Source organism: Rhodococcus olei (assembly GCF_039540555.1).
In the GTDB taxonomy this organism is placed as follows: domain Bacteria; phylum Actinomycetota; class Actinomycetes; order Mycobacteriales; family Mycobacteriaceae; genus Rhodococcus_G; species Rhodococcus_G olei.
In genome coordinates this window covers 57,672-101,108 of record NZ_BAABFB010000040.1, presented here as the reverse complement: position 1 = coordinate 101,108, position 43,437 = coordinate 57,672, and the positions used below count along the sequence as shown (strand labels likewise).

Sequence of the window (43,437 nt, the reverse complement as noted above, 5' to 3'; positions counted from 1 at the left end):
AGAGTAGGACACCGCCGTACATATCATCCCCGGGAGGCCCGGGATCAGACTTTGTCTGGTCCCGGGCCTCCCGGCATTTCCGGGGACATTCCACCGTTCCCGAACCCCGCCGGCCCCGGCATGCGCACACCGGTTTTGCGCCCTACACCGGTGCGCAGCACCGACGAGAAGGGTGCATCGGATTGCCCAGGATCGGGACGTGAATCGGATACTCGGGGCGATGGACGCGAATCTGGCATCTCACGCATCGCACCTGCACTCCGCGATACCCGGTGCGCGGGTGCGGGTCGCCGACGACCTTCTGCTTGCGGACAGCGGCCTGCACGACGACACCTTCAATCTGGTCTGTCGTGCGCGATTCACGACCGACGACGCGCCGGGGCGGGTGGAGGACACCGCCACATTCGTGCGCGCGACGGGGCGCCCGTTCTCGTGGTGGGTGGGCCCGGCGTCGACCCCCGCGGATCTGCGTGCCCTGCTGACGGTGCACGGATTCGTCGAGCAGGAATCCGAATCGGCGATGACCGCATCACTTTCCGACGTCCCGGCTCCCGCCGCCCGGTCGGATCTGCGGGTCGAGACCGTCCGCGATCGGCGGACGCTCCGCGACTACGCGTCACTGATGGCGGCGAACTGGACGCCGGCCTCGGCCACCGTGGTCTCGTACTTCGACACGGCCGCCGAGGCGATCCTGCGTCCGTCGTGCGCGAGCACCTTCGTCGTCGGGTACCTCGACGGACGTCCGGTCAGTGGCGCCGAGGTGCACATCGGTGATGGTGTCGCCGGCCTGTACGGCGTCGTCACTCTCGACGAGTTCCGTCGCCGCGGTCACGGCACCGCGGTCACGCTGGCCGCCCTGGACGTGGCACGCAGGGCCGGGACGCGGATCGCCGTCCTGCAAGCGAGCTCCGAGGGGGCACCGGTGTACACCCGGATCGGATTCACCGCCGTCGGTCGGTACACCGAGTTCGCACTCCGATCTGAGCGGCCGTAGCCGGAATCACTCGGGCGGCTGCATACCGGCGGTATTCACTCGGCCGCAACGGCGGTATAGTTGCGTAATGCAACACGAACTGGCTGTTGCACAGGTACACGAGGAGCTCGTGCACCTGGTGCGTCAGTTGATGACCGGTGATCGCGCCGATTCCGACGGCCCGACGTTCGCCCAGCACTCGGTGCTCTCGTTCATCGAGAGGAATCCGGGGTGCCGGGCCACCGAGATCGCGGAGGCGTTCGGGGTGCACCGTTCCACGGTGTCCCGGCAGATCCGCGGATGTCTGGATCACGGATGGGTCAGCGCGGAGGCGGGCCCCGTGCGCGCCGGTCATCCGCTGACCCTCACCCCCTCCGGCCGCGACGTGCTGGCCGCGGCCGGCGCGCAGCGACTCGCCGAGGTCTCCGGCCGCGTTCGGGGGTGGACGGGCGACGACGTCGAGCAGTTCGCCCGGTTGCTTCACCGATTCCGCACGGCCACATCAGATTCCAGTCCCGACAACAGCGGAGGCGACCCGGATGCGTGAGTACGCGACCCCGCCCACCTTCACCATCTCCGACGACGACGCCCTCGTGCGGTCGGTCTACCGACATGCCCGCGAGACCCCGGAACTCGTGCTGTTCTCCCGGCTCCGCGGCGAGGAGTGGGTGGACGTCACGGCCGCCGAGTTCGCCGACCTGGTGACCGGGGTCGCGAAGGGCCTGATCCGGAGTGGGGTGCAGCGCGGGGATCGGGTGATCCTGCTGTCCGCCACGCGTTTCGAGTGGACGCTCCTGGACTTCGCGATCTGGGCGGCCGGGGCCGTGTCGGTTCCCGTCTACGATTCGTCGTCCGCGGATCAGGTGCGCTGGATCGCCGAGGATTCCGGCGCCCGGGTCGCGATCGTGGAGACCGCCGCCCACGCCGAGTCGTTCGTGGGGACCGACGTCCGTGCCCTGCAGATCGACGATGCCGCGGTCGAGGCACTGCTCGCCGGCGGTGCCGAACTCGACGACGCCGCGGTCGAGCAGCGGATGGCGGCGGTCCGGGTCGACGACCTCGCGTCGTTGGTCTACACCTCGGGTACCACCGGTCGTCCCAAGGGATGTGAGCTGACCCACCGGAACTTCCTGTCCGAGGTTCGCGGGATTCTCGCCGCCAGCATCGGCGAGGTCGCGCGGCCCGGCAACCGGATGCTGACCTTCCTGCCGCTGGCGCACGTCCTCGCGCGTGCGGTGTCGCTCGCGATGTTCGAGGCCGGTGGTGCGCAGGCCCACTGGTCGAACTTCGGCACGATCGTCGGGCAGTTCGGGCGGTTCCGCCCGAACGTGATCCTCGGCGTGCCCCGGGTGTTCGAGAAGGTGCGGGACGCGGCGGCGCAGCAGGCGGCGGGCAGCCCGCTGAAACAGCGGATCTTCGGTTTCGCGGAGGCTACCGCCGTCGAGTACAGCGAGGCCGTCGACGCCGGTGGGCCGTCACTGTGGCTGCGGGCCAAGCACGCCCTGGCCGACCGGCTCGTGTACGCGAAGTTGCGGCGAGTGCTCGGCGGTGAATGCTGGTGGGCGATCTCCGGTGGCGGTGCGCTGATGCCGCGGCTGGGACACTTCTTCCGCGGCGTCGGCGTGCCCATCTTCGAGGGTTACGGACTGACCGAGTCGACGGCCGCGCACTGCGTCAATGTGCCCGGCGCACAACGGATCGGCAGCGTCGGGCAACCGCTCGGCGGAAACGCGGTCCGGATCGCCGAGGACGGCGAGATCGAGCTCCGCGGCGGCGTGGTGTTCGGTGGGTACTGGAACAACGACACCGCGACAGCCGCCGTCTTCGACGGACCCTGGTTCCGCACGGGCGATCTCGGTGCGATCGACGAGGACGGCTATCTGACGATCACCGGCCGCAAGAAGGACCTGCTGATCACCGCCGGAGGCAAGAACGTCTCGCCCGGGCCGCTCGAGGACCGGATGCGCTCGCACGCCCTGGTCTCCCAGGCGGTGGTGGTCGGCGACGGACGCCCGTTCATCGGCGCGCTGGTGACCGTGGACCCGGACGTGTTCGCGACGTGGCGGGCCGAGAACGGCAGGTCCGAGAACACCACGGTCGCCGACCTGCGCGAGGACGCGGACCTGCGCGCCGCCGTGCAGGCGGTGGTCGACGACGCGAACACCACCGTCTCGCACGCGGAGGCCGTGAAGCGGTTCGTCATCCTGGCCCGCGACCTGACCGAGGAGAGCGGCGAGCTCACCGCGACGTTGAAGATCAAACGGAACGTCGTGGCCGAGCGTTTCGAGGCGGAGATCGAGTCGCTGTACTCGTGAGTCCGGCGCCGCGCTCGATGTGCCACGCGGAACCCGGCCTACCAGAGGGTGTATGCGCTGTCCGACACCGTGAAACCGTGACCGGCCGAGCTGGCGCACGTCACACCGCTGCGTTCGTCGACCGTGCAGGTGAAGCCCTGCACCCGCAGGGGCGAGCCGTACGGCAACGCCCGGGCGGGAGCGTCGAAGCGGTGGAACGCGGGATCGCCGGACTCGTAGAACTCGCCCGGCACTCGACGCGGTCACCCGGACCGCGTTGGGTGCCACGGTGCCGGACCCGGCCGACCGCGGCACCCGCGGTGCGGTACTCGGCAGCGCGCCGTGACACCCGGCGACCGGCGTCGGCGCGGTGACGACGGCGCACTCGAATTTCCCGCTGGGACTGGTGAAGTAGTACGCGCCACTCTCGCGGCCCGTGTACTCCGCGACCTGCGCGGCGGGTGCGGCGCTGGTGGTCGTCGTGGTCGTCGTGGTCGTGCGCCCGGCGGTCGGCGGGGTGGTGGACAGCGTCGGCGGAGCGGCGTGCCCCACCGTGGGTGCGGCGGCGCCGTCGGTCGTGGTGGAGCAGGCGCCGACCAGCGTCGCGCAGCTCACCACCGTGAGCAGCAGGTGGATTCGAGGGGACCCCATGCGCGTCATGGTAGGGCGTACCCGTCTCCGGGCCGCCGCCGTCTCCGTCGGTGCACACCCGCCGTCCGGCCGGTGTGGGACCGCTCGACGTCGGCCCACCGGGAGAATCGGGTCGCGGTCGGCGACAGCGTGCGATCCGCCTTGGTACGTTGGCGACGAACCTGACCGCACGTGGGAGGGAGGCGCTCGTGCAGAGCAACGAGGACGGCGCATCGACGGGGTTGACGGTGCCGGTGACCGGGGGAGCGGTTCGCGGGTACCCGGAGGGCTCGACGGTCGTGTGGCGCGGTGTGCCCTACGCGTCCGCCGGTCCGCAGCGCCGATTCCGGGCCGCGGGACCCGTCGCGGCGTGGGACGGTGTACGCGACTGCCGCGACTTCGGTCCGATCGCGCCGCAGGCGAAGGCGATGCAGGTCCCGATGGACCCCAGCATGGTCCAGGACGAGGACTGCCTGTCGCTCAACGTGTGGGCACCGCGTCCGGACGGTGCGCGGCGGCCGGTGATGGTGTGGATCCACGGCGGCGCCTACTGCGTCGGGGCGTCGTCGCAGACCGTCTACGACGGACGTCACCTGGCCGAGACCGGGGACCTGATCGTCGTCACCGTGAACTACCGCCTCGGGGTGTTCGGGTTCCTGGACCTGTCGTCGTTCGGGGACGGGTTCGAGTCCAACATCGGGCTGCGGGACCAGATCACCGCGCTCGCGTGGGTGCGGGACAACATCGCGGCCTTCGGCGGCGACCCGGGCAACGTGACGGTGTTCGGCGAGTCGTCGGGCGCCGGATCGATCACCACGCTGATGACGTCGCCGCGCGCGGAGGGGCTGTTCCACCGGGCGATCGCGCAGAGTGCGCCCGCGACCTCGGTGTACGGGGCGGAACGCGCCGCGGCCGTGGCGGCCCGGTTCCTCGAGCTGGCCGGGGTCGGCCCGAGGGACGCCGGCCGGCTGCGGGAACTGCCGTTCGAGGAGTTGACCCGGGTCGGGGACAAGCTGCTCGACGAGGTCGTGACGACGGTTCCGGGCACCCTGGCGATGGCCCCGGTGGTGGACCGGGAGCTGGTCCCGCGCTACCCGGTGGCGGCGTTCCAGAAGGGGTATGCGCACCGGATTCCACTGATCATCGGCACCAACCGGGACGAGGCGTCGATCTTCCGGCTGACGCGGTCGCCGATCATGCCGGTCACCGCGGACACGGTGAATCAGATGTTCACCGCGATCGCCGCCGACCACGCGGACCTGCCGCCGGAGCGGATCGCCGAGATCGTCTCCGCGTACCCGGACTTCGCGAAGTCCGCGGGCGCGATGGCGGTGTCGCGGGACGCCGCCTTCCGGATGCCGTGCCTGTGGATCGCGGATGCGCACTGCCGGCACTCACCGACCTGGGTGTACCGCTTCGACCACGCCACACCGATGCTGAAGGCCGCCCGGATCGGGGCCGGCCACGCGACCGAATTGCCCTATGTGTTCGGCAATTTCGGCACCCTCAACGTCGATCCGACGTTCTGGCTGGGTGGCCGCAAGACGGCGGTCGAGGTGTCGGGGCGGGTGCAGCGCCGGTGGCTGGCGTTCGCGCGGCACGGGGTTCCCGCCGCGCTGGACGCGTCCAAGCACTGGGCCCGGTACACCGAGGAGACGCGGTCCACGCTGCTGATCGACAAGACCGACACCCTCGCGTCGGACCCCGACCGCGACCTGCGCGCGGCGTGGGGCAACGAGGTGATGGGGTTCAGCTGAGCGGACGGTAGCGTCGTGGGCATGAGCAAGCTGGACGAGGTCGGGGACCGGGAATCGTGGCGGTGCTGGCTGTGTGACGAGCCGGTCGACCCGAACATGTCCGTCAACGACCCGCGCGGACCGAGCGTCGACGGCATCTTCGCCACGAAGAAGGGCAAGGGCGGGCCGGAGCGGCTCGCGCACCGCGCCTGCAACACCAAGAAGGGTGCCGTCGCCCCGGTCGTGCCGTGGCCGGATTCGCTGTTCGTGATCGACCCCGCGCCGATCATCGGCACCGTCGAGCGGCTGACCCGCAAACCCGGCCGGGTCGCGGTCGCGCGGTGCCCGTCGCAGGCCGACGCGGAGGACGCGTCGGCCTGGCTGCTGGACCGGCTGTCCCGGCTCGCCCCCGAGCTGGCGTTCGAGACGAGCATCGAGTCCGGTGGTGGCGGGTTCCTCCTGGTGCTGCGTCGCTAGGGTCGATCCAGGTCGCGGAGGGCGGGCAGCGCGAAGCAGACGGCCGCGATCACACCGACCGGGACGGCGAGGACGAAGAAGGTCGTCTGCAGCCCGACCGCGTCGATCAGTGGTCCGGCCAGCAGGTAGCCGAGCGGTCCGGCGGCGTACGCGGTCGAGGTCATCACCCCGACGACGCGACCGCGCATGTGCTCGGGACTGTGGGTCTGCATCGCGTGGTTCGCGATCGGCCCGACCGGGCCGTACACCAGTCCCACCGCGACGGCGAGGGTGAGCGTGACCCACAACGGCGGCAGGAACGCCATTCCGACCATGCACGCCCCGAGCACGGACACCGCGATCAGCATCAGGGTGCGGCGCCGCACCCGGGCCGCCAGAGAGCCGTAGGCCAGTGCGCCGACGACACCACCGACGCTCATCGCCATCAGGACCCACCCCAACTGCGCGGGCTGACCGAGGTCGGTGAAGTGGACCGGGAACAGGACGCTCTCGACCGGCATGTACAGCGCGACGATCACCATGTCGACCAGCGCGAGGGTGCGCAGCAGCCGGTCGCGCCACACGAACGTCAGGCCCTCGAGCGTGCCCGACCACATCGACGTCGGTCGCGTCGCGCGGTCCGGGACGCCGGCGCCGTCGAGTCGCAGGAACGCGATCGTCGCGATCGAGCCGGCGAAACACGCCGCCGTCACCCACAGGGTGTTCACCGCACCGACGGTCGCGATGAGGACACCGCCGACACCCGGACCGATCAGATAGGCGACGTTGTAGTTCGCCTCGTACAGGCTGTTGACGCGGTCCAGCCGCCAGCCCGCGGCCCGCGTCGCGGCCGGCAGCATCGACTCCCGGGCCGAGATACCGGCGGGGTCGAACGCGGCGCCGAGCGCGGCGAGCACGGCGATCACCGGAACCGACAACCCGACCGACGCCGCGCACACCGGGATCAGCGCCACCGACACCGCGGACAGGCAGTCGGACACCAGCGAGGTGCGGCGGCGGCCGAAGCGGTCGACGACGGTGCCGGAGAACAGCGACGACAGCAGCAGCGGCAGCGTCGCCGCGCCGGCGACCACCGCGGCGTCGGTCGCCCGGCCGGTCTGCTGCAGCACCAGCCACGGCAGCGCGACGACGGTGATGCCGTTGCCGGTCGCCGACAGCAGCGTCGCGAGGTTGACCAGCAGTAGCGGGGAGAGGCGACGGGTGTCGGCCACCGTCTGCGTGGTCATGGCGCGGTTCCTTCACGTGGGGGAGGGCACCGTTCGACGCTAACCCGGTGCCCGGGTCGCGCGCGACCGAATTTCCCGCGCGCGGAGCGCTCAGTGACCGCCCGGCTCGGCGCCGAGTCGGGCGCACGCCTCGCGGTACAGGGCGACCACCTCGGTGCGGATCGACGCCCGGTCCGTGACCGGGCCGAGCCACGGAATCCGCACCGACCGCTCGGTTCCGTCCACTGTCGCGACCCATTCGCCGGCCTGCGTGTCGAGTCCGGTCATCCGGGCCGCGGTGGCGCCGCGCTCCGCGAACGCGCGCACGATCGCGAGGTTGTCGGCGGCGTGATCGCCGTTCATGTGCCCGATCACCGCGGCGGTCACGGCGTCGTCGAAGGTGCTCATGGTCGCCATCGTACGGACGCACCGCCGCCGTGGCCCGCGCGTGAAATTCCACCCGGGAAGGGCGAATCCCACTCACGGGCGCGAAGCGCTGTCAACCCTTCCGATCGAGGGGTCCGCTATGGCTGGGCAGGTCCGATTCCTGCCCCTAGTTTCGGTGTATCGAACGATCAGATCCCGAACAGGAGCCGAAATCCGATGTCCCGCAACCGACTGTCCCGTACGAGCGCCGCGCTCGCGATCATCCCCGTCGTCGCGTTGGCCGCCGCGTGCGGGTCCGGCGGTGACGGCGACGCGGCGGCCGCGGAGCCGACGTTCGTGCTCAAGGTCACCGACGGCGGCAACGCGGGCCCGCTCGCCGTCGCCAAGCGGGACGGCACCTTCGACGCGGCGCTCGCACCGCTCGGCGCGAAGGTCGAATGGGTCAACGCGCCGCCCGCGTTCAGCGCGAACCTCAAGCTGTTCAACGCCGGCCAGCTCGACGTCTCCGGCGGCGCCTACAGTCCGGTCGTCGGCGCGCTGTCGAAGGACGTGGGGGTCCGGATCATCGCGGTCGCCGATCCGGTGGATCAGGATCAGGCCGGCATCATCGCCGCACCCGGCTCCGGGGTGAAGGAGGTCAAGGACCTCGTCGGCAAGCGCATCGCCGTCAACCCCGCAGGCAAGGGCGAGTACATCACCCTGAAGGCACTGCGCCAGGCGAACGTTCCGTTCGACCAGGTCGAGAGGGTGCCGCTGCAGCCCTCGGACGCGGCATCCGCGTTCTCCACCGGCCAGGTCGACGCCTGGGCGTCGTTCAACGATCCGTACCAGGAGGCGAAGGCCCGCGGCGGCGTCGAGATCGCGACCGAGGCGAGCATCGACTCGAAGGACAACACGATCGTCGCGTTCCGCACGGAGGTGCTCGAGCAGCGTCCCGACGTCGCGGCCAAGTACCTGGAGACGCTGCAGCAGCTGACCGAACGGCAACGCAGCAACCCCGAGGACTTCCAGAACGTGTTCGAGAAGGCCGGTCCGCGGGCGCTGTCGGGCGACCGGCTCGCGCGCGCCGTCGACCTCGGGCGCCGGGCATCGGTGCCGCACTATCCGACCGCCGCCGACGCGGCCGACCTGCAGGAGGTCGCGGACCTGTTCCACCAGAACGGAGTCACGGCCCGGGCGATCACGGCCGCCGACGTCTTCTATCCGTTGCAGGACAAGCTGGCCCAGGCGCCCGCCGCGCAGAACCAGCCCGCTCCGACCCCGGTGAGCTGAGATGGCCGTCCTGACCGGGTCACCGCGCACGGGCGGCGAGGATCGCACCGCGCCCGCACCTCTCGACCTCGAACAGCCGCCGTACCGCACGGGCTGCGGCCGGCCCCGCTGGGTGTCGGTGCCGCTGCGCTTCCTGGTGCCCGCGCTGATCGTCGCGGCCTGGTGGATCGGCTCCGCGACCGGCGCCGTCCCCGAGCAGATCCTCGCCGGACCGCCGAAGGTGTGGACCGCGTTCACCGAGCTGTACGAGACCGGGCAGCTGGTCGACTTCGCGTTCGCCTCGTTCACCCGGGCCGCGGCCGGCGTGTTCCTCGGCGTCGGTGTCGGACTGCTGCTCGGAATCCTCTCGGGATTGTCCGGTCTCGGTGAGGAACTCGTGGACTCCACGATGCAGATCAACCGCGCGGTGCCGTTCCTGGCGCTGGTGCCCCTGTTCATCGCCTGGTTCGGCATCGACGAGAACTTCAAGATCCTGCTGATCGCGGTCGCGACGGTCGGGCCGATGTACGCCTACACCTACCTGGGGGTGCGCAACGTCGACCGCAAGGTCGTCGAGGCGGCGCGCGGTTTCGGCCTGCGGGGACCACGGCTTGTCGCCGAGGTGATCCTGCCCGCGGCGCTCCCCGGGGTCCTGATGGCCCTGCGGATCTGCCTGTCCATCTCGATCACCGGTCTGATCGCCGCCGAGCAGGTCGGCACCCGTGAGGGCATCGGCTACCTGGTCACCCTCGCGCAGGAGTACAACCGCACCGACTACATGGTGCTGTGCGTCGTGCTCTACGCGCTGCTCGGTCTCGTCTTCGATGCCGTCGTGCGGATCCTCGAGCGGACGTCGATGCCGTGGCGTGGACAGGTGGCGGTCCGATGAGCGTGGAATCGCCTCTGCCGCCGCTGGATCCGCGGGAGCGTACCGCGACCACCGCGGACGCCCGCCGCGCCGGCGAGCCGGTCGCCGTGTCGATCACCGGACTGCACAAGGCGTTCGGGGACAAGGTCGTCCTCGACGGCGTCGACCTCGAGATCCACCGCGGCGAGTTCGTGGTCCTGCTCGGACCGTCGGGAACCGGCAAGACGACCCTGCTCCGGTTGCTGACCGGACTCGAGAAGCCGGACCGCGGAAGGGTTCTCGTGCCACGGCGCCGGACCACCGTCTACCAGGAGCCGCGCCTGATCCCGTCCAAGCGGGTCCTCGGCAACGTCGCCGTCGGGCAGCCCCGCACCGCCGACACGCGCGACCGGGCCACCCGGGCGCTCGCCGAGGTGAACCTCGACAGCAAGTCGCGGCAGTGGCCGGCGACCCTGTCCGGCGGCGAGGCGCAGCGGGTCGCGTTGGCCCGGGCACTGGTCCGCGAGCCGGAGCTGCTGCTGCTCGACGAGCCGTTCGCCGCGCTCGACGCGCTGACCCGGCTGCAGATGCAGGACCTCGTCGGCGACCTCGTCGCCCGGCACCGGCCCGCGGTGCTGCTCGTCACCCACGACGTCGACGAGGCGGTCCGGCTCGCCGACCGGGTCCTGATCCTCGACCGGGGCCGGTTCGCCGTCGACACCGACATCGACCTGGCCCGACCCCGCAACCGCACCGACCCGGCGTCCCTGCACTACCGCGCCGAGTTCCTCGCCGCCCTCGGCGTCGGCCGAAACCCGTCCACCGACCAGGAGATCTGATGACCGCTATCGACACCGCCGTCGACACCCTCTGGTACACCCGTTGCCCGGTGCCCACCGCCAGCGGTCTGGCGCTGAGCCTCGGGTGGCTGGGGGAGGCGGCCACCGCCGCCGGCGTGAACCTCGGCGTGCTGCAGGACGCCGGCGAGGACCTCGCCGGCCGGCACTTCGACCACCACCTCCTCGGACTCGTCCGGGAGGGTGGCAACGTCCCGGCGATCGCCGCCCGCGCCGACGGGTCGCCGACCCGGCTGATCGGACTGACCTGGATCGACGAGGCACAGGCGATTCTCGTCGCGCCCGACTCGCCGATCGCCGGGCCCGCCGACCTGGCCGGGGCCCGGATCGCGATCCCGGCATGGGCGCAGGACCAGGCCCGCAGCTTTCCGCGGGCGATGGCGCTGCACGGCTTCGCGCACGCGTTGCGGCTCGCCGGACTGACCCTCGCCGACACCCGTCCGGTCGAGGTCGCCGTCGAGCGGGACCCGCAGGTGCGCACCGAGATCCAGTCTCGGCGCCGCGTCCCGACCTGGGGTGTGGAGGAACTGCTCCGCGGCACCGTCGACGCGGTCTACGTCAAGGGCGCGCGTGCGCAGGAGGTGGCGCGCGAGAACGGCCTGCGTGTCGCCGTCGACCTCGATGCCACCGACGCGAAGCGGTTGCGGGTCAACAACGGCACACCGCGCCCGATCACGGTGCACGCCGACCTGCTCGAGGCCCGCCCCGACCTGGTCGTCGGGTTCCTCGCCCAGACGCTGCGCGCCGCGGACTGGGCGGCCGGGAACCTCGACCGGGTCCGGGAGGTGCTGCAGCGGGAGACCCTGTCCGGCCCGGACGGTGTCGCGGCGGCATACGGCGACGGCTTCCACCGGGACCTGCACCCGACGCTGTCGGACGAGCGGGTCGAGTTGCTCGACATCCAGAAGCGATTCCTCTACACGCACGGCTTCCTCGCCGCCGACTTCGATCTCGACGCGTGGGTGGCGCCGGAGCCGCTGCGGCAGGCCCGTGCGCTCGTGGCGGCCGGAAAGGTGGCATAGATGACCGAGTTCCTCTGGCGACTGCCGTCCCGCGGCGACGGCAGGCACGCGCGACCGGGCGCCCGCAACCGCGGCGGGTTCGCCGGACCGCCCGACCCGACGGTGGCGACCGACCTGCGACCCGGACGGTACGGCCCGTTCGACGACCTGGCCCAGGTGGTGCTCGCCGCCGAACTCTCCGGCCTCGACGGCGTCGTCGCGCCGTACGACCCGCTCGGTGAGGAGTCGTGGATCGTCGGCGGCGGGGCCCTGCGCGACACCCGGCACTCGACGGTCGTCGTCGAATTCCAGCCGGCGTTCGGCACCCCGGTGTACGCGGCGAAGATCTCCGCGACGCTGCAGCGCCTGTCGGCCGGGCGGCTGGGTTGGCGGCTGCACGTCGACACCGACGACACCGACGCCCGCGCCCGCGGCGACCGGGTGGTCGGTGTCGACCGGTACGCCCGCGCCGCCGAGTTCCTCACCGTCGCGCGTGGCGTGTGGAACGAATCCCCGGTCGCCGGAGCCGGATTCGCGGGTACCGGGTTCGAGTTCGCCGGCGAGTACTTCGACGTGATCGGCGGCGGCTTCCGCGGCATCCTGTCCGGGCTGCCGTTCCCGACCGTCTACCTGTCCGGGGACACGGACGAGGCGCTCGAGCTGTCGGCGCGGCACGGCGACGTGCACCTGTTCGCCGAGACCGCCGACGGCGTCGCCGACGCGGTTGCCGCGCTGCGCACCCGGGCCGAGACGGCCGGGCGCCGGGTGCGCGCCGGACTCGAACTGCCGGTCATCGCACGGGAAACCGAGTCCGAGGCGTGGTCGCGAGTGGAGCGCCAGTGGGCCGAGGTACACCCCGACAGTCCCGTCGCCCGCCATCTCGGGCTCGGCGGCAACCGCTGGGCCGGTTTCGGCGAACTCGGCTACGACCACCCGATCGGCCTGGTCGGCAGTTACCAGCAGGTGGCCGCGCGGATCTCCGAATACATCGACGCCGGCATCGAGTCCGTCGTCCTGGTCGGGCACCCGCACATCGAGGAGGTGCACCGCGCCGGCGAGCACCTGCTGCACCTCGTCGATCCGGCCGGACGCACCCTCGCCGAGCAGCCGCAGGAGGCAACCGCATGAGCATCGACATCTACTGGCGCATCGGCATGGAAGGCGATCACGCGTCGCTGCGGACCCCGCGCCGCTACAACCGCGGCAACGCGGGCGGCTACGGTCCCGGCAACATCGCCCCCGCGATCCGCGGCGGCGAGCTCGACGGCTACAGCTACATCGACCACGCCGCCGCGGTCGCGAAGGCGTCCGAATCCGCCGGATTCCTCGGTGGGCTGCTGCCGTCGTTCCCGGTCACCGAGGACCCGTGGGCGATCGCCTCGGCCCTCGCCCGCGAGACCACCACCTACCGGTTCATGGTCGCGTTCCAGCCCGGTTTCCTGCACCCCGTGCAGGCGGCGCGGATGTCGGCGAGCCTGCAGCGTGCGACCGGGGGACGGCTCGTCTACAACATCATCAGCGGCGGCGGCGGGCCGGCGCAGCTCTGGTGGGGCGACAAGGTCGCGCACGACGACCGGTACGCCCGCACCAGCGAGTTCCTCGACGTGCTGCGCGGGGTGTGGGACGGTGCCCCGCTGGACCACGACGGCAGGTTCTTCCGCACGGAGGGCGCCGCGCTGCCACCGGGTCTGGCCGGGCAACCGTTCCCGGAGGTGTACTTCTCCGGCTCGTCGGGCGCCGCGGTGAACGCGGCGGGCCGGCACGCCGACTACTACCTGTCCTGGCTCGAGCCGTACGCCGACCTGCGGGCCAAGTTCGACGGCGTCCGCGCGCACGCCGAGAAGCTGGGGCGCACACCGAAGTTCGCGGTCCGCATCGACATCGTCGCCCGGCACACCGAGGAGGCGGCGTGGGCGGAGATCGAGAAGGGCTGGGCGTTCGTGGACCGCGACGCCGCGAACCGCGCCGCCCAGGGTGACTCGGTGGGCGCCGCGCGGATCGCCGGCTGGGTCCCCGAGACCATCACCGGCTACCGCGACCTGGAGGTCCAACCGAACGTCTGGTGCGGCTTCAGTCTGATCCGCGGCGGGCCGGCGTTCGGGCTCGTCGGCAGCTACGAGCAGGTCGCGGAGCGTCTCGACGAACTCGTCGACCTCGGCGTCGACGCGTTCATCCTCGCCGGCAACCCGCACCTCGAGGAGGCGTACCGGGTCGGCGAGGAGGTCCTGCCGCTGCTCGGACGCACCACACCCGCACACCGTTCCGCCGCCCTCGCCACCCACACCGTCTAGAAGGGAAAACCCATGACCACCACCGAACCCCGCATCACCGACACCGTCGCCGCGTTCGTCGACGCCACCGCCCGCGACGCCCAGAAGGCGTTCCGGGTCTTCCGCGAGACCGGGACCGTCTCCGCCAACGGCACCGTCAACTTCGTCGAGCGGGTGCCCGGCGAGGAGATCGCCGTCGCGCTCAACGAGCCCGGACCGTGGGCCGACGACCCGAGCGCCCGGCCGGTCGTCGCCACGTTCGACGGGGAGGTGCTCGCCGGCGACGGGGCCGCCGGCTTCGTCACCGCCTACGCCGACCTGTTCCGCAAGCACCCGGAGATCACGTCGGTGGTGCACGTGCACACCCCGTGGCTCGGCGGCTTCGCGCAGACCCACCGGCCGTTGCCGATCCGGTACGCCGCGTCGCAGCGGCTGACGCTGTCGCGGTCGATCCCGCCGCACATCGACCGCAGCATCGGTGCCGGTGAATTCATCCTGCAGGAGCTGCAGCGCGACCCCGACCTCGTCGCGATCTTCGAGGCCAACGGCGGCGTGAACGTCATCGGCCGTGACGGCCTGCTCGAGCTCGCGAAGTTCGTGGTGCTGCTCGAGGAGGGCGCCCGGTACCAGGCGATCGGCGAATCCGTCGGCGGGACCGTCGAATTCGATCCGACCAACCTCGTCGCCCAGTGGGGCCGCGGCGGCCTGCTGGAGCGGGCCCGCGAACGCGGCCTGGTGTAGCCGCGTCGCCGCACCGGCGCGCGCACGGAGCGCCGAACTCCGTGCGCGCGCCGCTACGGCGCTCCCGCGGCTCGTCGACCTAGGCTCGGGCGCGTGACCCGTCCCGCGATCGACCTCGACTACCCGGTCCTCGACTGCCCGGATCCCGCTGCACTGGCCGGTTTCTATCGCGACGTCCTCGGCTGGGAGATCGTCCTGGTCGAGGACGACTGGGCGGTGCTCCAGGGTCCGGGCGCGCTCCGGCTGGCCTTTCAGCTCGCTCCCGACTTCACCCCGGTCCGGTGGCCCGCGGACGGCGTGAAGGTGCATCTCGACTTCCTCGTCGACGACCTGGACGCGTCGCAGCGCTGGGTGGTGGCCCAGGGCGCGCACCTGGTCGAGGGCGGCGAGACTCATCCGACCTTCCGCGTGTTCCGGGACCCGGTCGGGCACCACTTCTGTCTCTGCATTCGCAACTGAACGAACGATAGTACGGGAGCTCCCGCTAGGATTGCGCCCGGTAGCGGCACGTGCCCGAACGTGCCGGCGAATGCGCAGTCGACGAGGCGGTCATCAGATGAAGAAGTACGTTCCCACCTGGCACGACGACGAGGTGCGGGCGCTGTCCGAGCTCGCGGTCGGCTTCTTCGAGCGCGAGGTCGTCGCGCACAACGAGAAGTGGGACGCGCAGCACCGCATCGACCGCGACGTGTGGCTCGAGGCAGGCAAGCTGGGGCTGCTGTGCTGCTCGATCCCCGAGGAGTACGGCGGCGGTGGCGGTACCTTCGCCCACGACCTGGCGGTGTTCGACGCGCAGGGCTATGCGGGGGATCTGGCGTTCGGCATCGCGGTGCACAGCGGGATCGTCCCGCACTACATCCTCGAGTACGGCACCGAGGAACAGAAGCAGGCGTGGCTGCCCGGCATGGCGACCGGTGAGATCATCGGCGCGATCGGAATGACCGAGCCCGGGGCCGGCTCGGACCTCAAGGCGATCAAGACCACCGCCGTCCGGGACGGCGACGAGTACGTCGTCAACGGATCGAAGACGTTCATCACCAACGGTTCCTCCGCCGACGTCATCGTGATGGCCGTCAAGACCGACCCGAAGGCCGGCGCCAAGGGGGTCTCGATGCTGATCGTCGACCTGCGCGATCAGCCCGGCTTCGCGGTCGGACGGGTCCTGGACAAGGTCGGGCAGCAGGCCGCGGACACGTCCGAGCTGTCGTTCACCGACGTGCGTGTCCCGGTGTCGAACCTGCTCGGGGAGACCGAGGGGCAGGGCTTCGGTCAGCTGATGGCGCAGCTGGTGCAGGAGCGGCTGATCATCGGCGCCCAGGCATCGGGCGCGATGCGTCGTGCCGTCGAGGAGACCGTCGCCTACACCAAGAACCGGGAGGCGTTCGGGCACAGCCTGTTCGAGTTCCAGAACACCGCCTTCGAACTCGCCGAATGCCAGACCGTCGCCCGCACCTGCGAGGTGTTCCTCGACCACTGCATCCAGTCGCACCTGCGGGGCGAGCTCGACGCCGCCGAGGCGGCGATGGTCAAGTACTGGCTGACCGACAAGCAGTGCGAGGTCGTCGACCGGTGCGTGCAGCTGCACGGCGGCTACGGCTACATGCGCGAGTACATGATCGCGCGGATGTACCAGGACGCGCGGGTGCAGCGGATCTACGCCGGCGCCAACGAGGTGATGAAGGGGATCATCGCGAGGGCGCTCTAGTCCCGGAGTCGGCGGTCCTCCGCGGGCCTGGCAGCATCGGGTCATGAGCGATGTGAAGTACGCGGAGGACCTGACCGTCGGCGAGCTGATCGAACTCGGCTCGCACACCGTCACCGAGTCCGAGCTGGTCGAGTTCGCGGGCCGGTGGGATCCGCAGGACTTCCACGTCGACAGGGCGGCCGCCGAACAGGGCTGGTTCGGCGGACTCATCGCGAGTGGTGTGCACTCGATGGCGGTGCTGCAACGCCTTTCGGTACTCGGCGTCTACCGGCACCTGAGCGTGATCGGCGGCCGCGGCCTGCGCGACGTCCGGTTCCGGCGGCCGGTGCGACCGGGCGACACCCTGACCGGGACGATGCGGATCGACGAGGTGGTCCTCGACGACCGCGGCCGCGGGCTGGTGACCTCCACCGGGCAGCTCCTCGGCTCCGACGGCGCCGTGGTGTTCAGCGTCGTCACCGAGGCCTACGTGCGCCGCAGGCCGACGCCCGACGCGTCCTGACCGGGCCCGGACGCCCTCACGCCCCCGCGGGCAGGGAGGTGAAGTCCGGTTCGCGGCCCTCGGCGAACGCGGTGAGGGCCTCGACGTTCGCGGGTCCGCCCATCAGCTCGCGGAAGCAGCCGTTCTCCCGCTCCCGTGCGGCCGCGATCTCCGCGCGCAGCGGCGCGGTCATCGTCGCCTTCACCGCCATCAGGCTCGAGATCGGCTTGGCGGCCAGGGTTTCCGCGTGCCGGCGGGCCACGTCCATCAGTTCGTCGGGTGCGCAGACCTGGAACACCAGTCCCATGTCCTTCGCCTGGTCGGCGTGGATCCACTCCGAACTCATCAGCATCCAAGCCGCGTTCTGGCGGCCGATCAGCGCCGGCAGCAGGTAGCTCGACGCCGCCTCCGGCGCGACACCCAGGCCGGTGAACGGGCACTTCAGCTTCGCTTCCGTGGACATGAACGCCAGGTCCGCGAAGCCGAGGATCGTCGCACCGATCCCCAGCCCGAGACCGTTGACCGCGCACACCAGCGGCTTCGGGAACTCGGCGAGGGCGTCGATCAGCCCGAGGAAGCCGTGCTTGCCGGGCTGGAAGTTCGGATCGCTTGTGCGGGCGTGCATCTCGCGAAGGTCGGTGCCGGCGCTGAACGCGCGCCCGTTGCCGGTGATCAGCACCACCGCGACCGACGGATCGTCCGCGGCGGCCCGCAGCGCCTCGGTGGTCGCGTCGTACAACTCCTCGTTGAAGGCGTTGAGCGCGTCGGGACGGTCGAGGGTCAGGGTCCGGACGCGGGCGCGGTCGTCGACGAGGATGCTCATGAGCAGCACCCTAGAACGTGTTACAGGAACTTGGGAAGGGCTCGGGGTCCGCGGCCCGACGGCCGCGGACCCCGAGCCCTTCCGTGCCGCTACGCCGTGGCGGCGGGTTCGCGCAGCTCGCGCTTGAGCAGCTTGCCGCTCTGGTTCCGCGGCAGGGCCTCGACGAACCGAATCTGCTTCGGCACCTTGAACGGGGCGATGCGCTCCTTGACGTGCCCGATCAGGTCGTCGGCGCTGGCGTCCTGTCCGTCCCGCAGCACCACGACCGCCGTGATCGCCTCGATCCACTTCTCGTCGGGCGTTCCGATGACCGCGACCTCCGCGACCGCGGGATGGGTGTAGAGCGCGTCCTCGACCTCCCGGGACGCGACCAGGATGCCGCCGGTGTTGATGACGTCCTTGATCCGGTCGACGACCGTGACGAATCCCTCGGCGTCGCGGGTCACCAGGTCGCCGGAGTGGAACCAGCCGTCGCGGAACGCCTCCGCCGTCGCGTCGGGGTTCTCCCAGTAGCCCTGGCACAGCTGCGGGGACCGGTAGAGGATCTCACCGGACTCGCCGTCCGCGACCTCGTTGCCCTCGGCGTCGACGACCCGGGTCTCGACGAAGAACACCGCGCGGCCGCACGACGACGGCCGGTCCGCGTGCTCCTCGGGACGCAGCACGCAGGCGAGCGGTCCGATCTCCGACTGTCCGAAGCAGTTGTAGAACCCGAGATCCGGGTAGCGTTCGCGCAGCCGGTTCAGCACCGTCACCGGCATGATCGACGCGCCGTACTGCGCCTTGCGCAGCGACGACAGGTCGCGGGTCTCGAGGTCGGGGTGATTGGCGAGCGGCACCCACACCGTCGGCGCGAGGAACAGCGACCCGATCCGATCCGACTCGATGCGCCGCAGGATCTCCGGGATGTCCGGGGCCGCCATCAGGTTCACGCTGGCGCCCACCGACAGGTACGGCAGCATGAACACGTGCATGCCCGCCGAGTGGTACAGCGGCATCGCGATCAGCGGGTTGTCGTCGGCGGTCAGGTCCAGCGCGATCACCGAGGAGACGTACTCGTGCACGAGCGCCGCGTGGGTCATCATGGCGCCCTTGGGCTTCGACGTGGTGCCGGAGGTGTACAGCAGCTGCACCAGGTCGGTACCGGCCGCCCGCGACGCCGCATTCTCGACGGCGCCCTCGCTCGCGATGTCGAGCAGTGAACCGTCGGCGTCCCGCAGCGGCAGCACGTGCTCGACGGCAGGCAGGTCGCCGCGGACCGAGTCGAGGGTGCCGGCCAGCGCCGGGTCGACGAGCACCGCACGCGCCCCCGACTGGGAGACCAGGTAGGTCAGCTCCTGGCCCTTGAGGGCGTAGTTGACCGGCACGTGGACCAGACCGGCCCGCGCGCAGGCGAGGAACCCGATCACGTAGGCGTCGGAGTTGGTGCCGTAGGCCGCGACCCGGTCGCCGGGCTCGAGACCCAGGCCGGCGAGGTGTCCCGCCGCGCGGGTCACCGCGTCGTCGAGCTCGCGATAGCTGCGGACGCGACCGTCGAACGTCAGCGCGGTGCGGTCGGGGAACTTGGCCGCCGAGCGTCGCACGACGCCGTCGACAGTGTTGGTACGCGGATCCATGGCCGTCAGATTATGGGATGTCCAACTAAATGGGAAGGGTTTCGTGCGCACGAATCCGTGCGCACGAGAACCGGTGTCGGGGCGGCGGGCTACCGGCGCGCGAACCGAGCCGGTTCGCTGCCCGGAACCCGAACCACCTGGTCCCGCGCCACCAGGTGCCGCAGGTGTGCCGCGGCCTCCGAGACCGCCATGCCGCGCGCCATCGGTGAGAACGCCTCCCACCCGCGGTACCACTTCATCCGCTCGGCCACCTGCCACACGGTGATCTCGTCGTCGCCGAACGCCTCGTAGAGATGGTCGAGGCGTTCCTCGTGGTGCTCGATCAGCTCCTTCGCCCGACCCGGGAGGTCGGTGATCGGCAGCCCGTGCGCGCCGAGTCCGCGGGTGATGCCCATCGACTGCACCCGGCGCAGCGAGTCCAGGAACTCGGCGAGCGCGTCCCGCTCCTCGAGCGGATAGACGAAGTTCCCGACGTGCGGGGTGGTCTTCTGCAGCACGTGGTCGCCGGTGAACATCACGTCGGCGTCCTCGAGGTGGAAGCAGGCGTGGCCGGGGGTGTGGCCGGGGGTGAACGCGACCCGCAGATCCCGTCCGGCGAGCGGGATCACCTGACCGTCGACGAGCGTGCGGTCGGGCGCGGACTCGGGGCCTGCGGGGGCCTTGCCGAGCGCCGCCGAGGCGAACGCCTCGCGGTCCTCCTGCGAGGCACCCGCGCGCGCCATGTTCTCCATCTGGTCGGCCACCCAGGCCTCGTCGTGGCTCGACGACATCAGCCGGAACATCTCGTGGTCGGCCTCGTGCATCGCGATCCACGCCCCGGAGGCCTCCCGCACCCGACCGCACAGGCCGGTGTGGTCCGGGTGGAAGTGGGTGAGCACGACCCCCTCGACCTCGGACATCGAGTGTCCGATCGACTCGAGCCCGCTGGTCAGGCCGTCCCAGCCCTCGTCGCCGTCCCAGCCGGCGTCGACGAGGATCACGCCACCGGGGGACTCCATCGCATAGATCAGCGTGCTGCCCAGCGGGTTGTGGGTCATCGGAACCGTGATCTGGAAGATGCCATCGCCGATGGCCAACGCGTCGGACATGTGACTACCTCGCAACTAGTGAAGAATGATTCGCCTCTTTCCAGTCATCATTACCGGATGCACCGATGGTCGGTCTACAGCAGGGTCCCGTGCACCGAGATTCCGCGACCGGTGAAGGTGCCGTGTCGGGGCCGTCGGGGCGGGATCAGTGCTGCTTCTGCTCGACCACCCAGGCGGCGATCTGCGCGCGCGAAGTGAACCCGAGCTTGGTGAGAATCCGCTCGACGTGTCCCTCCGCGGTCCGACGCGAGATGACGAGTTTCTCGGCGATCCCGCCGTTGGTCAGCCCCTCGGCGACGAGCGCGGCGACCTGCCGTTCGCGTCGGGTCAGGGCGACCTCCGCGGTCTTGGCGGGCCCCGGTGGGGTCGCCTCGGTCGCCTCGGCCAGCGCGTACGAGATCGCCTTCCTGAAGCTCATCGACAGGCCCTTCTGGTAGGCCGTGTCGAACGCCTTCGCCCCGAGCGTCCGCCGGACCCGGCCCTCGACCTCCGCGTGGTGGGCTCGCATGGTGGGCAGCGCCATCTGCGGCATGCGTCCGGCCTGCCGCATCGCCTGCGCGGCGCCGAAGAGCACCGCGCACCGGGCGGCGTCGCCGTCGGCGGCCGCGATCCAGGCCAGGCACTCCAGGCCGGGGGCGGAGCCGAACGAGTCGCCGGCGGTCCGGAGCAGCGTCAGCGCCTGCCTGGTCAGCAGGGCCGCGCGTGGACGGTCGGTCGTCCAGACCGCCACCCCCTGGTTCCGCAGGGACAGCGCGCGGAAGACGATCTCGCCGCGGGCCTCGGTGATGCGCAGGATCTCGTCGAGGCACTCGGCGGCCCGCTCGATGTGCCCGGCCAGCCCGTGCGCGAGTTCGGCGCCGACCAGGGTGATCACGACGAGCAGCGTCTCGTCGGGTGGGCACAGCTCGAGTGCACGGTCGAGATACCGCGCCGACTCCGACACGTCGCGGTACATCGCACGGTTGCCGGCCGCGTAGAGCACCAGCACGTCGGTGACCGTGTCGTCGATCTCCGTGGCCGCCGCGCGGGCCTGCTCGAGCAGCGAGTCGGCCCGGTCGGCCCGGGCCTGGAGGCCGATCAGGATGATGCCGAGGGACACCGCCCGCACCCACTCCGCGCCGCGGGGGAGGTCCGGGACCGCGAGCACCCGCTCGACCCAGTGCGCGCCCTCGTCGACGCGGCCGGTGGCGATCCAGAACGGGTACAGCGCCGCCGACAGGCGCAGCCCGGCGACCGCCTCGCCGGGCTCGGCCGTGCAGGTGTCCAGCGCTTCGCGCAGGTTCTGCTGGTCCAGACGGAGGTGGTTGATCAGGTCCAGTTGCCGCGGACCGATGAAGTCCGCCTCCGCGCGCAGCGCGAGGCGCAGATACCAGTCCCGGTGGCGCAGCCGGATCCGCGAGTGCTCGCCGCTCTCCTCGAGCTTCTCGAGGCCGTACTCGCGCAAGGTCTCGAGGAGGCGGTACCGGCCGGCGGCCGCCGCCTCCTCCCGGATCAGGATCGACTTCTCCACCAGAGACGCGACCAGGTCGAGCAGCGATCCCGGTGACACGTCCTCGCCACAGACCTGTTCGACCGCGGACAGTTCGAAGGTGCCTGCGAACACCGACAGGCGGCCCCACAGCTGCTGTTCGTCCGGCGAGCACAGCTCGTAACTCCAGTCGATGCACAGGCGCAGCGTCTGCTGCCGGGACGGCGCGATCCGGCTGCCGCGGTTCAGGAGCGTGAACCGATCGGTCAGGCGCTGCAGGATCTGATCGGGCGACATCGCCGGCAGCCTCGCCGCCGCCAGCTCGATCGGTAGTGGCAACCCCTCGAGTCGCTGACAGATCCCGACCACCGCGGCCATGTTCTCCTCGGTCACCGCGAACCCCGGCAGCACCGCCGCGCCGCGTTCCGCGAACAGGGTGACGGCGTCGAAACTGGGCAGTCCGCCGAGGGTGAGATCACGGTCGGGGCTCGGGACGCTGAGCGACGGAACCCGCAGCGCGGCTTCGCCGCCGATGCCGAGCGGCTCCCGGCTGGTGGCGAGGATCCGCAACTCGGGGCACCGTCGCAGCAGCGGCGCGACCAGGGCGGCGGCCGCGTCGATCACGTGCTCGCAGTTGTCGAGGACGAGCAGCAGTTGGCGGGACTCCAGGTAGTCCGCCAGGACGACGTCGGCGGGTTCCGACGAATACGAGCGGATCCCGAGCGTGGTGGCCACGACGCCGGCGAGAAGTGATTCGTCCTGCAGCTCACCCAACTCGACCAGCCACGCGCCGTCCCGGAACGCTCGCTGGGCCCGGGTCGCGATCCGCAGCGCGAGGCGGGTCTTCCCGACACCCCCCATCCCGGTGAGCGTCAGCAGCCGCGATGTGGAGAGCAGTTCCTTCGCGTCGCTCAGTTCACTGCGGCGGTTGATGAAACTGGTCAGCTCCGCGGGGAGATTGCCGCGGGTCCCGGCGGTGGAGGTGCCCGTGTCCGGCGACCGGTCCCGTACCGGTTCGCGGGCGTCCCGCTTGGATCGGGCCCGGGTCCGCAGGGCCATCTCGTCGACCGGAAAGCCGTGCCGGAACTGGATTTCGCGAAGCTGCTCACCGAGCTGCGCGGCGGAGCGACGGTCGTTCGGATCGATCGACATCGCGCTTTCGATCGCGGCCGCGACGTCGTCCGGGAGATCCAGTTCGCGCAGGTTCGGGATGGGTTCGCTGGTGATGCGCAGGAACTGGGCGACGACCTGCTCGCCGCTGCGGCGGGCGAACGCCGCATGGCCGGTGAGCGCGCAGAACAGTGTCGCTCCGATGCCGTAGACGTCGGCGGCCGGGCTGGGTGGGTCGCCCTTGAGGACCTCGGGTGCGGTGAACGCCGGGGTCGCGGTGAACGCGCCGATCGCGGTCTCGAATCCGCCGGAGATGTGCGCGATGCCGAAGTCGGTCAGCGCGGGCTCGCCGTAGTCGGTCAACAGGACGTTCGCGGGCTTGATGTCCCGGTGCAGGATCCCGAGCCGGTGCGCCGACTCGACCGCCCCGGCCAGTCGCACCCCGAGCTGCAGGGTCTGGTCGACGGGCAGCGGGCCGTGGTCACGGATCCGCTGGTCGAGGGAACCCTGCTCGCAGTAGGGCATCACGAGATAGGGGAGGTCGTTGTCGGTGGTGCCGACCTGCAGGACGTTGACGATGTTGGGGTGCCCGGTCAGCCGGCCCATCGCGCGTTGCTCCCGGAAGAAGCGCTCGCGGTTCTGTTCGTCGAGATCGGCGGTCAACACCTTCACGGCGACGGTGCGGTCGAGGGTGGTCTGGACGCAGCGGTAGACGACGCCGAACCCGCCGCGGCCGATCTCTTCGGCATCGGTGAACCCCGCGGCACCCAGTTCCGCGGCCACCGACACGGCAGGCCCGCGTTGCGTCACGAGGGGGTCGACGTCGGTCACCGACCGCACCGATCAGCTGCAACCTCGACGGGCACCGCTCTCACCTCACCGGCAGATCCTCGGGGCTCCCGGCCGCCCGAACTCCGGGTCGGCTCGGCTCCGATATTCTATACTGCCACCCGCTGGAGACGCCGACCACCGAACTGTCCGAACACGGTTGCGCCGCAAACAATACCGACCGGATGGTCTGCGTGGCCACGTGTAGGCGCTGCCCGTCGCGCCGGGTTCGACGCGGGCCCCGGCACCCCGAGGCGAGCGGGATGGCTGCCGGTGCCGCGGTCGCCGGCCGGGCGCGCCCGTGAGGCCGTCTCGGTCCCGGGCATCGGTGGCCGAACAGACTCCGACGCAACCGCTTTCGGGCGCGACGCGCCGTGCCGGGCGGATCGTCCGCCGACGGGCGGTGCCCGCGTGTGAGATTCGGATGCGGGTCCACCTGCCGGCATTCGTTCCGGGCTTTCGGTGGCGCGCCACCGCATGGCATGTCACGGCCCTTCGGTGTCGAATCGTGGCAGTCGAGTGGCCCTCGTGGAATTGTTCGAAGATGTGGCGGACGCATTTCCCAGGGTCGCCCTCGTCGAGCGGCGACGACAACGTCGGCGGCGCGGGCCCAGGCCTGTCGACGCTCGTTCGGCCGGCATATGCGCAGGTGGACGAATGGTTTTCGTCGGTATTGTTTCGATTGATCGAAATGAGTCCACTTGTTCTGGGGTGAAGTGAACGAGACCCTTCCTTGTCGAACTGTCCGTTCGGTTTCGAGGGGTCGGGAGGGCGATCTCGGCCCGGTGTGCGCCGCTCAGTGAGGTGTCGGGCGCCTGTGGTAAGCCTGACTCGACCGGCACACCGACCGATGGGGGATCCGTGCTGACACTGCACCGCGCCGAGCGGTCGGACACGCTCGCCGACGCCCTCGCACGCACCCTCGCCACACCGCTCGCGGACCCGTTCGCTCGGGAGGTCGTCGCGGTCCCGGCCAAAGGGGTTGAACGCTGGCTGACGCAACGGCTTTCGGGTGTCCTCGGGGCCACGCCGGACGCGGCCGACGGGGTGGCCGCGAACATCGACTTCCCGCCCCCGACCCGTCTGGTCGACGAGGCGCTCGCCGCGGTGACCGGTACCACCGCCGACGCCGACCCCTGGTATCCCGCCCGGGTGCTGTGGACGTTGCTCGACGTGATCGACGACAGCCTCGGCGAGCCGTGGGCGGCGGTGCTCGCGCGGCACCTCGGTCGCGACGACCCGGCCGGGCACCGCGTCGGTCGCCGCTACGGCACCGCCGCGCACCTGGCCGAGCTGTTCCGCAGCTACGGCGACCAGCGGCCCGCGATGCTGGTGGACTGGGCGTCCGGACGCGACACCGACGGCGCCGGCGCGGACCTGCCCCCGGACCTGACCTGGCAGGCCCGGTTGTGGCGCCGCCTGCGCGACCGTCTCGCCGCCCCGAGTCCCGCCGAACGCCTCGAGCCGGCCTGCGCGTCGCTCCGTGCGCGCCCCGAGCTCGTGGACCTGCCCGACCGCGTCTCCGTGTTCGGGCCCACCCGGCTGACCACCGCACAGGTGCGGGTCCTCGACGCACTGGCCGCCAATCGTGCTGTGCACCTGTGGGTTCCGCACCCCAGTCCGGCGATGTTCGACGCGCTCGCCGGACGGGCGGTCCCGGCCACCCGCGCCGCCGACGACAGCGGCCTGTCGGTGACACATCCGCTGCTGGCGAGCCTCGGCCGCGACGTGCGCGAACTGCAGACCCGCCTGCACGCCGACGGCGTCGCGCACGTGCACCACCCGGGGGCGCCGCGCCCGGACACCCTGCTCGGCGCGCTGCAGGCCGACATCGCGGCGGACCGGCCGCCGACCCGCCGCACAGCGGACACCTCCGTCCAGATCCACGCGTGCCACGGGCCGGCCCGGCAGGTCGAGGTGCTGCGGGAGTCGTTGCTGCACCTGTTCACCGAACTGGGCGACCTCGAACCCCGCGACGTCCTGATCATGTGCCCCGACGTCGAGACCTACGCGCCGCTGATCCGCGCGGCGTTCGGGCAGGACGGCATCGGGCACCCGGGCCACGGGCTGCGCGTGCGGCTCGCGGATCGTGCACTGCACCAGACCAACCCGGTGCTCGGGGTCGTCGCCGCGCTGCTCGACCTCGCGGACGGCCGGGTCACCGTGAGCCAGGTTCTCGACCTCGCCGCCGCCGAACCGGTGCGCCGGCGCTTCGGGTTCTCCGACGACGACCTCGAACGGCTGCGGGAGTGGGCCACCAGCGCCGGTGCCCGCTGGGCGCTCGGCCCGCGGCAACGCCGATCCTTCGGTCTCGACGGATACGAGCAGAACACGCTCAGGTCGGCGCTCGACCGCATCCTGCTCGGTGCCGCCGCCGACGACGCCGACGGCCGGTGGCTGGGTCTCGCGCTGCCGCTGGGCGGGGTGGACAGCAACGACATCGACCTCACCGGTCGGCTCGCCGAGTACGTCGACCGGCTCGACAAGGCCCTCTACGGGCTGGCCGGCCCGCAGCCGACGGGCGCCTGGGCGGCCGCGCTCGCGCTGTCGCTGGACCTGCTGGTCGACGTGCGTGAACGCGACGCCTGGCAGCTCGGGCAGGCGCAGCGCGAACTCGCCGCCGCGGTCGAACACGGCGCCGCGGAACTGCGGTTGGCGGACGTGCGTGCGATGCTCGCGTCCCGGCTCGCGGGCCGCCCGACCCGCGCGAACTTCCGGACCGGCGAGCTGACGGTGTGCACGATGGTGCCGATGCGGTCGGTGCCGCACCGGGTGGTCGCGCTGCTCGGCCTCGACGACGAGGCCTTCCCCCGCAGTCCCGGCGTCGACGGCGACAACGTGCTCGCACGCAACCCGCTTCCGGGGGAACGGGATCCGCGCAGCGAGGACCGGCAGCTGCTGCTCGACGCGATCGGCGCGGCGGGGGAGCGGCTGCTGCTGTTCCACACCGGTCGGGACCCGGTCAGCGGTGCGCCCCGGCCGCCCGCGATCCCGCTCAGCGAACTGCGGGACGTGCTGGACGCGATGGACCGGGGATCCGGCGCGGTGGTCACCGTGCATCCGTTGCAGCCGTTCGACGCCCGCAATTTCCGCCGCGACGCGCCGTTCAGCTTCGACACCGCGGCCCTGGCCGGGGCCCGCGCGGCGCAGCACCCCACGCCGCCCGACCCGGGCATCCTGCCCGCGCCGTTGCCGCCGCACCCGCCGGCGGACGTGGACCTCGCCGACCTGATCGCGTTCGTCGTCCACCCCACCCAGGGGTTCCTCCGGCAGCGGCTCGGGGTGCGGCTGCCCGAACTCGACGAGGAAATCGCCGACGCCCTCGACCTCGAACTCGACGCGCTCGCGACGTGGTCGATCGGCGACCGGATGCTGTCGGCGGTCCTCGCCGACGGCCGTGACTTCGCCGCCGCCGTCGCCGATTTCCGGGCCGCCGAGTGGCGCCGCGGCACGCTGCCACCGGCCGCGCTCGGACACCGGGCGCTCGGCGCCGTCGAGGAGACGGTGCGGGTGCTCGCCTCCGCGGGCCGCCGGCCCGACCGGCCCGACACCATCGACGTCGACATCGACCTCGGGGACGGTCGCCGGCTGACCGGCAGCGTCGACGGCGTGCACGGCGACACCCTCGTGCGCACCACCTACTCGAAGCTGGGGCCGAAGCACCGGCTCACCGCGTGGGTGCAGCTGCTCGCGCTGGCGGCGGCGGCGCCGGATCGGCCGTGGCGGGCCGAGACGATCGGCCGGGGGATGTCGCGGCGGCCGAGCGCGCGGCGGTCGATCCTCCTCGCTCCCGCCGACGCCCGCGAGCGGCTCGCGGAGCTGATCGCGCTGCGGGAGCGGGGGTTGCGGGCCCCGATGCCGATGGTCACCGGCGCCAGCGCCGCGTACGCGCAACTGCGGCAGGGCGGCGCATCGGTGGAGATGGCACTCGAGTCCGCGGGCCGGGAGTGGGGCGGGTCCTTCGGCGACGCCGCCGACCGGCACGTGAGCTACGTGTACGGTCCGGAATCGGCGCTGTCGGTGCTCACCGGCGACCCCGCCGACGGCGACGAACGCACCCGGTTCGGCGCCCTGGCCCGCGCGGTGTGGGAGCCGTTGCTGGCCGCCGAGACCCAGGAGACCCTGTGATCGACACCGACACCCGCGCTCTCGTCGACCCCGCCCGGGCCCCGTTCGACCTGCTCGGCGACCTGCCCGCCGGCACGACGGTGCTCGAGGCCAGCGCCGGCACCGGCAAGACGTACGCGATCGTCGGTCTCGCGGTCCGGTACGTCGCCGAACGGGGAGCCGACCCCGAGCGGCTGCTGCTGGTCACGTTCAGCCGCGCGGCGACCAAGGAACTGCGCGAACGCACCCGGGAACGGTTCGCCGCCGTCGCCGCCGGGCTCGCCGACCCGGCGTCCGGCACCGACGACCTCGTCGCGTTCCTCGCCGCCGCGGACCCGGAGATCGTGTCGCTGCGCCGACGCCGGCTGCTGCAGGCGCTGTCGAATTTCGACGCCGCCACCATCGCCACCACCCACAGCTTCTGCCAGCGGATGCTGGACAGCATCGGCATTGCCGGCGAGCGCGACCCCGACACCGAGCTCGTCGAGGAGGCCACCGACCTGATCGCCGAGACGATCTCGGACCTCTACCTGAACCGGTTCGGGCGACTGCCGGAGCCGTCCCTGACGCCGGAGCAGGCGCGAAAGGCCGCGCGGGCGGCCATCTTCGACCCGCAGGCCGTCCTGGCGCCGCAGGACGCCGACGGCACCGCCGCCGGTGACGCGGTCGCGTTCGCACAGGCCGTGCGGGACGAGGTGCGTCGACGCAAGCGGGCCGCCGGTATTCGGGACTTCGACGACCTGCCCGCCCTGCTGCACGGCGTGCTGACCGACCCGGACCACGGCGACGACGCGCGACGTCGTGTGCGGGACCGGTACGAGGTCGTGCTCGTCGACGAGTTCCAGGACACCGATCCGCTGCAGTGGGGCATCCTGCGCGCCGCGTTCCACGGCCACGCCACCCTGATCCTCGTCGGCGACCCGAAGCAGGCGATCTACGCGTTCCGCGGCGCCGAGGTGTTCGCGTACCTGGACGCGGTCACCGAGGCGCGCACCCTCGAACTGACGACGAACTGGCGCAGCGACGGGCCCCTGCTCGACGCGCTCGCGCACGTGCAGGGCGGGGCGTCGCTCGGCCACCGCGACATCGTGGTGCACCCGGTGTCGGCCGCCAAGACCGGCTCGCGGGTCGCCGGGATCGCGCCGATCCGGCTGCGGCACCTGACCCGCGCCGGCGCCGGACCGTTGGGCAAGAACGGTTTTCCGTTCGTCCCGGCGTTGCGGTCCCGGGTCGCGGACGACGTCGCCGCGGACATCGTGCGTCTCGTCGACGGCGGCGCGACGATCGACCTCGGCGCCGACGACCCGCTCGGTGCCGGACCGCGGCCGGTCGCGCCCGGCGACCTCGCGGTCCTCGTGCGCACCAACAAGCAGATCACCCTGGTCCACGACGCCCTCGACCGCGCCGGCATCCCCGCCGTGACGGTCGGCGGGCTGAGCGTGTTCGTCACCCCCGCCGCGCGGGACTGGCTGTCGGTGCTGCAGGCGCTCGAACAGCCGCACCGCGCGGACCGGGTGCGGCTCGCCGCGCTGACCCCGCTGCTGGGCCGCACCGCCACCGACCTCGACGCCGGCGGCGACGAGCTGGTCGCGCAGATCGGTGGCGGGATGCGGGATCTCGCCCGGGTGTTCCAGGCGGCCGGGGTCGCGGCGATGGTCGAGCGGCTCGCCGCGTGGAGCCGTCTCGAGGAGCGGCTGCTCGGCCGGGTCGGCGGCGAGCGCCGGTTGACGGACCTGCGGCACATCGCGCAGCTGCTCAACGAGGCCGCGGTCGGGGAGGGGCTCGGGCTGACCGCGCTGACCCGCTGGCTGACCGACCGGATGCGCGACCCCACGTCCGGGACGCTCGACCGCAGCCGTCGCCTCGACTCCGACGCCGCCGCGGTGCAGATCGCGACCGTGCACGCCACCAAGGGGCTCGAGTACCCGATCGTGTACGTGCCGTACGGGTGGGACGCGGCGAAGAACCCGACACCGGACAAGCTGCTGCTGCACGACGACGAGCACACCCGCATCCTCGACGTCGGCGGCCCCGACGGACCCGGATACGCCGAGCGGCGCAAGCGGCACACCGCCGAGGAGGCCGGCGAGGAACTGCGGCTGCTGTACGTCGCGCTGACGCGCGCGAAGTGCGCACTCGTGCTGTGGTGGGCGCCGTCCGCGTCGACGGCGGCCGCGCCGCTGCACCGCCTGCTGCTGGCCCGGCGCCCCGGCGCCGCGGACGTGCCGCCCGGTCTGGCGGTGCCGCCGGATCCCGAAGTGGCCCAGCTGTTCTCGCAGTGGGCCGCGGGGGTCGACGGCATCGAGGTCGAGCCGGTCGGGCCCGGGCCGATCACCGTCGGCACGTGGGAGGCCCCGCACGAGACGGTGGCGGACCTGGCCGCGGCCCGCTTCGACCGCGACCTCGACGGGGACTGGCGCCGCACCTCCTACACCGCGCTCACGGCCGCCGCGCACGCGCTTCCCCCGGTCGCCGGCGAGGCCGAGGAACCCGAACTCGACGACGAGCCCGAGGAACCGCCGCTGACCGCGGTCGGTGCGGCCACCGACGGCGGGCACCTGCCCTCCCCGATGAACGGCCTGCCCGCAGGCGCCGCCTTCGGCACCCTGGTGCACGCGGTGCTCGAGTACGTCGACACCGGTGCCGACGACCTCGCCGCCGAGGTCCGCAGGCACTGCCGCGAGGAGGTCGCGGCGGGATTCTCCGGCGTCGACGCGGACGCGCTCGCGGCGTCGCTGCTGCCGGTGCTCCACACCCCGCTGGCCGGCGGCGAGCACACCCTCGCGTCGATCGCGCCGGCGGACCGGCTGCCGGAACTCGACTTCGAACTCCCGCTCGCAGGCGGGGACGCCGCCGCCGACCGGGTGACCCTCGACGCCGCGGTCGCGCTGCTGCGCAGGCACCTGCCCGCCGACGACGTCCTCGCCCCGTACGCGGACCTGCTCGCCGCGCTCGGGCCGGCCCCGCTGCGCGGCTACCTGACCGGCAGCATCGACGCGGTGCTGCGGCTGCCCGGCCCGCGTTTCGTGGTCGTCGACTACAAGACGAACCGGCTCGCGCCCGGCGACCTGAGCACCGCCCAGTTCACCCGCGAGGCGATGGCGGCGGAGATGATGCGCTCCCACTACCCGCTGCAGGCGCTGCTGTATTCCGTTGCCCTGCACCGCTATCTGCGGTGGCGGCTGCCCGGCTACGACCCGTCGACCCACCTCGGCGGCGTCCAGTACCTGTTCGTGCGCGGCATGGCCGGGCCCGACAGCCCGGCCGGGTCCGGCGTCTTCGACTGGCATCCGCCCGCCGCGCTGGTCACCGACCTGTCCGACCTGCTGGCCGGCCGGCACACCGAGGAGGCGCGATGACCGAGGCGCGGGTGGCCCAGCGCGGCAAGGGCGTGGTGCGCGCGTTCAACGAGGCCGGCGTGCTCGGCGTCGCGGACGTGCACGTCGCGCTGCGGCTCGCGCAGCTGGCGGGCGAGCAGTCCGAGCACGCGGTGCTGGCGACGGCGCTGGCGGTGCGGGCCGTCCGATCCGGATCGGTGTGCCTCGAGCTGGGCGGCATTCGCGACATCGGCGTCGACGTGACGGTCGCCGAGGACGGCACCGAGGTCGACCTCGACGCGCTGCCCTGGCCGGAGCCGGACGCCCTCCTCGGCGCGCTGCGGGTCAGCCCGCTGGTCGTCGGGGGCGAGGCGGGGCCGCTGCGTCCGCTGCGGCTGGTCGACACCACCGCGGGCCCGCTGCTGTACCTGGAGAAGTACCACCGCCAGGAGGAGACGGTCCGCCGCGTGCTCGACGCCCGCGCCGGCGACCATCCGGACGTCGACCCGGACGCGCTGCGGGCCGGGCTCGCCGACCTGTTCCCGGGGCCGGCGCCGGACCGGCAGCGGGTGGCGGTCGCGGTCGCGGCGGGCCACCGGACGTCGGTGATCGCGGGGGGTCCCGGCACCGGCAAGACGCACACGGTCGCGCGGGTGCTGGCGATGCTGCTGCGCCTGCACGGCGCCGGACTGCGGATCGGGTTGGCCGCGCCGACCGGGAAGGCGGCCGCGCGGCTGCAGGAGTCGGTGCGGGCGCAGGACGCGGCGCTGGGGCTGCCGGACACGCTGACCGCGGCGACGCTGCACCGGCTGCTCGGGTGGGGGCACAACGGGCCGAAATACCATGCCGGGAACCATCTGCCGTACGACGTGATCGTCGTCGACGAGACGTCGATGGTGTCGCTGACGATGATGTGCCGGCTGCTCGAGGCGCTGCGCCCGCAGACCCGGCTGATCCTGGTCGGAGACCCGAACCAGCTGGCGTCGGTCGACGCGGGCGCGGTGCTCGCCGACCTCGTGGACCGCCCCGCCACCGGAACCCGCACCCCGGTCGTCGAACAGGCCGTCGGCGCCGACCTGGACGCCGCCGGCTGGAGCGCGGCCGAGCGGGACCGGGTGCGCGGCGGCATCGTTCGGCTCACCCGCGGCTGGCGGTTCGACGAGGAGATCGGCGCGCTCGCCGACGCGGTCCGCGACGAGCAGCCCGACCGGGTGCTCGAGCTGCTCCGTGCTGGCGCGGACCGGATCGAGTTCCTCGCCCCCGACGACCTGGACGCGCTGCGGCATCAGGTGGTCGAGACCGCCGCCGAGGTGACCGCCGCCGCGGAGGCCGGTGACGTCGCGGCGGCGCTCGAGCTGGCGGAGCGGCACCGGCTGCTGTGCGCGCACCGCGACGGCCCGGCCGGCGTGTCCTGGTGGGAGCGGGCGTCGCTGGAGTGGATCGGCGCCGCCACTGGGCGGCGCCACGACCCCGACGCCTGGTATCCGGGCCGGCCGCTGCTGGTGACCGCCAACGACTACGACGCGCGAATCTACAACGGCGACACCGGTGTCGTGGTGCGCCGGGGCGACGGCGAACTGGTCGCCGCGTTCGGCCGCGGCAGCGAGCCGCTGCTGCTGCACCCGAGCCGGCTGTCGTCGGTGCAGTCCGTGTACGCGATGACGATCCACCGCAGCCAGGGCAGTCAGTACGGCACCGTGTCCGTGATCCTGCCCGACGAACGCTCCTCGCTGCTGACCCGGGAACTGCTGTACACGGCCATCACCCGGGCCAAGGACCGGGTGCGGATCATCGGCACCGAGGCCGCCGTGCGGGAGGGCGTTCGGCGGCGGGTGCTGCGGGCGAGCGGGCTGCAGGCGCGCGCCAACCCGGTGGGCGAGGACGGATGACGGTGACGTCCGGTGATTTCGACCTGACCCTGGACGAGTTGCGCGTGGTGGCCCGCTACGCGGCGGAGGCGGCCGAGGACGTCCTGCCCGTGTTCGAGGACGCCCACCCCGGCGATCCACGGCCGCGGGCCGCCGTCGACGCCGCCTGGGAGTTCGTCCACGGTGCGCGGCGAACCCGGCTGCAGCGCGTGACGTCGGTGGATGCGCACCGCGCGGCCCGGGAGGCGTCGACCGACGCCGCGCGTCTCGCCGCGCAGGCCGCGGGGGATGCGGCGGCGGCCGCGTACCTGCACCCGATCGCGAAGGCGCATCAGGTCGGTCACATCCTGCGGGCCGCCGCGAACGCGGCACGGATCGCCGAGATCACCGCCGGCGACGACCCGGCCGCCGCGGACGAGGCGCTCGAGCGGGCACGTCGGCGCGCGTCACCGGTCCTGGTCGACGTGCTCGGTCGCTACCCGCTCGCGCCGACCGGCCGCAGTCGGGTGGCGCATCTGATGTCGGCCCTCGACGCGTCCCTGCGCGAGACCGGCTGACCGCGTTCTCCACCGGCTCGGGAACCTCGCGTGAACCGTTGGCGTGGTGGGCACATCGAACCGGGTGCACTTCTGGCGGGGAGTCGCCGGTTGCGCCGTCCCGGCGGTCCGTACGTGTTGGGTGACGCGACCGACGCGGATGTCGATGTGGCGTTGCGGATTGAAACCCGACGGGCGGTACATGTGGGGCGTCGGGTGACCGTCGCCGGGTGATGACAGGGCAGGGCCGCCACGGCGCCGGGGTGCGGCGTCGTGGCGGCCCTGTTCGTGTGGTCGCCCCGTGGGTGGGCTACTGCTGCGGAGCCCCGACCGGGATGGTGTCGCCGAGGCTGCCTGCGTCCCCGCACCCGCAGTCGCCGCAGCCGCAGCCACCGGCGCCGCACTCGCCGGCGTAGCTGTCGTCGTCGGCGTCGCAGTCGAGGGTGCCGCCGAAGCGGGCCGCGAAGTCGTCGTCGAGTTCGTGGGTGAGGTCGTGCAGCTCCTCGACCAGGTTCAGCAGGTGCTGCGGCGCGAACGGGTCCGCGTCCAGGATCGTCGACGCCAGCAGGTGCTCGCCGTCGAGCACGAACCGCAGCCGCGGCCATTCGTGCGCCAGCTCGACGAGCTGGTCGGCGGCCTTGGCGCGGTCGGTGAGCCCGTCGAGCAGCGACGCCCACACGTGCAGCTGCGGGGCGTCCTCCGCGACGGTGACGAACACGCCGAAGCCGTGCACGGGGATGGCGATGTCGCCGTCCTCGTCGGTGTCGGGGGCCTCACCGAACAGCTCGGTCAGCGCCCGCACGCACAGCGTGTGCAGCTGGTCGCGGTCCTCGGTGGCGACGGCGAAGGTGCCGTCGAGCTGCAGCGGCTGGTCGTCGGTGTGGTCGTGCTCGGTCATGGTTCACCTTCCGGCGGCACCGCGGGTGGGGTGACGCGCAGTCGATCTGGCGGGTGTGCGCGTCCACCGTAGCGTGCGCCGGTGACGCGGTGGTGCCGACCGGTGAACGAGGATCGACGCCCGATGGTCGAGCGAGATCGATCAGTGTTGAGGGTGTCAGGGTGCGCTGGATCCGGTCGAGCGAATACGGCGACGGGACCCGTAGTCGCAGGTTGTCCGCGCGCAGCGCGGCCTCCCGCGCCACGAATGTCGGTGGGTGCAGGCTCTCGAGGCCGACCACCAGCTGGACGCCGGCGTCGTGACAGGCCGACATCCGCAGGCGTGATCCCGGGGGTGTTGAGGGCGGCGAAGGCGCGCGCGGTGGCCGAGCTCAGGGGCCGGCCGCGGCGAGGACCTCGGCCACCACGCCGAGGTCGGCTCGCATCGCAGCCTCACCGGTCGAGGGTAGTGCGAGTGCGCTCCCGTGCCGGTCGAGCGCAGAATTGAACACCGGAAGCAGGGGCGCGTACTCGAGGGCGAGATTTCTGCGCTTGATCGCGTCGGCGACCATGTCGAGACTGCCTCGTAGTCCAACGTCATCGGCATTGACTCCCGGCCCTCGGGCAGTGCGCCGACGGCGAGCACCTCGCCCGTCCTCAGGGTCGACAACCGGTTGGCCAGGGCGCCCCGGAACTCCCGCCACGCCGCGTCGATCGCGCGGTCGAATTCGTCTCCAACGGACATTGGCCCCTCCTACACCGCGAACGCCGAGGCGACGGTATCGCGGGGCACCGACACGGTTCGCCGTGATCGTGAACAGATGCGTTCAACTCGTGCTGGGACTGTCGCCGCACCCAACCTGATGAAGCGGACGGTGGTTGGCAGCCCCGCAACGGTGGTGTCATCCGATTGGCAGACAGTGATTGATGGTGTTGGTTGTGTCGGTAACCTCAGCGAATAGCGTGGTGGATCAGCGCTGTGGCCGTCCCGCAGGGCGAGATGAAGGGAGACAACGGTGGTGGCCAACGGGCTCGCGGACTTCGTCAACCCCACCGATGCGGAACTCGATGACGCGTGGCGTTCTGTTGCCGCTCGGGTCGATCCGGGATCCGGGCGGCAGGTCAACTTCATCCCGGCCGAAGTCGTGACGTGCCTGTGTGCCATGCGCGTTGTCGACCACAGTCGTTTCGGAAGCAGCTCCGCGCTGCGAGCGCCCTTCCCCATCCCCGAGCTTGCCCGCCTGTTCAAAAGGCCGAACACCAGCGTTCTCGCCAAGATGGCCAACCTCGACGGAAGTCGGCCGAACGGAGGCCGGTACGACCGCGAGGTGTACGACGTCCTGACCGCAGATCCGAGCGCCCTCGACTCTCTCTATTGGCGCATCCTCAGTGCCGCGCGGCGGCAGGGCGTCGGTCCCGACCTGCTGCCGGACTTCCTCGGGCTCATCGACACCGTCGATTCGGCCGCGGCTGTCGACGGTTCCGCCGGAACCGGTGCGACGGCCATACTCGGTTCCGTCCGGTGGTTCACGGGACTCGACGGCGAGGTCATCGTCGACGACACGCACGTGTGGATTACCCGGGAACGGGTCTCCGACTATCCATTCCCTACCAACCCCCGTCGCGCACCCCGCTCAGCAGTCCGAGCCTGCGTGATATTGCCCGCCGGCCGAGCCGACGCGGACGGATTGGTGCACATTCTGGTCGAGGGTGCCGACGCACTCCCGGAGAACAGCACGAGTCATCCGGACGCGGTGGTGTTCGGGTATCACCAGCGCCGCGAGTTCGAGTTGCTCGTGAACCTGCTGATTCCGAGCGGGACACTCCATCCCGATAACGAGTGCTCGGAGGTCCCGGGCGATTCGGCGCCCGCTCGTCAGCCGTTGGTGAGCGCCGTTGCGCTGGACCTCGATTCCGCTGTCCAGCCCCAACCATCTGGGTTCGCCAACGATGGTGTCGCCAGCCGCGGTCTTGAATGGTTCATTGAGGAAGTTCGCTCGCGTGGTGGCGACGCAGCACGCGTACCCGACACCCCCAGGACAGCAGTGCGGATCTCTGTTCCAGGTCGCAACCCGGTCGTAGTGCGGATCAAGAGCCGGACTGGTACGACCTGGACAGCGTCAAGTTCAGACCAGGACCCACGCGTCGACGACACGGGTGCCGCGTACTGGGTATTCGTCGACTTGAACGACCGCCCGCGGCGGATCTACGTCCTCCCGAATGACAATGTGAGGGAGGCGATTCGTGAGGTTGTGTCTCTCCAGGGTGCGCGATCTCCCCGAGGACGTAAAGCTCGCAAGGTCAGTGTCAACATCGAGATGGTGCGGGTTGGTCGTGACCGTTGGGACCTGCTCGGCCTGCCGCGGTAGTTCGTCCGTTTCGGGGGTAGGCCAGGACGAATCGCACAGAGTCCTTACGCTGTACGTCAACGTCGCGCAGCTAACCGGAAGTTGAGAGGGATAACGCCGTGAACAGGGAGGACGATCCCCACCTCAAGGACCGGGTTCAGAGGTTGATGCGGTTCCTGCGCGAGCTGGTGAAGTCGCGCAGCAAACCTGTTCTGGACCACCGGCGTCACGAGGACGTGGTTTGGCTGGACGGGGACGCCGTCGAGGTGGCGCTCGTCCGAGACGCGGCGGCCGGTGGCGTGGTGCTCCGCTCACGTCGTGTGATGCTCACCGACCCGCCGGCGCTGCCCGCCCACCTGCACGGCCGGGTCCTTGGGGACATCACCGACTCGGCAGCGACACCGAGGCTCGACCCCCAGGTCGCCGGCATCGGCACCGCCTTCGACGACTGGCTCGCGGACTGGCAGGCGTGGGCGGCGACCGACCGGGAACGGCGACCGGTGTGGCAGCTGAACACCTCGCTGCAACGAGCGATGCAGGAACTCGGCGCCCGCCCCGAATCCGTCGAACTCGTGCTCGCCTCGGGCCTGCTCACCCTGCCGTCGACCGACGTCGGCGAGCCCGTGCGCACGCACATCCTCACGCAGCCCGCCACGATCGAACGGGACGAGGCGTCCGGGGATCTGCTGGTCCGGTTGGCGTCCGAGACTGCGCCTCGCCTCGAGGACACACAACTGCTCACGGGTCTGTCGATGTTCGACCCAACCGGGTCACGGGCGCTGCAGGATGGGCTGCAAGACCTGTCGTCGCCGATCGACATGGCGATCCCGGTGTTTCTGAAGGCGTGGGCCGGGCGGTCGCTGACCGTGCCCGTTCAGGTGGAAGGCGAGTCCGATGCCGCGGACTCGGACCGGACGCTGGTCGCCGCGCCGGCGCTGGTGCTCCGCAAGCGAGGCGCGTTCGCCCTCGTCGAGTACTACGACCGGATGATCACCGAGGCCGAACGCGACGACGTCCCGGTTCCGCTCGGGTTGGCGCAGCTGGTCGAGGCCATCGAGCCGGACGACCGGGTGGACTGGCTCGACCGTGCCGGCTCGGCCCCCTCCGCGGCGCTCGCCGAGGATCCGTTGTTCCCCTTGCCGGCGAACCCCGAGCAGCGGGAGATCATCGCGCGTCTCGCCCGGGACAGCGGCGTGGTCGTCGAGGGCCCTCCCGGTACCGGCAAGACGCACACCATCGCAAACCTGGTGTCCGCGTTGCTCGCCCAGGGCCAGCGGGTTCTGGTCACCAGCGAGAAGGCGCAGGCGCTGCGGGTGCTGCGCGACAAACTGCCGCCCGAGATGCAGGAGTTGTGCGTCGCGATCACCGACGTCGGACGCGGCGGGTCGGCCGAACTGAACCGCAGTGTCGCGGAGATCGCCACCCGCAAGTCGTCGTACAACGCCGCCACGACCACGGCCCGCATCGACGACCTCGCCGCTCGGCGGACCGAGGCACTGAGCCGCCGCAGCAGCATCACCGAACGCATTCGATCGCTCCGTGAGTCCGAGACATTCGTCCACCCCGAGGTCGCGTCCGGGTACGCCGGGACCGCGGCGTCGATCGTCCGGCACGTCACCCGCCGCGCCGACCGCTACGACTGGCTGCCCGGGCCGCTGCACTCGGCCGAGCCGGGCATCGGTGGCGCACAGCTGCAGTCGGTGCTGGAGCTGACCGCGCGATCGACACCCGAGCGGGTGCAGCGACTGCAGCAGGCGCTGCCGCGCGTCGACGGCGTGCTGCCGTCCCCGGGCGAGCTGCACCAGTTGTGCGCGCGGGCGGGTGCCGCACCGCGTGAGGTCCGCCCCGAGGCGGCGTGGCTCATGGCGGCGCTCGCCGGGGCGACGCCGCACGTCCTGACCGACATCCGACTGCGGTGTGAACGGCTGCACGGCGTGGTCGTCGACGTCCGACGTCAGCCCCCGGCCGTCCAGGCGGCGGCGGACGCGGTGCTGTCCGGCGCCGCGGGGCATCTGTGGTCGAAGACCGCGGACCTTCCCGGGCTTCTGCAGCTCGCCGCCCAATCCGACAGCTTCGTCGGACCACGAATGGTGGACGTCCCGGCCACCGGGCGGCACGCACTCGACGTGTACGGCGCGATGGCATCGGCGATGCACGGCGGCCTCGAATGGCGCGGCCGGTTCCGCAAGAGCGACCAGCAGAAGGCGGTGGAGGCGCTCGGCCCCGTCGCCACCGTCGACGGCCAGCCGGCGACCACCGCGGAAACGATGCGAGTCGTCGCGGAGCACCTGCGCGCCCTCGACTGCGTGCAGCGGGCGGCGGCCGTCCTCGCCGACTTGAGGATTCCCCTGGACACCGCCGGATCGCGCGGGGCGCAGGTCAACGCGCTCGGCATCGTCGAGCACTCGATCCGGGTCGTGAACGCGCTTGTCGAGCAGTCGAACTCAATCACCGACGCGCTGCGGTCGATTCACCCGATGGTGCGTCACGCACGGAGCGTGGCCGAGGCGGACGCGCTCGCCGACGCGGCGGCCGCGATCGCGGCCAGATCCGACACTGACGCGGCCCGCGCGGCGCTGCAGTCACTGGCGGAGTCGGTGGCGGCGTGCTTCTCGTCGGCGCCGTCCCCGGAGAGTGCCGCGCTGGTCGACTCGATCGGTGCCGGCGACTACGCCGGTATCGAGTCCGCGCTGTCCGCGCTCGACGACGCCCGCACCACCCAGACCGAGGAGGAGCTGCTGGCGAGCCTGCGCCGACAGCTCGAGGACTCCGCTCCCGGGCTCGCCGCGCTCGTCGCCGAGAATCCCTCCGACGAGCGATGGTTCACCCGGGTCTCCGAGCTGGACGAGGCGTGGGCGTGGCGCCGCGCGCAAAACTGGGTGCAGGCACATCACGAGGAGGGTCTCGACCGCCGCCTCGAGGCCGACCTCGAGACCGTCGAGGCCGACATCGCCCGCCTGACGGCGCAACTCGCCGCCGAACGGGCGTGGCGCGGCTGCCTGGAGCGGATGACGGCCGAGCAGGTGCAGGCGCTGCAGGCGTATCGCGGGCAGGTCGCGAACATCGGCAAGGGCACCGGCAAGTACGCCGAGCAGTACCGGTCGGCGGCGCGGTCGGCGATGCAGGTGGCGCAGGGCGCGGTTCCGGCGTGGGTGATGCCGCTGCAGCAGGTGCTCGCCTCCATTCCGGCCGAGCCCGGCGCGTTCGACGTGGTCATCGTCGACGAGGCCAGCCAGGCCGACATCGCCAGCCTCTTCCTGCTGTGGCTCGCGCCGCGGGTGATCGTCGTCGGCGACGACAAGCAGTGCGCGCCGAGCGAGGTCGCGTCGGGCGCGCTCGACGCGGTGTTCCAGCGGCTCGACACCTACCTGCCGGACATGCCGGAATACCTGCGCGCCAGCCTGACTCCGCGTGACAGCCTGTTCTCGATGCTGCGCACCCGGTTCGGTCAGGTGGTGCGGCTGCGGGAGCACTTCCGGTGCATGCCGGAGATCATCACGTGGTCGAGCAACCAGTTCTATCGGGATGCGCCGCTGGTTCCGTTGCGGCAGTTCGGTTCCGATCGCCTGAAGCCGCTGCGCACGTCGTATATCGAGGGCGGCGTGGTCACCGGGCGGGACGCGAAGCTGTCCAACCGCCCGGAAGCACTCGCGATCGCGGACGCGATCGAAGCCTGCATGGACGATCCCGCATACGACGGGAAGACATTCGGTGTCGTGGTCCTGCAGGGGCAGGCGCAGGTCGACGTGATCCGGAACGAGCTCCTGGACCGGCTCGACGGAAAGCAGTGGGACGAGCGCCGGCTGCGTATCGGTACCCCGCCGGACTTCCAGGGCGACGAACGGCACGTCGTGTTCCTGTCCATGGTGATCGCGCCCGGTCAGCGGGTCGCCGCCCGCACCGACAACAAGGCGCAGCGGGCGTTCAACGTCGCCGCGTCACGGGCGCAGGACCAGCTGTGGCTGTTCCACTCCGTGACCCCGGACTCGCTGCGGGACACCGATCTTCGGCACTCGCTGCTGACCTACATGCAGTCGACGTCGCCGGCCCCGGCCGACCCGATGCCGGTCGGCGTCACCCGCGACGACCGGCACACGGCGTTCGACAGCCTCTTCGAGCAGCGCGTCTTCCTGGACATCACCGACCGCGGCTACCACGTCAACCCGCAGGTCGAGGTGAACAGCCGCCGCATCGACCTCGTCGTCACCGGTGCCGCGGGTCGGCTCGCGGTCGAGTGCGACGGCGACGCTTTCCACACCACCCCGGAGCAGCGGGCCCGGGACCTCGAACGTGAGCGGGAACTCAAGCGGTGCGGGTGGGAGTTCTGGCGGATCCGCGAATCCGCCTACTACCTCGACCCGTTCGGCGCGCTGAGCGGGCTGTGGGCGGAGCTGGACCGGCGGGGCATCGCTCCGGCAATCCTCGACGAGTCCGGCCCAGGAGACGGCGTCTCATGGACACCGGTGTCGCTGGTCGACAACGAGTCCTACACCGACGAGTCCGATCACGCGGAATCCGCCGAACCTGCGGTGATTGCCGGGGAACCCGTGGCGGCCGTGGGTCCGGTGAGCGAGGCTTCAGCCACCCCCGAACCCGAGGACGAGAAAGCTGGCGGGGTCCTCCTCGGTGGAGGGATGGCGGTTCGGGATGGCGGCACCGATGTCGAGGTTTGGGACGACGGTGCGCTCGGCGGCGTCACGATGGCTCCGGAGCGGCTCCCCGCGACTGCTCCCGATCTGGCCGGGGAGGCACTGGCAAGTGAGGGGCCCACCGAGCTTCTCGATTCGTCGCGTACCGACGTGGGCTCGACGTGGCCGAATGTTCTGGCGGCCGGCGAACCCGTGGCACTGTTCGACGAGCCCGGTGCTGCCGCACAGTTGTCGTTGGTCGAGGCGGTGCCAGTCGACACCCCCGTACTGCCCGCCGATTCCGTCGGCGATGACAGGCCCACGACGGCGGCCACCGGCATGGCCGGGTCGGCCTGGGAGGTTGTCAATCCCGAACAGGTGCCGGTGCCCCCAGTCGGGGCGGGAACCTCGGGAGAGGAACCCGGGGATCCGCCCACGTCGCGTGTCCTGACCGCCGACGCGGCGGATGTGACCGAAGCCGCGGGCACATGCGAGGCCGGGCCGGGCCCGGCGTGGGAGATCATGCCGCGCAGCGCAATCCCGCGCAGCGACGAGGATCTCGTGTCACGGGTACTGGAGGCGGCCGCGGACGGCTCGGTGACGACCAGTGGCTTGGCCGATGCCTGGGGTGTCGACCGCGGCGCCGTGCGCACCGCGATCAAGGGCCTCATCGACGACGGACTGATGGTTCAGGTCGGCACCAAGCGGGGTACTCGGTACGAGCTGGTCGCCTCCGTTCCCGCATGGCCGGACGACTCCGGTACCGGAAGGGTGCCAGTGGTCACTGACGATGACGACAGGGGTGACGCCCGGGCGAGAAGGTCGGCGGAGGATCGTCCGGTCATCGCACCCCGACTGATGCAGCAGATGGTCATGTCCGAGGCCAAGCGTGGGCCGGTCACCCTCGACGAGCTCGAACGGCGCCTCCCGGTCGACATCGAGCAGGTCCGCGAGGCCGTGGAAATCCTGAGCGAGACCGGTGCCCTGGTGCGGATAGGAGGGCGGTTCCACCTCCCGCAGGACGTGCCCGCACCGACAGCTCGGCAGACGCAGACGGAGTCGGATCCGGTATCGCAGGAGCCCGCTCGCGGCTCGGTCGAGTGGAAGGTGCTGGAGCGCTTGCAGCGTGGTCCGGCGACCTTCGACGTGCTGTGGCGGGCACTCGGCAGCGACACCCTCAAGTTCGGGCCCCGGTTGGACCAACTGGTCGCCGACGGACTCGTCGTGCGCGCAGACGGCAAGTACGCACTGCCTGGAGCCGCGGCGACGCCGAGCCGGCCCGTCGATGACGAGGGGCGGGCAACCTCGGAGACGTCGGGTCTCCCGGCGGCGCAGCGGGAGACAGCGAAGAAGCTGCTGTTCGCCGCGTCATGGGGTGCTCCCGTCACCCTCGCGCGCGCCGCGCAGATCACCCGGCTCCCGGAATCCGAGTGCACGTCGATTCTCGACGAGCTCGAGCGGGAGCGGGTGCTGCGCAAGGAGATCGGCGCAGGGACCGTCACATGGGTGCGGCGGTGACCACTGGCGGCTTCGAACTGCGAGCATGGCAACGGGACGCGTTCGAGAGCTGGATCGCCGTCGGCCGGCGCGGTGTGGTGGAGGCCGTCACCGGGACCGGTAAGACCGCCGTCGGCATCACCGCGGCAGCCGACGCGGTCGCGCGGGGACGGACCGTCCTCGTGGTGGTACCCGGGGTGGTGTTGCTCGAACAGTGGTATCTGGCTCTCAGGACGGCGGTACCGCACGCACGGGTCGGCCGTCGCGGCGCCGGCACCACCGACACCTTCGCGGGCGTCGACATCCTCGTCAGCACTGTGCAGTCCGCGATCGGGCGGGGCGCGCCGATGCCCGACGGGCCCGCGCTGCTCGTCGCCGACGAGGTGCATCGCTACGGCGCGTCGTCGTTCTCGCGGTTGCTCACCGGCGACTTCGACGAACGGCTCGGGCTGACCGCGACATTCGAACGCAA

31 protein-coding genes (1 of these 31 cut by a window edge) are annotated in these 43,437 nt (G+C 71.6%); 22 read left to right on the top strand and 9 right to left on the bottom strand.

From position 1 onward, the window contains the following. The first annotated feature begins 199 nt into the window (after positions 1–199). The 3 genes from ABD951_RS12690 (at position 200) to ABD951_RS12680 (ending at position 3,288) form a co-directional block, all read left to right on the top strand. Positions 200–994, top strand: a complete 795-nt coding sequence (locus tag ABD951_RS12690; protein ID WP_345345274.1) for a GNAT family N-acetyltransferase — start codon at positions 200–202, stop codon at positions 992–994. 67 nt (positions 995–1,061) lie between these two features. Beyond that, positions 1,062–1,520 carry a MarR family winged helix-turn-helix transcriptional regulator gene (locus ABD951_RS12685; protein WP_345345272.1) on the top strand — a complete coding sequence of 153 codons (459 nt, stop codon included), beginning with the start codon at positions 1,062–1,064 and terminating at the stop codon, positions 1,518–1,520. Further along, positions 1,513–3,288 carry an AMP-dependent synthetase/ligase gene (locus tag ABD951_RS12680; RefSeq protein ID WP_345345270.1) on the top strand — a complete coding sequence of 592 codons (1,776 nt, stop codon included), beginning with the start codon at positions 1,513–1,515 and terminating at the stop codon, positions 3,286–3,288. Before ABD951_RS12685 ends, ABD951_RS12680 begins: the two co-directional genes overlap by 8 nt. Positions 3,289–3,326: 38 nt before the next feature. Here ABD951_RS12680 and ABD951_RS12675 read toward each other — a convergent pair whose 3' ends face one another. Then, positions 3,327–3,521 carry a hypothetical protein gene (locus ABD951_RS12675; RefSeq protein ID WP_345345268.1) on the bottom strand — a complete coding sequence of 65 codons (195 nt, stop codon included), beginning with the start codon at positions 3,519–3,521 and terminating at the stop codon, positions 3,327–3,329. 585 nt (positions 3,522–4,106) lie between these two features. On the opposite strand from ABD951_RS12675, the gene ABD951_RS12670 reads away from it, so the two are divergent. Both ABD951_RS12670 and ABD951_RS12665 read left to right on the top strand, forming a co-directional pair. Further along, on the top strand, positions 4,107–5,654 hold the full coding sequence (locus tag ABD951_RS12670) for a carboxylesterase/lipase family protein (protein ID WP_345345266.1): 1,548 nt from the start codon (positions 4,107–4,109) through the stop codon (positions 5,652–5,654). 21 nt (positions 5,655–5,675) lie between these two features. After that, complete coding sequence (locus ABD951_RS12665) at positions 5,676–6,110, top strand: hypothetical protein (RefSeq protein ID WP_345345264.1); 435 nt, start codon at positions 5,676–5,678, stop codon at positions 6,108–6,110. Here ABD951_RS12665 and ABD951_RS12660 read toward each other — a convergent pair. After that, positions 6,107–7,336 (bottom strand): MFS transporter, encoded by a 1,230-nt coding sequence (locus ABD951_RS12660; RefSeq protein ID WP_345345262.1) that lies wholly within the window; start codon positions 7,334–7,336, stop codon positions 6,107–6,109. The two genes, ABD951_RS12665 and ABD951_RS12660, sit on opposite strands and share 4 nt — an antisense overlap. Positions 7,337–7,426: 90 nt before the next feature. After that, positions 7,427–7,723, bottom strand: a complete 297-nt coding sequence (locus tag ABD951_RS12655) for a DUF2470 domain-containing protein (RefSeq protein WP_345345260.1) — start codon at positions 7,721–7,723, stop codon at positions 7,427–7,429. A 195-nt stretch (positions 7,724–7,918) separates the two neighbouring features. Here ABD951_RS12655 and ABD951_RS12650 point away from each other — a divergent pair, with 195 nt between their 5' ends. From ABD951_RS12650 to ABD951_RS12605, 10 genes are all read left to right on the top strand, one after another. Beyond that, positions 7,919–8,974: an NrtA/SsuA/CpmA family ABC transporter substrate-binding protein gene (locus ABD951_RS12650; RefSeq protein ID WP_345345258.1), complete on the top strand. Its 1,056-nt coding sequence runs from the start codon at positions 7,919–7,921 to the stop codon at positions 8,972–8,974. A 1-nt stretch (position 8,975) separates the two neighbouring features. Continuing rightward, a complete protein-coding gene (locus ABD951_RS12645; protein WP_345345256.1) occupies positions 8,976–9,842 on the top strand; it encodes an ABC transporter permease in 867 nt (288 codons plus the stop codon). Continuing rightward, positions 9,839–10,639 carry an ABC transporter ATP-binding protein gene (locus ABD951_RS12640; protein WP_345345254.1) on the top strand — a complete coding sequence of 267 codons (801 nt, stop codon included), beginning with the start codon at positions 9,839–9,841 and terminating at the stop codon, positions 10,637–10,639. The genes ABD951_RS12645 and ABD951_RS12640 overlap by 4 nt, the downstream gene beginning before the upstream one ends. Continuing rightward, positions 10,639–11,679, top strand: a complete 1,041-nt coding sequence (locus ABD951_RS12635; RefSeq protein WP_345345252.1) for an ABC transporter substrate-binding protein — start codon at positions 10,639–10,641, stop codon at positions 11,677–11,679. The genes ABD951_RS12640 and ABD951_RS12635 overlap by 1 nt, the downstream gene beginning before the upstream one ends. Beyond that, on the top strand, positions 11,680–12,786 hold the full coding sequence (locus ABD951_RS12630) for an LLM class flavin-dependent oxidoreductase (protein WP_345345250.1): 1,107 nt from the start codon (positions 11,680–11,682) through the stop codon (positions 12,784–12,786). Further along, positions 12,783–13,949, top strand: a complete 1,167-nt coding sequence (locus ABD951_RS12625; protein WP_345345247.1) for an LLM class flavin-dependent oxidoreductase — start codon at positions 12,783–12,785, stop codon at positions 13,947–13,949. Before ABD951_RS12630 ends, ABD951_RS12625 begins: the two co-directional genes overlap by 4 nt. Positions 13,950–13,961: 12 nt before the next feature. Further along, positions 13,962–14,669, top strand: a complete 708-nt coding sequence (locus tag ABD951_RS12620; protein ID WP_345345245.1) for a class II aldolase/adducin family protein — start codon at positions 13,962–13,964, stop codon at positions 14,667–14,669. Positions 14,670–14,762: 93 nt separating this feature from the next. Beyond that, a complete protein-coding gene (locus ABD951_RS12615) occupies positions 14,763–15,128 on the top strand; it encodes a VOC family protein (RefSeq protein WP_345345243.1) in 366 nt (121 codons plus the stop codon). Between the two features lie 97 nt (positions 15,129–15,225). Beyond that, positions 15,226–16,374 (top strand): acyl-CoA dehydrogenase family protein, encoded by a 1,149-nt coding sequence (locus tag ABD951_RS12610; protein ID WP_345345241.1) that lies wholly within the window; start codon positions 15,226–15,228, stop codon positions 16,372–16,374. Between the two features lie 43 nt (positions 16,375–16,417). Next, the gene (locus ABD951_RS12605; protein WP_345345239.1) at positions 16,418–16,876 is read left to right on the top strand and encodes a MaoC/PaaZ C-terminal domain-containing protein; all 459 of its coding nucleotides are present in this window, start codon (positions 16,418–16,420) and stop codon (positions 16,874–16,876) included. A 16-nt stretch (positions 16,877–16,892) separates the two neighbouring features. Here ABD951_RS12605 and ABD951_RS12600 read toward each other — a convergent pair whose 3' ends face one another. The 4 genes from ABD951_RS12600 to ABD951_RS12585 form a co-directional block, all read right to left on the bottom strand. Further along, positions 16,893–17,678: an enoyl-CoA hydratase/isomerase family protein gene (locus ABD951_RS12600; RefSeq protein ID WP_345345237.1), complete on the bottom strand. Its 786-nt coding sequence runs from the start codon at positions 17,676–17,678 to the stop codon at positions 16,893–16,895. A gap of 89 nt (positions 17,679–17,767) precedes the next feature. After that, complete coding sequence (locus tag ABD951_RS12595) at positions 17,768–19,294, bottom strand: acyl-CoA synthetase (protein WP_345345235.1); 1,527 nt, start codon at positions 19,292–19,294, stop codon at positions 17,768–17,770. An 89-nt stretch (positions 19,295–19,383) separates the two neighbouring features. Next, a complete protein-coding gene (locus ABD951_RS12590) occupies positions 19,384–20,382 on the bottom strand; it encodes an MBL fold metallo-hydrolase (protein ID WP_345345233.1) in 999 nt (332 codons plus the stop codon). Between the two features lie 145 nt (positions 20,383–20,527). After that, positions 20,528–23,791, bottom strand: a complete 3,264-nt coding sequence (locus tag ABD951_RS12585; protein ID WP_345345231.1) for a protein kinase domain-containing protein — start codon at positions 23,789–23,791, stop codon at positions 20,528–20,530. A gap of 858 nt (positions 23,792–24,649) precedes the next feature. On the opposite strand from ABD951_RS12585, the gene recC reads away from it, so the two are divergent. Genes recC through ABD951_RS12565 form a run of 4 tightly spaced genes read left to right on the top strand, consistent with a single transcriptional unit; the run spans position 24,650 to position 33,637 of the window. Further along, positions 24,650–27,916, top strand: a complete 3,267-nt coding sequence (recC, locus tag ABD951_RS12580) for an exodeoxyribonuclease V subunit gamma (protein WP_345345229.1) — start codon at positions 24,650–24,652, stop codon at positions 27,914–27,916. Continuing rightward, entirely contained in the window at positions 27,913–31,254 is a 3,342-nt protein-coding gene (locus tag ABD951_RS12575) for a UvrD-helicase domain-containing protein (protein ID WP_345345227.1), read from the top strand. Before recC ends, ABD951_RS12575 begins: the two co-directional genes overlap by 4 nt. Beyond that, complete coding sequence (gene recD / locus ABD951_RS12570; protein WP_345345225.1) at positions 31,251–33,101, top strand: exodeoxyribonuclease V subunit alpha; 1,851 nt, start codon at positions 31,251–31,253, stop codon at positions 33,099–33,101. The genes ABD951_RS12575 and recD overlap by 4 nt, the downstream gene beginning before the upstream one ends. Then, positions 33,098–33,637, top strand: coding sequence for a putative immunity protein (locus ABD951_RS12565; protein WP_345345223.1), 540 nt, complete (start codon positions 33,098–33,100; stop codon positions 33,635–33,637). The genes recD and ABD951_RS12565 overlap by 4 nt, the downstream gene beginning before the upstream one ends. Positions 33,638–33,926: 289 nt before the next feature. Here the strand turns inward: ABD951_RS12565 and ABD951_RS12560 are convergent, their stop codons facing one another. Beyond that, entirely contained in the window at positions 33,927–34,514 is a 588-nt protein-coding gene (locus ABD951_RS12560) for a T3SS (YopN, CesT) and YbjN peptide-binding chaperone 1 (protein WP_345345221.1), read from the bottom strand. Positions 34,515–34,884: 370 nt separating this feature from the next. Then, the gene (locus ABD951_RS12555) at positions 34,885–35,064 is read right to left on the bottom strand and encodes a hypothetical protein (RefSeq protein ID WP_345345219.1); all 180 of its coding nucleotides are present in this window, start codon (positions 35,062–35,064) and stop codon (positions 34,885–34,887) included. Between the two features lie 444 nt (positions 35,065–35,508). Between ABD951_RS12555 and ABD951_RS12550 the strand changes: the two genes are divergently transcribed. The 3 genes from ABD951_RS12550 to ABD951_RS12540 form a co-directional block, all read left to right on the top strand. Then, entirely contained in the window at positions 35,509–36,861 is a 1,353-nt protein-coding gene (locus tag ABD951_RS12550) for a hypothetical protein (protein WP_345345217.1), read from the top strand. 146 nt (positions 36,862–37,007) lie between these two features. Next, positions 37,008–42,986, top strand: a complete 5,979-nt coding sequence (locus ABD951_RS12545; protein ID WP_425569835.1) for an AAA domain-containing protein — start codon at positions 37,008–37,010, stop codon at positions 42,984–42,986. After that, positions 42,971–43,437: the 5' portion of a DEAD/DEAH box helicase gene (locus ABD951_RS12540; protein ID WP_345345213.1), read on the top strand. 1,246 nt of this gene lie beyond the right edge of the window; only the first 467 of its 1,713 coding nucleotides appear in the window; the start codon lies at positions 42,971–42,973; its stop codon lies beyond the right edge, outside the window. The genes ABD951_RS12545 and ABD951_RS12540 overlap by 16 nt, the downstream gene beginning before the upstream one ends.

What these genes read in the sequence shown, in the direction of transcription:
- recD (WP_345345225.1), top strand. Translation starts at nt 31,251, where the DNA reads ATGACCGAGGCGCGGGTGGCCCAGCGCGGCAAGGGCGTGGTGCGCGCG.
- ABD951_RS12565 (WP_345345223.1), top strand. Translation starts at nt 33,098, where the DNA reads ATGACGGTGACGTCCGGTGATTTCGACCTGACCCTGGACGAGTTGCGC.
- ABD951_RS12600 (WP_345345237.1), bottom strand. Translation starts at nt 17,678, where the DNA reads ATGAGCATCCTCGTCGACGACCGCGCCCGCGTCCGGACCCTGACCCTC.
- ABD951_RS12630 (WP_345345250.1), top strand. Translation starts at nt 11,680, where the DNA reads ATGACCGAGTTCCTCTGGCGACTGCCGTCCCGCGGCGACGGCAGGCAC.
- ABD951_RS12555 (WP_345345219.1), bottom strand. Translation starts at nt 35,064, where the DNA reads ATGGTCGCCGACGCGATCAAGCGCAGAAATCTCGCCCTCGAGTACGCG.
- ABD951_RS12655 (WP_345345260.1), bottom strand. Translation starts at nt 7,723, where the DNA reads ATGAGCACCTTCGACGACGCCGTGACCGCCGCGGTGATCGGGCACATG.
- ABD951_RS12620 (WP_345345245.1), top strand. Translation starts at nt 13,962, where the DNA reads ATGACCACCACCGAACCCCGCATCACCGACACCGTCGCCGCGTTCGTC.
- ABD951_RS12685 (WP_345345272.1), top strand. Translation starts at nt 1,062, where the DNA reads ATGCAACACGAACTGGCTGTTGCACAGGTACACGAGGAGCTCGTGCAC.
- ABD951_RS12610 (WP_345345241.1), top strand. Translation starts at nt 15,226, where the DNA reads ATGAAGAAGTACGTTCCCACCTGGCACGACGACGAGGTGCGGGCGCTG.
- ABD951_RS12665 (WP_345345264.1), top strand. Translation starts at nt 5,676, where the DNA reads ATGAGCAAGCTGGACGAGGTCGGGGACCGGGAATCGTGGCGGTGCTGG.
- ABD951_RS12605 (WP_345345239.1), top strand. Translation starts at nt 16,418, where the DNA reads ATGAGCGATGTGAAGTACGCGGAGGACCTGACCGTCGGCGAGCTGATC.
- ABD951_RS12560 (WP_345345221.1), bottom strand. Translation starts at nt 34,514, where the DNA reads ATGACCGAGCACGACCACACCGACGACCAGCCGCTGCAGCTCGACGGC.
- ABD951_RS12680 (WP_345345270.1), top strand. Translation starts at nt 1,513, where the DNA reads ATGCGTGAGTACGCGACCCCGCCCACCTTCACCATCTCCGACGACGAC.
- ABD951_RS12645 (WP_345345256.1), top strand. Translation starts at nt 8,976, where the DNA reads ATGGCCGTCCTGACCGGGTCACCGCGCACGGGCGGCGAGGATCGCACC.
- ABD951_RS12640 (WP_345345254.1), top strand. Translation starts at nt 9,839, where the DNA reads ATGAGCGTGGAATCGCCTCTGCCGCCGCTGGATCCGCGGGAGCGTACC.
- ABD951_RS12595 (WP_345345235.1), bottom strand. Translation starts at nt 19,294, where the DNA reads ATGGATCCGCGTACCAACACTGTCGACGGCGTCGTGCGACGCTCGGCG.
- ABD951_RS12635 (WP_345345252.1), top strand. Translation starts at nt 10,639, where the DNA reads ATGACCGCTATCGACACCGCCGTCGACACCCTCTGGTACACCCGTTGC.
- ABD951_RS12660 (WP_345345262.1), bottom strand. Translation starts at nt 7,336, where the DNA reads ATGACCACGCAGACGGTGGCCGACACCCGTCGCCTCTCCCCGCTACTG.
- ABD951_RS12625 (WP_345345247.1), top strand. Translation starts at nt 12,783, where the DNA reads ATGAGCATCGACATCTACTGGCGCATCGGCATGGAAGGCGATCACGCG.
- ABD951_RS12650 (WP_345345258.1), top strand. Translation starts at nt 7,919, where the DNA reads ATGTCCCGCAACCGACTGTCCCGTACGAGCGCCGCGCTCGCGATCATC.
- ABD951_RS12590 (WP_345345233.1), bottom strand. Translation starts at nt 20,382, where the DNA reads ATGTCCGACGCGTTGGCCATCGGCGATGGCATCTTCCAGATCACGGTT.
- ABD951_RS12545 (WP_425569835.1), top strand. Translation starts at nt 37,008, where the DNA reads ATGCGGTTCCTGCGCGAGCTGGTGAAGTCGCGCAGCAAACCTGTTCTG.